Origin of the sequence: Pontibacter sp. E15-1, assembly GCF_022601975.1 — a bacterium.
Classification (GTDB): Bacteria; Bacteroidota; Bacteroidia; order Cytophagales; family Hymenobacteraceae; genus Pontibacter.
In genome coordinates this window covers 57,672-112,340 of sequence record NZ_JAKVIR010000022.1, presented here as the reverse complement: position 1 = coordinate 112,340, position 54,669 = coordinate 57,672, and the positions used below count along the sequence as shown (strand labels likewise).

The following is a 54,669-nucleotide window of genomic DNA, read 5'->3' as shown; positions in this document are numbered from 1 at the left end:
CTCTTGCATATCCAGACCTTTTGCCTGCACCTTTGCCAACTGGGTTTCCATAAAATATCCTTTGAAAACGCAACAGTAAAAAACCATTTTCTGTCCCCTTTTTTAAAGGTAATGGGAGTAATTACGAATTATTAATTCCGAATTACGAATTGGGAATTGCGCATAGCATGAATACATAAAGCGAAAAGCGGCTACACCATCGAAGTGTAGCCGCTTTTCGCTTTATGTATAATTTTATTCGACTCGGAACTCGTAATTGGGAATTCGGAACTATTTAACCCCCTGCTCCGGGAACTTGCCGACTTTGGTGCGGTAAAAAGCATGAATTTCCTCCAGGTCGGCGTCTATGTCTCCTGAGGGATATATGGTGGGCCCGATGCCTGCTTCCTTCCTGGCATAGTCGAGGTAGCCGAGCACGATGGGTACACCAGCGCCTAAGGCCACATGGTAAAAGCCCTTGCGCCAGCGAGGCTGGTACTTGCGTGTCCCCTCCGGCGTCACCATCACGCACATGTCGCCTGGTGTATCCTTAATGATGCGCACCATGGCGTCCACCATCTTGGTGTTTTTAGATCGGTCTACGGGCAGGGCGCCCATCTTGCGGATAAGAGAACCGAGAATGGGGTAGCTGAAAAACTCTTTCTTAATGGTAATGCGAATTGGGGCATCCATCAGGTAAAAGGCGGCGCGGGCATATATAAAATCCCAGTTGCTGGTATGAGGTGCCGCGATCATTACACAGCGGCGGTTGTCGGGTGATAAATTACCAACGAGTTTCCAACCAGATACTTTAAAGATAGCTTTAGATAAGAGTTTTGCAAACATGTAGTGTAGCGTGTATGTGACTGCAATCAGCCGCAATTCAAGCCACATAAATACGCACAATTATTATCTTTTACAAGCCTGGCTTTAGGGTATGGGCTTTCCAGCGAAGGATACAGGTCTGAACGCAAAAGCCAGGCAACGGGTATAGTTCTCATCTTCGAAGAGCTAGCATGCTTATTTTCACGCCCTCTGGCGCAAGCGTCCGCTTGTGCCTCACATGCAATCCAACCTGCCGCAAATAGCAGCACAAGCGGACGCTTGCGCCAGTGTTTGTAGCCTCCAAAAGCACGAAGTTCCGGTGTAGCCACACAGGCAACATGGCTTAAGTGAGATGCCACAGGCTACCTTTCTGTTTTCATGCTCAAGCATGTGCATCAGGAAAATGTTACCGGAAACACGGTATAGGTCACGTGCCTCTATCAGTTGTTCACTAAATTGAGGATATGGCGTTGCATGTGCTTGGTGTAGGTATACCCCACCTGAAAGATCTCGTCTGCCTTCCTGAAGTTGGTGAGGCGGTAATAGCGCAGCTCCTGTGGCTCCAGCAAAAGGTCGCAGAAAGGGAGGCGCAGCTTGATGTTGTTGTTGATGGCAAGCAGCACTGTGCGCTCCACCATTCCCCGCAGGCTTGTGATATTTGCCTGGTGGTTGATGGGGTTCACGTGTACCCCTATTTTAATGTCGCAGTTGTTGTAGAGTTGATCTACCGGCAGGTTATTGAGCAGCCCCCCGTCGTTCAGGAGCTTGCCGTTAAACTCAATGGGTTTGTAGAGGATCGGCACTGCCGAGCTGGCCAAGAGTGGTTTGATGAGCTCTCCGGTAGAAAAGTACATGTTCACCCCCTCGTTCATCTCAGTCGTGCCGATTACCACCGGGATGCGGAGGTCTTCAAAGCAGGCATGCTCGCCGAGGTATTTCTTATAAAGCTTCTCGATCTCCTCCATGTGCATCAGGCCCACGCTGCCAAACACGGGCCGCATCACCTTAAAGACACTGAGCTCTTTGATCATCACCAGGATTTCGTCCGGCGTAAACCCGGAGGCATACAGCACGCCAGCTATTGCCCCGGAGCTAACCCCGGATATCATACTAATCTGGATTCCCATCTCATCGAGGGCCTTCAAAACACCCAGATGGGCAATGCCCCGGGCTCCGCCACCCGACAATGCTATACCGACGCGCATACTAAAGAGCCGCCAGTTTGAAGGTGTCTGCGAGCCGTACGCCTTTTTCCGTCTGGGTAACGGTACAGCATTCGTGTTCCGGATCGTGCTCCAGCATCAGCACATACTGTTCTTCCGCAGCCTTTGCAAGAAAAGCCGCCTTCTCGTCTAAGGTCAGGAGCGGGCGCGTGTCGTAACTCATCACAAAGGGCAACGGGATATGGCCTACGGAAGGCAGCAGGTCGGCCATGTAGGCCAATGTTCTCCCCTTATACGGTATGAGCGGCACCATCATTTTATCAGTGTGACCGTTGGCATAAAAAATCTCGAATTGCGGAAAAGGCGAAGGCTTGTCAGGATCGATAAACTGCAGGTAGCCGCTTTCCTGCATAGGCAGCAGGTTCTCTTTCAGGAATGAGGCTTTTTCGCGAGCGTTAGGCTTTGTGGCCCACTCCCAATGCGCCGCATTAGACCAGTAGGTAGCATTCGGGAAAGTCAGTTCGGGCTGTGTGGTGCCGTTTTTATACCGTACACCGCCCCCGCAATGGTCGAAGTGCAGGTGAGTCAGAAACATGTCCGTTACGTCTTCGGGCGCAAAACCAGCTGCCTTTAGCGATTTTTGCAGCGAAGCCTCGCCGTGCAGATAGTAATGGCTAAGGAACCTGGCATCCTGCTTGTCGCCAATCCCGTTGTCTATCAAAATCAGCCGGTCTCCATCCTCAATCAGCAGACAGCGCATCGCCCAGGTACACAGGTTATTTTCGTCGGCAGGATTAGTGCGCTGCCAGAGCGTCTTCGGCACAACGCCGAACATGGCCCCACCATCAAGCTTAAAAAAACCGGTATCGATTACGTGTAGCTGCATATAGTGAGTTAAAATTTGGGAATTTAGCGAGGTAGAAATTTATAAAGACGCATGATGTAACCAGAACGTAATTAACTCAAGTTGCGATGTACATTATTTCACCGATTCGCTCCCATAAAAGATTTATACCTCAACAGAGGGAAGTGTAGGCCTTACAAGAAGATTCTCCTCCTCGGAAAGGTTAGGGGTTGGTTCTGTTCAGCAAAAAAATGAGTAAATTGTAACTTCGCTATAAAGCAATTCTATTTCTGTCCCCCTTTGAAGGGGGTTAGGGGGATGACACTCCCTGCGGACAATCACCTGTAAGACATTTTAATAGTTATATCCCACCAAGTAAGAGCCAGAAAGGTGCTTCCGTCCGCCTCTCATCCCCCTGCCCCCTTTGAAGGTAGGGCCGTTAAGTTCTAATGAAAATTGTCCCCTTGAGGGGACCGCAGGGGTGTAAAGCCAGCAAAAAGTACTTTTCGCAAAGAGTAAACACCCCTCTAACTCCCCTCAAGGGGAGAATTGTTATTTTGGTGTTTTGAAACTTTACGTAAAGGCACACTACCAACTCTTAGAACTTAACACCCCTACCCCCAAGGGGGACTTTTACGAACTGCGCTGCTCCTTTGCTTAACGTCTGATTAAGATGAGTTTCAAACTAAGTCGGAACAAGCTAGTCCTAGCCTCACCTTTTAACTCCATCTACCCCCCTATCACAACGCCCATTTGGGAGAATTTCTCAATACGCTGCATAATGCGCTCTTCCGAGTCCAATTGCTCCAGTTCATCCAGCAGCTTTACGATCTCCTTTTTGAGTGTGCGCATCATCTTCTCAGGTGCCAGGTGCGCGCCGCCAAGGGGTTCTTTGATAATGCCATCGATCAGCTTGTTCTGCAGCATGTCGTTGGCGGTGAGTTTCAGAGCCTCGGCTGCCTGCTCCTTATAGTTCCAGCTGCGCCAGAGAATAGACGAGCAGGATTCGGGAGAGATAACGGAGTACCAGGTGTTTTCCAGCATCATCACACGGTCGCCGATGGCTATACCCAAGGCACCGCCCGAGGCTCCCTCCCCAATAATAATACAGATAACAGGCACCTTCAGCATAAACATTTCCTTCAGGTTGCGCGCAATCGCCTCTCCCTGTCCGCGCTCTTCCGCCTCCAGTCCCGGAAATGCGCCGGGGGTGTCAATCAGCGTCACAATCGGGCGATTGAATTTCTCGGCCATTTTCATAAGGCGGAGCGCTTTGCGGTATCCTTCGGGGTTGGCCATACCGAAATTGCGCATTTGCCTTTGCTTGGTGTTGCGCCCTTTCTGCTGCCCTATAAACATGATGCTGCGGCCGTCTACTTCGCCGAAACCGCCCACCATGGCCTTATCATCCTTCACGGTGCGGTCGCCGTGCAGCTCCACGAAAGTATCCGTGATGCCGTTGATATAATCCAGGGTATAGGGGCGCTCCGGATGGCGCGAAAGCTGCACGCGCTGCCACCTGGTGAGGTTGGCGTACGTTTCCTTCTTCAGGATCTTAATTTTATCTTCCAGAGCCTTTACTGCCTCCGAAACATCTACCTGGCTTTCCTCGGCCAGTTTTTTCATTTCCTTCAGTTTGCCCTCCAGGGCAGCAATGGGCTGTTCGAAATCTAAAAGCATGGGTTCCTCCTTGTTTAGGATACAAATTTAATATATTCCGGGTATGATGGTCAACAACCTGAAAGTTTCTGCTGCATCAAATTTTTTTTATGTTGTAAATGAATGGCTTAGGCGGCACGGCTAAAAATATAGCCCCAAAAAGAGGACAGGGGCTTGCACAATCAAAAATAACGCTCTACATTTGCATCACTCTAACGAACAGCGCTAGAGAAGAAAGTAACGGTCTGGTAGTTCAGTTGGTTAGAATGCCGCCCTGTCACGGCGGAGGTCGCGAGTTCGAGTCTCGTCCAGACCGCAGGTTATACTGCGGTATACGCATCAAAGAGCAAGAGGCTCTTTCTATTGAATTTATTGGTCTGGTAGTTCAGTTGGTTAGAATGCCGCCCTGTCACGGCGGAGGTCGCGAGTTCGAGTCTCGTCCAGACCGCGAAAGCCTGAAGAGAAATCTTCGGGCTTTTTTGGTTTTATACCTTTTTTAATCCTCCAGATCGCGCGAGCTGCGCATACCTTACTTCATTAGATACTGTGCACCAAGGCTGTTTCTGCAGACAAACAATAAACCCACCCCTGCCCTTCCCAAGAGGGGAATTATGCCGTGTAGGCATAAATTGGAGTACACTAAAACCAACTGCAGGGTATGAATTTATCGAACTCAGATAGCCCTTCCGCTGGTTCGAGCTTGTAGCTCGGACCTTTTCCCTTTTACTGATCCTATACCCCAAAACAAAGGTATAACTACGCGAGCTTACTGTTGCTTAACTCCATACCTCTGAAAGAGAGGGATTCTCTATGGCGCAAGCGTCCGCTTGTGCCTCGCAATGAATCTAATACCGTTATCAAATAGATTCTGCGGATGCGGAAAATTTTATGCAGAATAACCCCACCCCTACGCCTCCCAAAAGGGCCCCTACCCCCACGAGGGGAATTGCACTACTTGAAAAACAAGGCGGTATAACTTCATCAATTGATATCGGTATAATTTAACCCTTGAGCTTCGTACTTTCAACCCCAAACCCAGATTATACCTGCTCATAAAACACAACAGCCTGAAGATTTCTCCTCAGGCTGTTGTGGTATGCTTAAAACCCTTATTACCTACAACCGAGCATCCACCAGATTTCGGTCCAGGCAAGCCTTGGTGTCGAAGATCACGGCGTTGTTCTGCTTGAACTTCTGGAAATCGAAATTCAGGAACTCGTTGTGCGCCACGGCCACGATGATCGCGTCATACATCACCGACGCATCCAACTCGTTCTGGATTTCCAGGTTGTACTCATGGGCCACCTCGGCTGCATCCGCCCAAGGATCATAGATATCCACCTTGATGCCGAACTGCGTCAGCTCGTGGTAAATGTCCACGACGCGGGTGTTGCGCACATCCGGGCAGTTTTCCTTAAACGTGAAGCCCATAATCAGCGCTCTGGAGCCTTTAATCTTGTAATCCTTATTGATCATCAGCTTCACAACCTTATCGGCCACAAACTGGCCCATGTTGTCGTTCACTCGGCGACCAGAGAGGATAACCTCCGGGTGGTAGCCCAGCGACTCGGCTTTATGCGCCAGATAATATGGATCCACACCGATGCAATGCCCACCAACCAAGCCTGGCTTATACTTCAGGAAGTTCCATTTGGTGCCTGCCGCCTCGATCACATCGTTTGTGTCGATGCCAATTTTATCAAAGATCAGCGCCAGTTCATTCACAAAAGAAATGTTCACGTCGCGCTGGGCATTCTCGATGGCTTTGGAAGCCTCTGCCACCTTGATGTTCGGCGCCTTGTGCGTGCCGGCATCTATGATAGAGCGATACAAGTCATCCACGCGCGAGGCGATGGCTGGCGTCGAACCGCTGGTTACTTTCTTGATCTTGGTAAGGGTATTGATCTTGTCACCCGGGTTGATGCGCTCCGGAGAATATCCCGCGAAGAAATCTTTGTTAAACTGCAGTCCAGACAGTCGCTCCAACACCGGCACGCAGTCTTCTTCTGTACAGCCAGGGTACACAGTAGACTCATATATCACGACATCCCCGGATTTAAGCACAGCACCCAGCATTTCGGAAGCCATCAGGAGAGGGCGTAGATCCGGGGCCTTAAACTGATCAATAGGTGTTGGAACAGTTACGATATAGGTGTTATAAGCCTTGAGCTCCTCCACCTGTGCAGAAAACCGGAGGCCTATACCCTGCTTATCCGTTTCGTTTTTGAGGTTCATTACATGCTGAAGGTCGCTGATGCTCGCCTCTTGCGTGCGGTCTCTACCTTCGCTCAGTTCGTTTACCCGCGACTGGTTGATGTCAAACCCAAGCACGTCGTACTTCTTGCCGAACTCAATTGCCAGGGGAAGACCAACATAACCCAACCCAATGATGGCGATACGGGCATTTTCGACGGGGGCACTCTTTCCGTTTTTGTTCATTTTTTGCTTTATACCTTAAAGGGCAAATTAGTATATATAGATCGAATTGAAAAATTTATTCCGTAAGAAAATCACTGCTACAGAAACTGCACTAACTTGCGTAGCGGCTTCAGGTAGCGGGTATAATAATAGGGCTTCAGTCCATTCACCTGCCAGGCCCTGCTGTCTTCCTTATTGGCTCGCCAGCGGTTGCGCAACGTCACGTTACTCTTCCCCCCTACCCGCATCCGGACAAGCACCTGCGGGAGATAGGCCGTGCTGATGCCTTCTTTAAAAAGATACCGCAGCATCAGCTCGTAATCTGCCGCGCTTTTGAAGGTGGTATTGTAAAGCCCCAACTGCTTGTAAACTTCCCGCTTTACGTAAAAAGTTGGATGAGGGGGCATCCAACCATATAAAAAATTGTTTTTTTTATATATACCTGATTTCCAGTTGCGGATTACCTTATTCGGGTCAGCCCGGTTCACATACACAAGATCAGCATATACACTGTCCGATTTTTGCTTGATAAATGCCTCAGCAACAGCCTGTATCGCCGATGTAGAGTTAAATATATCGTCGGAGTGCAGCAGCCCCACTACATCACCCGTGGCATGACTGATCCCTTTGTTGATGGCATCATACAGGCCGTTGTCTTTCTCAGAGATAAACGTAGTGATTTTGCTGCCGTAACTTTTCACGACCTCCACTGTGCCATCCGTGGATTTACCGTCGATCACGATGTATTCGATGTTCGGGTACGTTTGATTCAGCACAGAATCAATTGCGTCCGCGATGGTTTGTCGGTTGTTGTATACAATGGTGATGATAGAGACTTTCACTGGAGGATGTTTGAGTAAGCGAACGGTAAATTACAAAGAAAATCGGTTACAGGATGGTTCTCTTGCGCTTGGGTATGGCAGGGTTTCCCTGGTAGATGGTGTTTGGGTCGAGGTTTGAAGTGGCCACAGAACCTGCCGCCAACACACTATGGGCCCCGCAAACCACATTTGGGCAAACAATGGCCTTGGCACCTACCCAGGCTCCCTCCTCCAAAATTATTTTCCCCACGAGCAGATCAAACGTCTGCTTTTTATAATCGTGGCTTCCGGTAAGCAGCATGGCCCCCTGCGAAACAGAGGCATTATCCTGAATCTGCACCGTGGTCAGGTTGTCAATCCATACCTTCTCGCCTATCCACACATGGTTGCCAACCTCCAGCAGCCAGGGATATTTGATGTTCACGGCGGGCTTGATGACCACACCGTCCCCGATCTTGGCACCGAACAGACGCAGCAGCAGCACTTTCAAAGCGCTTACTGGATTTAATGGGTTAATGAAAAACAGGGCATTCACGAAAAACCAGAGCGTTCGTTTTACCACGCCTGCACCCGGGTTATACCAGTCGTTGTTGTACGTAGCAAGTGTGACTTTTTTGGATTGTTCTGCTATCATTGTTGTAAAAATAAACGGCGATTCTGCTGAATGATGTCATCCGTCACAACTCTTTGATTCATATAAATCTGAGTCTTCTGACTCATTTTAGCATATTCATTATCAGTCATTTTTATACAATGAGCCAAAACCTCTAAAAATCTTTGCTCGTCAGACAATGCAATGTCCCAACCCACTCCTTCAGTTTCTAAACTTTGCCAAGGCGTTTGGTCACTTAAGATTACGGGGCAGCCATTTGCCCATGCTTCCACCACCACATGACCGTAATTTTCGCTAAATGTGGGCAAGAAAAGAAAATGATATTGCTGCAGAAGTGCTGGTAGTTCAGGATTAGGTATCGCTCCCTCATACACCACTTGTATATGAGGCGGCAGCGCGGCTATGACCTCCTGACATTGCTGCCAATACCTCTCATCCTCCACAGGCCCGATGATATGAAACTTGAATGCATTGCAAACAGAAATTTTGGAGAGCAATATCAACGCATTCAGTAGGTTTTTCTTCTGCGATATGCGTGACAAAAAAAAGAAAGCCGTATTCTCAGGAGTTTTTACCCTTGTGGATGAAATTTTTCCTAAAGCCAACGAGGCGATGTTGGTCGCCACCTTTACGGCAGCATTCTTACCAAACATGGATCGTATTTCTGCAGCCTCCATCTCTGTGGACGCATGCCAGGTAACCTCTTTAAATAATCCCAATCCTTTGGCAACAGACAGGAAAATTTGCTTCTTCCTCTTTTTCAGTTGAAGAGCACCCTTTCCAAGCATCCCACGTGGCGCTACAACAATGTGAGAAGCGGTAGAACTGAATTTGAGTAAATATAGAGGCAGTAAGGTAAATTTAAATGAAAAAAGGCTATTGAAATAAATTAAATCATACCTCTTTTCTTGTAGTAGTTGCTTGATAAACCCAACCTTTTGATGTTCGGCATCCAAGTAGATCACCCTATAAACGCCTTTATTCTCCCATACATTCGGCCTAACCTGTGCATAAGGTGCTGCTTCTCCAAAGTCAGTGTCACTGGTCACAATATTAAATGACACCTCATGATTTAAGCTACCCACAATATTCGCCACAGATTTAATGGGGCCTCCAGCTTTATATCCGGGCAAATACCAGTCAATAAAAACTAATACTTCAGGCTTCAATCCCATGCTGTTCTAACCAATTTTCCAATACAATTAGGTACCACACCCGAGACCATGTTACGGAAGGGTCTCCTGCCAAAAAACGCTTCCAAAGACTTTGCAAAACAGCTGCATTAAGTACATCCCGCTTACCCAAGTTTTTGATTTTTTCATCTGCAAAATCGAATAGCTCATTTTTGAGCCAATCCTGGTAGGGCAGTATAAAACCCATTTTGGGTCTGTTAATAATATCCATAGGCAAAAGTTCTCCTAGAGCATCTGTCAATAGTTTCTTTGGTGAAGTAGGATATTTAAACTTATCCGGAACTCCCAAAACATATTCCACCAGCTCGTAATCCAGGAATGGAACTCGTACTTCCAAGGCATGTGCCATACTCATCTGGTCGGTATCACGGAGTAAAGTATTTTGCATATAGGTGCCTATTTCCGCTACCGACACTTGACTAAGCACAGGCAGCACATCCCTATTTTGTACCTGCATTGTCTGGCTGGATTCTATTATATGCTGTACACGGTTGCTTTCGAGAGCAGGCCGTTTCGACAACTGCGTCAAGTACTCGTCTGATAGCACCTGTCGTGTTATGGGAAACACATCACTCAATTGCCAAGAGGGAAGGTTAAGCAGTTCATTGATTTTATTTGATGCAATGGATGGCTTCAACACTTTGAGTGACCTACCCGCCAGTCGGCGAAGCGCAAGCGGTATTTTCGTGAGAGCCTGATACTGGTGCAGCGTCTTCATGCGCTTAAACACATCATATCCGGCAAACAGTTCGTCGCCCCCCAAACCGGACAGTGCCATAGTGATACCAGACTCTTTCGTTACTTTCGAAACGACATACGTATTAGGTCCGTCTCCGCTAGGGTGGTCCATGGCCTGCAACGCAGCCGGAATCAGATGCAGAAAATCATCCGGGGAAAGCTTGATTTCGGTATGATCGGTATTGAATTTTTTCGCGATTGCCGCCGCATACTTTGCTTCACTGTAGGCCTCTTCTTCAAACGTAACGGCAAACGTTTTCACTTGATGCGAGGATACCTGACTCATAAGGCCAACGACTGCACTGGAATCAATTCCACCAGATAGGAAAGCACCAAAAGGCACATCAGATACCAACCTACGTGATACTGCATTGCGCAACAGATCCTGTACCTCCTGCTTTACCTGCTCATAGGATTGCGTTTCGGCTCGCTTGCTGTAATTCTGCTCAGGAGACCAGTATTTATCCATTTTCACGTGTCCGTTCTGGATATGCAGGTAATGGCCCGGCATCAGCATCTTGACCCCCTGTACCATGGTATCTGGGGCATGTACTGCTTGATAGCGCAAGTAATCCGTCAAAGCGACTTTATTTAGCTTACGCGGCACCAGTCCGCTTGAAAGTAGTCCACGTACTTCGGAACAGAAAAGCAAGCGATATTCCTTTTGAAAATAATACAATGGCTTAATGCCAAGTCGGTCTCGGAATAGGAAAACTTCATTTTTAGCTTTATCCCATATAACGAAAGCGAACATGCCGTTGAAACGATGTACACACTCACGCCCCCATTTCTCCCAGGAAGCTAATATGACTTCCGTGTCTGTTTGGGTCTGGAAAGGGTAATCTAAAAGCTCCTGCTTCAGTTCTCTATAGTTGTATATTTCGCCATTGAACACCAGCACAAGGTTGTTATCAGCGCTCAGCATGGGCTGGTGACCGGCACAGGATAGATCTATAATAGAAAGCCTGCGTTGGCCTAAGGCAACACCCGGTACTACAAAGCTACCACAGTCATCAGGCCCCCTGTGTGCGATTGCCTCATTCATGGCGTCTAAAAATTTAGCTGCCTCGTCAGGTGAGGTGATTCCTATAATGCCACTAATGCCACACATATTATTTTAGTTTTAAATCAGAACGTAGGGGTATTATTCTTGTGCCGCAACATGCTGTGTTTTATATAACAAAATTTAAATAATTTAGCCACAAGTCATCCGTACCAAACGACCAGACCTCACAGCGTTTGCAAAACCTGTGAGTGTCTCGTAAATTCCAAAGCCCCTGGACACTTTGATATTTTTCAAGTTTATTCTGTTACTAACTATTTAATAATTACTATTCCTGCACCAGCCCCATCAATTTAGCTGCCCATATAGATGGCGTATTATGCAAAGCGAGCTCCACACTTTTGTCTCCCATATGAAGCAATTCATGATCCGAAAGACTATAGACTTTCCTTAGCACTTCCTTTAAACCACCTACATCCCCTGCCTCAAACGAGTAACCATTTCCCAGAATTTGCAAGAAAGCCGTTGCTGCACCAATCTTATCACTGCATAGTAAAGGATAACCAGCGGCGGCAAATTCATGTACCACTACTCCCCACGGCTCGAAGTGCGAAGGTAATACAAAAACGCCTGTCTGGCTAATGAACTCCAGCATTTGCTGGGGCTGCACAAAACCAAAATGTTTTAGCTTGGGGTGCTGAGCAGCATTTTCTTCCAGTGGTCCTGTACCTAAGCACCACAGTTCCCACTCATTCGGCTGTTCCTTTTGCAACTCTATAAATGCCTTCCAAAGATCCTGAATGCCCTTGTGAGGGATATACCGCCCAACATAAATAATCCTCTTCGGAAAGAGTTTTTCCTTAGCAGGTCTGGCTGCATGGTAAGCTGTTTGGAAACGGGCTACATCCGCGGAGTAGTAGCCTAGTAAAACATGATCCGTTTTAAAGCCGAGCTTCAACGCATACCGCTCCTGTGGAGAACCAGCAACAAACGCGTGGGTGAATAGCCGTTGAAGTGTAAACGGAGCCAAAAGGCGGGCAACCTGCTGTTTCATCGATCCCATCCAAGGGTTGTCTATTCCTACTACTACCGGAACCGTTTTTTTAAATGTACGCACTACCGCAAGGTAATCCTTGTCCATCCAACCAGTACAAAAAATAAGATCCGGTCCAAATTTCCGAGCTAAGGTTATTAGTTGTTGCCGGTTATAGTCCTGCTTCTCATGAACCTGCACGCCATCGGGAATTGAAAATTGAAAGGGCGCTTCTTTGTGGACAGGCCATCGTACCAAATGCACTTCCACCCGATGTTCCTGAACCAAAGCTTTTAAGCAGGAAAGAAAGTAATCAGCGATTTCGGAATAGAGAAAGAGTATTTTAAAATTCATAAAATAAGCCTAGCATTAATAATGCCCTAGGTTGTTGATGTTGTGATTTGTGAAGGTATTGGTGGTAAGATTTAAAACTTAAGATTAAGATTTTGCTCACTCCTATTTTTATCTTTCACGATAAAAATTAGTAATGTCAAAACCATCAACAGCTGTATAGTAAATGGATTTAATGAAGCCACTAACCAAGATTCCACCATATTGGATGCTATAATAGCAAAGGCAATAGGGAAAGCGAGATATGAGTTTTGAGCAGCTTTTAAAAACAATAGACCCCAACCAGCAATAAAAAGAATTAAACCTATAAAGCCTGTGTCTAACCAAACTGTTAGAAAAGCATTATGCGCATTTCCTTCATGGCCCAACATACTTAGTTCATAAAAATGCTGCCGATAAATCCATTCTGTATAACCAAAGCCTCTGCCTACCCAAAAATTCTTTTGTATCTGCTCCCAGGCGAAGTGGCGCGCTACCACTCTACCTCCACCTGCATCTAATGTATCAATTCTTAAATAGTCTTCAAACCCCAATGTATTCGCAATAGCCACAATGTCTATATCTATAGTTATAAGCAAGAGGCCTAAAGCAGTAGAGATGAGCACACCTACTGTTTTATTTTTTTTAGATAAAAATTGGGTTATAAGAAAAATCATAATAGAAATAGTTTGCCCTCTCGATCCACTCCAAAGCAAGGAAGAAAAAATCAGGATTAGGATGATTACGTTTTCTTTTTTAGAAAACAGCTTCGGGAAATAATGCCGGATAACAAAGTAAAGTAGGAAAAACAGGAAGCAAAACATACCAAGCCCATTTGGGTTACCCAAAGCACCAGACGAGCGCCCTCCTAAATTATACATCACCAGCATGGGGTTTGCCAGGTACATTAAATAACCTGCAATTAGAACGGCAACCCCCAAGTAAATAACAGCTTTTAAAAAATACGTTTTATAGGTTTGGTATAAGCTATAAAACAGGACAGGCACCAGTATGAACAGCAGGATGTAGGAAACCGTTTTCTGAATGGCAGTAAATGGCTCCGGGCTGAAGCTGATGCAAAAAAAGGCAAAGCTTATATAAAGTAAGAATGGTATATGAAATGATTTCGTAAAGTCAAGGGCTAACGTATACTTTTTAGCAAACAACAGAGGAAGCAAAAGTAGAAGCATTAAAACAGTTTTCAGATCCTGTGAAAACGATAAGGCGTAGAGCCGGCTGTCGGACAGTATAAGCGTAAAGAAGAAGGCAATAAATAAGTAAATGTGCCTGCCCTGGTTTTGCAGGTACAAGGCAAACAAAGCCAGAACAGGAATGGCTACTGCTCCTAATGTTATACCTGTAACCAGCCAAACAAGCAAAAGCAGGAATAGTTGTTTGTAACTGGCAGCTCCAAAAACAGTTTCCGTTGGAGCCAGTTTACTAATATGTTCCTGTTTTAGTAACAATAGTCTTAATTTCTTTAATGGTTGTTTTAATAATCGCTTCCCAAGTATATGAATCTTTTACTAGTTGTAAAGATGCCTCTTTCTTCTGATGTAATTCTTTTTCATCCAGGTGAATAGCATCAACTATAGCCTGCTTTAAGGCTTGCTTGTCTGCAACTGGGATAAGCCAACCGTTATCTACTGTCACAATCTTACTCACAGCCCCAACATTTGTCGCAATCACTGCCAAACCCGAAGCCATCGCTTCCAGTATAACCGTCGGCATCCCTTCTGAATAGCTGGGGCATATCAGTACATCACATGCCTGAAGGATTAACTTAATTTCCTTCTCGTTTTTGATCAAACCAAGATAATCGACCTCATCATACTTCAGTTGCTTTTCCGTAGGTATAGGCCCAATAAAGCTAAAATGAAAAGCATACTTTCCAGAAAGGCTTTCTATAACTTCCTGTAGTTCTTCAATCCCTTTGCGCCTTTCATATCTGCCTATAAACACAAATTTTCTAACGCTATGTGTTACTGCCTTATTACTTTGCTCTAACCAATGCGATTCAATGCCTATAGGTATCTCCAGAATCTTTTTAGAAGTTAACGCTTTCTGTATGGCCGTAAGTTTACCGCCAAGAGAGAAAACATAATCTGTATCCTTTAAAATAAATTGTACTGGCGCTCTTAACAGCAAATGTTGAAGCTTTACATTAAAACTAGGTGCCTGCTGAAACATCTCTACGCCATGGAAATTCACGCCAATAGGAGGTAAAGCTGCACCCTTTTTCTGTTCACTAATTGTTTTCCAAGCTGCAAAGCCTTGTGCATATATAAAATCTACAGGCTCATTCTCCTTTAGCTTTTTGTAAATATGTGCTGAATACAAAAAAGATTCTAAAACATAATGCCCCGGCAGTTTAGCTACAGAGGGGAAAGGGATATAATAAGGCTCTATAAAAGCAAGCTCCTCTTCTGTAAATTCTTTTAACTGTGGCGTAGCGGCTTCCTCATTACCGGTATGGTATAAATCAACATGCACGCCATTTCGCGCCAAGTACTTAGCCAGGTAGTAAGAATGCTTCTGCATCCCACCCAGCACATAAGGGTAAATTCCATCTGTCAATAATGCTATTCTCATACAAATCAGGAATTCATTTTTTGTATAAGTTGCTTATACTGTTCCAAGTTGGCTGGAGATTTTTTTAGGAAATACTGCTTAGCCAGTTCATTTAATCTGACACGTTCACTATAAGCCAAAGCTTTTAAATCCTCTGAATTGTTTCCAGTAGCAACCAACCCACTGCTGTTTTCTAATACGAACTGAGTATAGTCGCCCAAATATGGGGAAATTATAACTTTTAAACCTGACACTAGATACTCTGCAAACTTGGTCGGGGAAGCAACATTGTTGGTAACAGTATTTTCACGAATAAGGATGCCATAATCTGCAATAGCGAGATGTTTATTTACTTCGCCCGGTGAGACCCATTTGATACCAACCTGGTCAGGATAATGCTCCCGTAAGAATAAATTGTTTTCATCTGCCTTCGAAAGAAACAAAACTTTCATATAGGAAGCAGAATCAAGTATTGGTAGAAGGAAACTTTTCAATAAATCAAAAGACTGCCATCCCGCCGTTGACCCAGAATACACAAGAACAATATCTTTTTTGTTATAACCTAACTCTGTTTTTAAAACCGCAAGTTCATTCTCGCTATTTAACATCAAATTAAAATGAGAACTGAGAGTACAAGGAATAACGCCATGAGCTTTTAAAGTATAACTATATTGTTCATTCCAGTAAGATACAAGCTTTGAAGATACAGCAATTCGAAAGTCTGACAAAAGCACAGCGGCTTTCTCATACTTAGCAATTTCTTTTTTCAAACCCATTTCTTCTACAACCTTGTATTCATCCCATTCAGCGGCAATAGCTCCCCGACCGTCGTAACATACTTTTCTTATTAACCCTGTTTTCTTTAGAAAAAGGGCAATATTTGCTGCCAAAACATTCCTGCAAATAGCTATACGTTCGCCTGTGATCAGGCAAACCAACGCCAGCATATAGGAGTTAAGCCGCCAGTTCTTTAGCTTAGGAAACATTGGTAAAACAATTGCTCCGGGATAATCTAACTTTATTTTCGCCCTATTACGCTTATACCCTCTGATTGAAATAAATGCTACTAAACGCATTTTTACCTTCAGGTTATGGTTAAGGAAATGACAGACATCAATTACCTGCCCTTCATATACACCGGATGGCTGATCCCCTAATGTTATATATAGCATTAAATAATTTTATTAAGGGCTTCTACAATTCGCTCGGTTGCTTTGCCATCCCAAAGTGGCGGTACATTTCCTTTTTTATGATTCCCGGATCTGATATCATGGACAGCATCCATCACCTTGTTTACTTCAAAATTCAATAGAATATTACTGCCTATCTTAATTGTTGAAGGTCTTTCAGTATTTGCTCTTAGTGTAAGACAAGGCACCTGCTTATATGTCGTTTCTTCCTGAATACAGCCACTATCTGTAATTACAGCAAAGCAATTAGCAATAAGCTTCTGAAACGAAAAGTAATCCAAGGGCTCTGAAATGATGATTTTCGGGTTCGACTCGATGGTAGAGTATAGATCAGATTCTTTTAATTTTTTAACAGTTCTGGGATGAATCGGAAAAACAACTTTTAAATCAGCAGAAAGTTGTTTGAGCAGTTGTACCAATTTCATCAACCCGGCAAGCTCATCAACATTAGAAGGCCGGTGCATGGTCATCAGTACATATTCCTGAGGCAGAAGACCCAAATCTTCTAATACAGTAGCTTTGTCTATCTCATCTTCAAAAGCTACAAGCGTATCGATCATGGTGTTCCCAACAAAATGGATAGCTTCTTTAGGCTTACCTTCTTTCTTAAGATTTTTTATTACACTTTCTTCCGTTATAAAATATATATCAGATATTTCGTCTGTCAGGATACGGTTTATTTCTTCTGGCATCCCCCTATCAAAGCTGCGTAGACCACTTTCTATATGTGCTATTTTTACACCAAGTTTATTCCCTGTCAGGGCCGCTGCAAAAGTTGAGTTTACGTCTCCCACCACAAGCATCATTTCAGGTTTAAAATCAGTTATTATCTTCTCTAACCGGATCATGATTTCCCCCATTTGTATATTAGCCCTCGCAGCAGGAATATCTAAGAAAAAGTCTGGATAAATATTTAGTTGCTGAAAGAAAACATCGGCCATTTTATGGTCGAAATGCTGGCCTGTGTGGACAATTTTAATATTTATTCTATCAGTATATTTGGCCGCTACAACAGCTTTGAAACGAGTGATTTTAATAAAATTTGGCCTTGTGCCAACTACAATTAGAATGTTTTTTTGAATCATATATCTTTACTATTCAATTCGAATTAAAGCAATTTAGATACTTAGTAAAAAACTATAAGCTTTTAGATGTAATTGAACAATTAAATCAAGGTTCCAATTTGTTAAACCATACTTTAGGTTTTCCTCTCCAAGACCTTGTTGATCAGCAAGTAAACCTTGCTCAAGAGCGATTGAAACATCTTTATTATTAAAATTATTATAAACTGGATTACCAGAATTAATTAAAATTTCACCAATATTACCAGAGTTTGGACCAACTACTACTTTCCCATAGGTAAAGCCTAGTGCAAGATTTCCTGAATTTAAAGATTCTTTTCTGGGTATTAAAACTAGATTTGAAGCTTTAAACAATGATTGAAGCTCATTGCTATTAACTTTTTTATTATACAACATGTATTGATCTTTAGACAAAAAAGCAGTTTTTAAAAAATTAATAAGCTTCAAATCTATTCTTATTCTTTTGAATTGTTCTTGAGAAGGCCAGGCATTTGCAACAAGAAACTTATCTCTAATTTTTAAACTTTTAAATGACCTTAATACAATATTAAGTTCTTCTGAACTCCTCAATGAACCAAAAACTAATATTACTTTTTTATTTTGTGGTATGCTTAGTTTCCTTCTTGCTTCTTTCTGAGTAAAAGTATTTGGTAATTTAGAATATACTTGATGTGGAATGATATAGTGGATTTGTTTATTAGTAAAAGCTAATGCTTTATATCTTATTAAATATTCATGTTTACTAAAGTTGCCTAAATGTATTATAGCTCTAGCACTTGAATATACTATTTCATAAAGCTCTAGAAATTTTAGAGTTTTTTTGTAATGAGGATAATAGTTATGTCTAGTAACAATAATTTTTGATTTTGAATACCAATATTTTAATCGATGCTTAAGTAAAACTAATTGAGTTTTAGTAGGTTCTAACCAATTAAATAAGTTCTCAGGCCAATGAATATGAATGATATCATAATTATAACTACTATTCCAAAACTTATCTACTCCTGTATCACATTCAGCGTCTTTAGACAAAACATTGTAAATATCATCTATAAAAGTATTAGTCTCATTAAGTTCTGCAACTAATAATAGTTTCATTTGATAAAGTAAAAGTTGACATTGATAAATAAATCATTATTAAATTTTAATTGAAAAATCTATCTTTTATATAAAATTTAAAAGCCTCTTTAGATGTCATTAAATGTAATTCACTTAATGACGAACTATAAAAAATATTTCTTCTTTTATTCACTTTACTATGATAGCAAAGTTGAAACCATCGTTCACCAATTTGACTATTAAAAATATCAACTTTGTAGTTTTTTGCGCTCATATTAGCATCAACTATGTTCCGTAGATGGAATTCTAGCTCTTTTAAATCGTATTCATTGTTATTGAATTCATAATTTAATATCCTTTTATGGAGAATATTTTCCCTTTCAGAAAGTTGAAGCCCTAGCTTCGTAAGTTGTCTGATTCCAATTTCATTTGCTTTTTCATGCATCACTTTACTCATTGTTATTGTCGCATTTTGGCCATGTATGTTATAGTCAAGCAAAACATCAGATAAGTTCCTAACTTCAAACAAGTGAACAGCTCGCTCGAATAAATCGTAGTCTTCACCAGCAGAAAACCTATCGTCATATCTTAAGTTGTTTGCTTTTATATAATCCATTCGAAACATAGCAGTAGGGTTTATTATAGCATTACCCCAGAAAAGCCGACACTTTATACCTTCAAATGAAGTTACATAAGACCATATATACTTAAATTGCCCATTTACAATTCTTCTTGCACTAGTACCAACAATTCCCACAGACTTATTTTTGTCTAGAAAATCAACTTGAGTCCGCAATCTATTTGGATGTGAAATATCATCACAATCATTAATAGCTAAATACTCCCCGTTTGCTAATTCTAATCCTCTATTTCGGGTGAACGTTAACCCCTTATTTTCAAAATTTGAAAAGATTTTAATGCGATCATCATCAAATGTAGCTAAAACATCTAAAGTATTATCTGTAGAACCATCATTTACAACAATAATTTCAAAATCTTGGAAGGTTTGTTGTAAAACAGCTTCTAATGTTTTAGCTATAAACTTACCACCATTATATACAGGAATGAAGACTGATACTTTAGGCATTTTTGATAATACTATTTAAAACTTTGTTAATTTTTATTATAAAACGTGTCAAAGTATAACCATATTTCGACCATCTTTTTAAGATAGAATATTCTAAAGAATTGTTTCTTTCAATGAGAATTAAATAATATTTAATGGTTTCTTTTATCAATGCATCATTAAAATTTGCACTTTGCATCCAATAAGCAAATGTTAAAAGACATTCTATCTCATACTGAATATATGTTTGTTTATCATAATTATTCAAAACTTTTGGTAGTGAGCCCTCCCATTTTTTATTAAACGCTAATGATGCAAGGAACCATCCTTGAGAAAGAGTCCCTAGAGAAAAATGCTCAATTAAAATATCATATACTACAGCTACTTTCTTAAACTGTCCAACTTGTAATGAAATATCAATATCATAGCAGTGGAATCCAGGGCAGGTTAACTCGTCGAAAGAAATATTCGAAAAAAGATCTTTTCTTATACAAAACCACAGACCATCTAATGTTACAGCCTCATGTAAATTAATTTTTGGCTCTGGATTATTATAATCTATTGTTTTCCCTTCGCAAAATGTTTTTCTATAACCTCCATCTGGTATTTGTCTATCACCCCAACATTGAATGAGATTAATGAGATGATAATTAATCATTTGATTATTCCACCAAGGTGCAGGAACTTTGGGAAGAGCAGTGCAGCCAACTACCCCAATCATACCAACATCATCATCTTTAAAATGATTATGAACTTTTTGCCCCCAGTTTTTAGAATGAAACTTAACATCTTCGTGGCTAAAGCATATAATGTTTCCTTTACACTGATGAACTCCTAAATTATAAGCTTTAAAAATATCATATTCATTATTACTATTATCAATTACAATCAATTCATATTGAACTCCAATAGAATGTTCAATATCATTTTTAAGATTTTCTAATAAGACTTTACTTCTTGAACAGACAACTATTGAAATCATAATGAGTTAATTGTATTAATTAGCTTAGGTAACTGTATGACCTGTGAATGATTTTCAACAACTTTTTTCTTCGCTTTTATCCCAAGTTCTGTTCTTTCATTTGAACTATTATAAAGTTGTATAACTGCTTCCGCCATTGCTCTCACATCTAATTGAGGCACAATAATACCACAATCACTATCTACGAATTCAATGACTCCACCTGAATTATCAAAACATATGGTAGGTTTCTCAAATAGTGCTGCCTCTATAGCTGTTAGTCCAAAGGATTCACTTCTTGATGTAAACAGTAATAAGTCAATTTCATTAAAAAAAGCATATGGCTCGCTAACCTGCCCAATGAAACTTACATTTTCGTATAAATTATACATAGAAATCTTTTGTCCAATTGCTTGCATTACCTCTTTAGATGCATGATGACCTACCCAAAAAAATTTTATATCATTATATCCCTTTTGATTGATGACTATATTTGCAACTTCAATGAATAGATCATATCCTTTAAGATGAATTATTGAACCACAACCACCTACTACAAAAGTATTTATTGATTTATTTAAAGAGGGGCAATTTAATTTCTTTGTATCAATAAATATAGAATTAACATCTAACGAATTATATACAACTGATATTTTTTCTTTGCAGACACCATTTTCAGTCAAACAGGCAGCACTTGCCTTACTAACTGCTATAAAATGCTTAGCAATTTTATTAGTTTTTTCAACTATTATATTTCCACCATAATGATCAACAGTATTTTGGAGTTCATGAAAATGAACTATAATATTAAGTTTTAAAGGTTCAAGAAACTCTAGAACATTCAGATTTACAATTGTATTAGAATAAACTAAATCAAATTTCTCTTCTATTATTAGCTTTAACATAGCTTTCTTATAGAATTTTAGTTTAATTCTGTTAATAATAAAGGAGAAAATATTTTTTTTTATATAAAATTTCTCTGGTAGAAACTCAATTACTTTAATATACTTTTTAAATTCATCTTTTAAAGGACCTGAGTTTCTCAATAGCAATACTCCATCAAAAGAGGGATCCGACAACTTTAGAAATTTTATAAAACGGAGAAGAGCAATCGGAGCACCAGTTCTACTACAATTATGAGTAATGAAGAGAACTTTTTTATTTAGCATCTTTTTTTAAAGTATCAATCACGGATGAATAATGTATTTTACATAATGTATTTTTCGGTTCTAAAAACAAATCATTAGAAACAAGTTTCAAAATTCTTACTATTAATGTATAAAGCCTTCTAAATCGAACATCTAAATAAAAATAACTTATTAATATAAATAATGAACCTGACATCAATTGTACAAAGTCTATAATATTTAATTTAAATGCCTTTCCCCAAAAATTTAAAGTATTAGAAAATGAAGCTCTATTATTGATGGTTTTATTCCATCTTATTCTTTGTACCAAATGTAATATTTGATGACTAATTAATCTTTTTCTTTTTTTATTAACTTTTTGAGATAAAATTAATAAATTGTAAATGTTGAATATTAAATTTATACGGTGGAAGAGTTGAAGTAATGTAAACGCTTTTTTACCTGGATGGGAAGATGTAATCTGTCTATAATAAGAATCACATTGTAGATCAAAATAAATATATTTGTAATCATAAATTAGTGCTCTAATATGTAGATCATAGTCTTGCTGTGAAGGAAGTGTCTCAATGAATCCACCAAGATTAAGCAATGTTTCCTTACGCCAAATTGGCCCTGTGATAAGCCATACTTGATCACGACTTAAAAATCTATCTAAGTCATCCTCCTCAGAGTTTATATTAGATATTATATCTAAATCACCAATTTCTTTATTAAAAAGCATCATTGGGTATATCCAATAATCATAGTCAGGGTATAAAAGAATATTTTTTACCCTTTTTTGTAAACAGTAATGAGCTAATAGATCATCAGAGTCTAAAAATACAATGAATTCCCCTTTAGCTAATTTTAAACCATGATTTCTACAAGCACAAGCACCTTTTCTTAAGCCGCTTGGCCTTTTATATAATTTTATTCTATTATCGACGCTAGAGAGAGACTCTACAATATTGTATGAATTATCTTCTGAGTGATCATCTATGACAACTACTTCCCAGTTGCAATAAGTCTGATCTATTATTGATTTTATTGTCGCTAAAATATATTGCTCTCTGTTATATAGAGGAATAATAATGCTAACTAATGGATTGTACATGTAATTTTGCTGAAGTTATTTGCAACGTTTACTGATTCCTTATGCTATTGCCAAATCCCTTTCATATAAATAAAGAAAATTGGTTTTATACTGGGAGCAAAATAAAAGTTGTTTAATAATTATATAAAGAGCTTTAATCTACAAGCATTAACCACCAATTTACTATCCTCAGATTTGAGACCGAATTAATATTAAACAGTAATTAAACTCTCTATTGTTATAATTAATAATTAAGACTCAAAAACAGGTTTAGGGCTGAGCACTTATTTTAGAAATCTATGCATAGCTTTTGCTTTAAGTTCTGAGGCTGAAAATTGCTGATAATAATATAAATATCTGATTTTCAATTTAAGTACAAGGATTCGTAGTTTAACTTCTATTTTCTTAGTAGAAATATTTTCTAATTTTAACTTTTCTTTATAAAAATAAAGTAACGTATTAGAAAATAAGTATCTATATTTTTTATCAAAATAGCATATATATTTGTCATATTGGTATATTTTTCTGTGAAGTCTAAACAAATCAAGATCTATTCTCTGACTTATGCCCCTTTCATGTTTAATATGCGTGCACCAAATTTCGTCATGGAACTTTATCAGCCCAAATTGTGATACAAGTAGCTGCAAAGTATAATCTCCACTATAAACCTTGTTAAACCACTCGGGCCATTTCCTAATAAGGTTATTCTTAAAAACTATAGATGCAGTTGGCATAAACCATTTTTCTACAACATTTTTGTGAGTAAATGTTGTTTTACATCTAAGCTCCTCAAACCTTTCCTTAAAAGTTTCAGTAAACTGATTCTTATTCTGATGTATAACTAAAGCATCATGGAAGCTCAATACATACTCTGGATTGGCCTCTAAAAAATCAATCTGACATTGAAGTTTGGTTGGATTATTCCAATAGTCATCACCTTCGCATAAAGCTATATATTTACCTCCACAAGCTTTTAAATTTTCAATAAAATTAGGCATTACACCTAAATTAGTATCCGGTAATCTGAGCTTAATAATTTGAGGATATCTATTTTGATAATCAATGCATATTGCTCTTGTGCTGTCAGTACTACAATCATCTCCAATTATCAACTCTACAGGAAATTGTGTCTTTTGCTTAAGCACACCCTCTATAGCTTGTGTAATAAACTTTTCATGATTATAAGTAATCATGCAAACGCTTACAACAGGCCTTGTTACTATAGCTGATTTCATATTAAGATATTAAAAGGAAGTAGCGGGGATGCCCTTAACTCTAGTGTTATTAGGAATAGATTTTGTAACAACTGCACCAGCTCCTATTATTACATTTTTTCCTATCTTAATTTTAGGTAGAAGAATTGCTCCTGATCCTATTATAGAAAAATCATCAATAGTAACACCACCGGTTACGACTGTACCTGGGGAAACTTCCACAAACTTTCCGATTCTAACATCATGATGAACTAAAACTCCTGCATTTATTAAAGTACCCTCTCCTATTATAACATTATTACTAATTGTAACATTAGCCATTATATTTACACCTGGCTCTATTGTAACTTCATGCTTACCAATTAGTGCTCTTCTTGATATCAAAGACTGTAAAATGCCTCCTTCAGTAGTAAATTTGTTACACATGAGTTGCCGAATGAAAGGATTTCCAACACCAATAATGAAATCTGGATCATGTTTTAAAACTTCAGTAACATCCTCAAAAGTTTTAAGAATAGTATAAATTCCATACAACTCAGAAGGTAAGTCTTCAGATACATCATCATAAAAATACAATCTATTAGAAAACCCGTTGTCTTCTAGTACACAAAGAACATCCTTTGCATGGCCTTTTGCACCGATTATAACCATTTACTAATAATTTTGAGATCTCAATAATGCCCTACAAATCATATCAATTTCTTCAAGAGACAAATCATGGTATAAAGGCAGGCAAAGTACTCTTTTGGAATGATCGCTAGAGATTGATACCTTTTGCTGGGGCACATAATTTAATGTTTCTAAAGAAGGATAGAAGTATCTTCTGGGGTATACATATACTCCATGCAATGCTTCAACAGCTTTTACAAGTGCCTGCTCACTTTCAAAAATTATTGGATAATACGAATAGTTATACTCTATGTGTAGTTTGATTACAGGCTTTGATACTTTTAAAGATAGTAGCTTCGTATTATATCTTTCTGATTGCTCTTTTCTCCGTAAAAGAATTTCCGAAACATATTTAAGATTACAAAGCCCCATAGCTGCATGGAACTCACTATTTTTTCCGTTAATCCCTAATCCATAAAAATGTTCAGGACCATCATAACCAAAGTTTCGCATATGAGCAATTTCTTTGGCTACAGAAGCATCATGTGTTATAATAGCTCCTCCTTCAGTAGTATGGAATAACTTGGTTGCATGGAAACTTAACGTGTTTAAATCACCGTAAGAAAAAACTGATTTAGACTTATAATTAGTACCGAAAGCATGAGCGCCATCATAAATAACTTTTAAGTTATACTTATCTGCTATAACTTGGATAGCATCAACATCGCAGGGGTTACCATATACATGAGTAGCTAGAATTGCAGTAGTATTAGAAGTAATTGCTGCCTCTATTAAAGCAGGATCAATATTTAATGTAGCAGGATCAATATCAACGAATACAGGTATGCATCCTTCCCAGACTATACTACTGGTTGTTGCAACAAAAGAGAATGGCGTGGTAATGATTTCTCCTTTTAGGCCCAGTACTTTTATGGCAAGCTGCAAGGCAATTGTACCATTACTTACAAAAAAAAGGTGAGGTACATCAAGGTAATCTTTTAATCTCAGTTCAAGTTCATTTACTAGCGGTCCGTTATTTGTTAACCACTCTCTTTTCCAAATTCCTTTTATGTAATATTCATACTCTTCCAACGGAGGAAGAAAAGGTTTTGTAACATTTATCATTGAATCAGCTCTTTTAATAAATTATTTCTTCTTTCTAGTTGTGCTTCTTTAGAGTAAAGTTTTAATGTTTTTAGTCTACCTCTTTCTGCCAGTTCAATCATTTTATGGTAGTTAGTTATCAAATCCTTAACTGCAAGTAATATATCAGATGCGTTAGGTTTGATAATTATTATTTCTTCATTGGGTATATATCCATCATTTTGATTAAGTTCATCGCTGGCTAATACTGCAACTCCATTTAATGATGCTTCAACACAACAGCCTAAGGGGAATCCATCAAATGCCCCATTACTAAGTTTGAAAGGGACATTAGGAGATATTATTAAATCAATTTTGGAGAAAAAATGATTTAAAAAATCTGAATCTCTGTAACCATAAAATGTAATATTATCTCCTAAATCAGAAACTTCTATTACTTTATGATCAAAACCTCCCACTATATGAAATCGAATGAATTCGTATTCTTTGTTGAGTTCTTTTGCTACAGCTATAAAAGTATCATAACCTTTATCAATACCTTGAGGGGTATATCTTCCAGCCATAAAGCATATATCAAATGTATCTTTATTAACCTTCCACTTTTTATAATCGATTTTGGCATTATCAATTGTTGTATTACTCACAACACCAAATATATATTCTATCAAATGTTCAGGACAGTTGTGGTTATCAATTAAATAATCATAAGTGATGTTTTGCGTAGCAATAATTTTTTTCAGATTTGGAGAATTTAGAATTCTAGTTAATTTTTTATCTGAAGTTTCATCATTTAACCTAAACCCACCTCCAGGATAAAGAGTAAAAATAAATGGAATTTTGTGTTTATCAACGAAATCTATAATTCCATAAATATTATTAAGAAAAATACAGTAAATCAATTTCGCATTAAAGTTTACAAGACCTTTATGCTCTATGATTTTAAAACTTTTATTCGAAGGATTTTCTAGCTTAAAATCTTTTATAACTTGTGCAATTGTTTTATTAGCATTAAGAACTGTTAATGCTGTTCCGGTGGATACTACCTTTGTTTTTTTAAATCCTTCTAAATAATTATTAAACTCAATATATCTGAAAAGAGACTTTTCATAAGGGAAAATATCGTCAAAAATGAGAAGATCATATTGTTTTATACCAATATAAGGTTTAATAAAAGTAGTCTTAATAAATTTAGAAATTAGTAACAAAACGTAATGATAAACTTTACTTAAAAGTTTATTTTTTTTGTATTCCAACATAAATTAGGTCTAATTAAACCACTCCAATGACCAAAATAATTACCCCTATTTTTACCATCATCTATATAGGTGATAGATAATATTTTATCTAACTGGGTAATTATTCGATTTTGGTTATTAACAAGTAAAATACTTAAGTAAAATGTACCTTCATTAAATAAGCTAGAAGGAATTATACATATTGCTTCGTAAATTCCTCTGTCTAATGGCACTCTGTACAATGGATCATTAATCGAAGGAGATGAAAGTATATACTCTTCTCCTTTTCCATAAAGCGATAAGGAAAAATTTATTTTTAGGCCCGGTTCATTAATTCTAAATTTTATACTTATAAAGATTTTTTCATCTAGATAAAATTGCTCTTTACGTTGGAAATTTTCGTCTACTATAGATACTGAAGTTAATTCTATTTGAGAATTGCCTGGACCACTGCCCTGTTGCCATTCTTTAAATGTTTTATCAACATTTCCATTATCGTCAATATAATGGTTTATCATTTTATTGATTTCACCAAAATTATCAACAGTACCATTTTTTAAAATTAAACCATTTGTGCATAAAGCCTGTACAGCTGCCATATTATGGCTTACGAACAGAACTGTCCTACCATCACCTCTGCTTACATCCTGCATTTTTCCAATTGCCTTTTTCTGAAATTCTGCATCTCCAACTGCTAAAACCTCATCCACTATCAATATTTCGGGTTCCAAGTGTGCAGCAACAGCAAAGGCAAGCCGTACACGCATACCAGAAGAATAGCGCTTAACAGGCGTGTCGATATACCGTTCAGTACCTGAGAAAGCAACAATCTCATCGAACTTAGAACGTATCTCAGCTTTACTCATGCCCATGATGGCTCCATTCAGGAAAACATTTTCGCGGCCAGTAAGCTCCTCATGGAATCCTGTGCCTACTTCTAAAAGCGAAGCAATACGGCCTTTTGCTTTTATAGTACCAGTTGTTGGGGCAGTTACTCTTGAAAGTAGTTTAAGGAGTGTCGATTTACCTGCTCCATTTTTACCGATAATACCCAGCACTTCGCCTTGTTTAACTTCAAAGTTTATATCCTGAAGTGCCCATGCGTACTCACTTGTTGCTTTAGTAGTTCTATCGTTTACCTCACCAATCTTAAGGTATGGATCTTCTTTCCCTCGCACCTTATTCCACCAGCGGTTTAAGTCATGCGAGATTGTACCCGTACCTAATTCACCTAATCGATATTGCTTAGATAAATTCTCTACTCTAATAACAGTATTGCTCATTATATTAAACCGTATCCATGAAAGATTTTTCTACTTTATTAAAAGTAATTACCCCCAGGATAAAAATGACAAGAGTAAATAAAGTAGAATAAATTAAGTAGTTCCAGTTAAGAGTGCCGGAACCTAAAAATGCAAAACGAAAAGCTTCGATAATACCTGACATCGGATTAGCTGCAATATAAATCTTATACTTTTCCGGCAAGGTAGAAAGGGGATAGATAACAGGGGAAGCATACATAGCTAATTGCACACCAAAACCTACCAAAAACTTTAGATCGCGGTATTTGGTCGTCATAGCAGATATTAACATCCCGAAACCGAGCCCAAGGCCTGCCATTAATAAAACTAAAAATGGAACCAATAAAAGATAAATATTCGGCTGTACATCTGCTCCTCTTATTATATAATAGCCAAGAAGTACAAGGAACAGAATTAATTGCACCCCAAATTTCAAGAGATTGGACACAATGATTGAAAGAGGCATAATGAGCCGGGGAAAGTATACTTTACCGAAAATATTGGCATTCTGGATAAATGTGGTTGAAGTAGTATTGAGGCACTCAGCAAAATAATTCCAGCCTACAATACCTGCCATATAAAACAACAAAGGAGGAACGCCATTGGTTGACATGCCAGCAATTTTACCAAATACAATCGTAAATGTAATGGTAGTAAAGAGCGGCTGCAGGAAAAACCAGATAGGCCCTAGTATGGTTTGTTTGTAAACAGCTACAAAGTCGCGCCGCACAAACATCTGAAGCAGATCTCGGTAACGCCAAACTTCCTTTAATTGTAAATCGAACAGACCGGAACTAGGCTTAATAACCATCGTCCAATCCTCATCCTGTTCTTTCATTATAATGGTAAGTTAATTTATAATTTATTGGGAGATAAAATTTCAATCACCCCAGCCCCTCCTTATCTTTAAAGAAGGGCCCCACCCCCAAGTGGGGATTTTTTCATCTCCTACATTTAATAATATAAGGAGTAATGATTATGCTATTTTACTCGTGGTAATTAAGCACTTTATGCCCACCTTGTTTCAGGTAGGTATCGCGCTTGAACAATTCCAGATCCGAAGTCATCATATCCTTCACTAAGGCAGCCAGATCATACTTTGGAATCCAGCCAAGCTTTGTATTCGATTTGGTAGCATCACCGATAAGCAACTCAACCTCTGTCGGTCGGAAATAGTTCGGATCCACGCTTACCACCTCCCTGCCCACCTCGAGCTGGTACTCCGGGTTTTTGCAGGCTGCAATGTATCCCTTCTCCTCTACGCCTTCGCCTTTGAACTCCAGTTCAAAGCCAACTTCCGCAAAAGCCATTTTAATGAAATCACGTACGGTGGTGGTCACGCCCGTTGCGATCACGAAGTCCTCCGGCGTGTCCTGCTGCAGGATGCGCCACATGGCCTCCACGTAGTCCTTGGCATGGCCCCAGTCGCGCTTGGAGTCCAGGTTGCCCAAATAGAGTTTGTCCTGCAGGCCCATGGCGATACGCGCCGCGGCCCTGGTGATCTTGCGCGTCACAAACGTCTCGCCCCGCAGCGGCGACTCGTGGTTGAAGAGGATGCCGTTGGTGGCGAACATGCCGTAGGCCTCGCGGTAGTTGACCGTGATCCAGTAAGCGTAAAGCTTTGCCACCGCGTAAGGTGAGCGCGGGTAGAAAGGCGTCGTCTCCGACTGCGGCACCTCCTGCACCAAACCATACAGTTCAGAAGTTGATGCCTGGTAGACCCTTGTTTTCTCCACCAGGCCCAGAATACGGATTGCCTCGAGTATGCGCAGCGTGCCGATGCCGTCGGCGTTGGCCGTGTACTCGGGCGTGTCGAAGCTCACCTTCACGTGACTCATGGCTGCCAGGTTGTAGATCTCGTCAGGCTGCGTCTCCTGGATGATGCGGATGATGTTGGTCGAGTCCGTCAGGTCGCCGTAGTGCATCTTGAAGCGCACGTCACTCTCGTGCGGGTCCTGGTAGAGATGGTCCACCCGGTCGGTGTTGAACATGGAGCTGCGGCGCTTGAGGCCGTGCACCATGTATCCTTTTTCCAATAGGAGCTCGGCCAGGTACGCCCCGTCCTGCCCTGTGATGCCTGTGATAAGGGCTACTTTCATGTGAGTTCTGAGTTATGAGTTACGAGTTCCGGTTTTTTTCCCCGAAACGCTATGTTATATGTCTTGTGTTGAATGCGATTATCTTTCGGCGACGGCCTCCTGCGAGAGGAAGTCGGCGTAGGCTAGAGCAATGCCCTCTTTCAGTTCGGTGGTATGGTGCCAGCCCAGGTTGTGCAGTTTTGTCACGTCCATGAGCTTGCGGGGGGTGCCGTCTGGCTTGGTGGTGTCGAGGCGAAGCTCGCCTGTGTAGCCCACTGTCACCTTCACCAGCTCGGCCAGCTCTTTAATGGACAAATCCTCGCCGGTGCCCACGTTCACCAGCTCGCGGCCCGAGTAGGTCTGCATCAAAAAGAGGCAGGCTTGGGCCAGGTCGTCGGCGAAGAGGAACTCGCGCAGCGGGCTGCCCGTGCCCCAGATCGTGACCGCCTCCGCCCCGCTCTCCTTCGCCTCGTAGAAGCGGCGGATGAGGGCCGGCAGCACGTGCGAGTTCTGCGGGTGGTAGTTGTCGTTGTAGCCGTAGAGGTTAGTGGGCATGGCGCTGATGAAGTCGCAGCCGTACTGGTCGCGGTAGGCCTCGCAGAGCTTGATGCCCGCGATCTTGGCGATGGCGTAAGGCTCGTTGGTCGGCTCCAGCTCCCCGGTCAAAAGGTACTCCTCCTTCAGCGGCTGCGGCGCGAGCTTGGGGTAGATGCAGGAAGAACCCAGGAACAGGAGCTTCTTCACGCCCGTCTCGTAGGCAGCGTGGATGATGTTGGCCTCGATCATGAGGTTGTCGTAGAGGAAGTCGGCGCGGTAGGTGTTATTGGCAACGATGCCCCCAACCTTGGCCGCCGCCAGGAAAACAAACTCCGGTTTCTCCTCCGAGAAGAGGGCCTTCACTGCCGCCTGGTCCCGCAGGTCCAGCTCTGCTGAGCGCCGCACGATGATGTTGGTATAGCCTTCCGCCTCCAGCGCCCGCACGATGGCCGAGCCCACCATGCCCCGGTGGCCCGCCACGTATACCTTCGAATCTTTTTGCATCTTCATATAAAGATTTTCACGACAAGCTTATTTATTAAATAATTATAAAACGAGCTCTTTGAAAATTAAACAACGAACTATAGTTCCGATGGAATAATTTAAAGTCTATTTTCTAGTTCTTAGCTCAATGCTAGCTTGCAGCTCGTACCTTTACTACTTACTCTAGATATTTCGTAGGAGTGCATTGACTATAATTAACTATACTCTATTTATCGGTTAAGTTAAGTTACTACTTACAATGAGGTGCAAGCTGCTAGCTCGCACCAGCGTACAACGCTAAGTTTCTTCTGGGGCTAAAATGTGTTTATCTCACAAGCCTTTTCCACCACGACTCTCGTTCTACATCCTCGGCATAATACCCATACCCATATCCGTATCCATACCCATAGCCGTAGTTAAGTTTCGTAAAATCGACATCGTTGAATAGAATAGCCGTGTTTTTAATCTTACCGGATTGATACTGTTGCTGAATATTGGAAACAAAGTTTTTAAGTGTGTACCCCTGGCGTACCATAAATATATTCGCATCAGCCAGGTGCATCAGCTCCAGGCCATCCGAAATAATTCCAACCGGGGGAGTATCCAGTATGATATAATCATATTGCGTCTTTAACACTGCAACCAACTCATCCATTCGTTTGCTAAGCAATAACTCAGAAGGGTTAGGAGGTATATCCCCGGATGGAAGTATATGCAGGTTATCTTGTAGCGTATGGTGTATCGCCTCATCTATACTAATATGCTCTGCTAGGTAATTACTTAACCCAACTGCGCTATGCACGCCAAAATCTGAGTTATTATTCGGCTTGCGCATGTCAGCGTTTACCAAAAGGGTCCGCTCACCAGATATTGCAAAAATATAGGCAAGGTTCTTGGCTGAGAAAGTTTTCCCCTCACCACTTATAGAGGAAGTGATGACAAAGATTTTTCCTTCGCCTGACTTAGCACCGATCATAAAGCGCAAATTGGAGCGAACAGTTCTAAAAGCTTCAGCAAGAGCAGATTTAGGATTCTGATCTATTAAGCTGGCTTTTTCATTTTTATTATGCCCCACCATACCTAGTAAGGGAAGGTTCGTATGGCTGGCTATATCCTCTGTAGAATTGATTTTATTATTCAGCAACTCCTTAAGGAAAATGAACCCGATAGGTAAAAATAACCCAATAAAGAGCGCAATTAAATAAGTTTGGTTTGGATTTGGAGAGATGACAGCTTTTACAGCTGCTGTATTAACCAAACGGGCATCTGGGGTGGTGGCAGCGGTAGAAATTCCCGCCTCTGCCCTTTTTTGCATCAGGAAGACATATAACCCCTCGCTGAGGTTATACATGCGTGTCAGATTGATAAATTGTCTTTCTGCCGCAGGGAGCTGCTGCAGGGTTCCCATCAATCGGCTAATACGCGCATTAATATCTCGAACTGAAATCTGGTTGACCTGCTGTAAGTTGCGTACATTTTCGGCAATACCTGCCAAAAGCTCCCGTGCCTGTGCTTGCGCTGCCTGAATTTGCGTGCGAACAATTGGGTTTTGCGTGCTCTCTGTTTTCAGAGAGGCCAATTGCAATTGGACTTCAATCAGTTGATTGATTAACTGGTTCAGCACAGGATCAGTGACTCCAAAAGATGAAGGCGCAATAATGCTTTCGGTTACATTGCCTGCTGCAATATAATCTTTTAAATAGGTAAAGTATTTGGCACTAACCAGAAGCGCTGCTTTTTCCTGTTCAATTTCCTGTATCTGCCCGGTTGTCTGAGATCCCTCCTCACTCATAGTCAGCCCGGTATTCTCTTTCTTGAAAGATTCCAGTTGCCCTTCCACCCGATAAAGGGAATCACTGATTTGGGCCAACTGCTTATCTATGAAATTGATGGTATTGACTGCTGTCTTATTCTTCTCTAGCAAACTTTGTGAAATATAAGTCTGTACGTGTTGGTCTAAAAAGGTAATTGCTTTTCTGGTATTTGTAGTTGTTGTGCTTATTTCTAAAATCGACGTCTCCTGAACAGGGTTTATAGATAGGCTACTACTATATTGTTTTACCAGATCCTCAAATTTGTTCACGCGAAAAAAAAGATCCCCAGCAGAAAACTGTTTTCCAGTACTATTTACGACGAATTTAAAGCCCCCAATGTTGATAAGCCTCCCAAACATGAATGTTTTTACGGAGTCGGCTGACCCCGGCAAATGCAGGTTAAAGGTCGTTTCATCATTCATTTCATACTGAATAAGCGCTCCAAAAGGGATATTTGTGGAGCTTGAATCAATAAGGATATGTATTGGACTCTCCTCAAAAATTTCAGTAAAATTAATATCCCCTTCTACAAAATAAGAAATCCCGAAATCTAAAGAACGGATTGTTTCCCCAACCATGTCGTTGGATTTCAACATCACCGCTTCATTGTTCAGGTTCTTTTCGTTACCTAGCAACTCCCCGCCATAGAGCAAATTGACAGGAGCATTCGAGAGGTCAGTTGGGTCCTTGATTAATACCGTTGTGCTGGCTGCATACACAGGAGGTGTGTACCGATTTACTAAAAAAGCTATAACAAGCGCTAAAGGCACAGTTAAAAAAAACAAGTACCAATATTGCTTTAACTTCTGCAATATAAATTGCAAGTCAATCAGACTGTCTTGTTGTGGGATAGGTTCTGGATTCACGTTCGGAAGTTAGCTCAGGATTTAATATTATAGAAAACGGGTGGCTAGCAGTGCCAAGGCTGTTACAACCGACAAAACCAAACTTACGTTACCCACAACGTTTTCTTGTACAAACTTAGCCGGCAACGGATCCACTACGAGCATGTCATTGGGTTGCAGGTAAAAATTATTTTTCCCTAAGGTATTATCATCCAGTAAACTAAACTTGTATAGTTTTGCCACCCCATTTTCGTAGCGAACAAGTTTAATGTTGCTTCGGTTCGAATAAGGGCTAAAGCCACCTGCAGAAGCGATGGCTTCCATCACATTGATGTTATCCTGGTATGTGGTAAACTGCCCTTGTTGAGTCACTTCTCCAATAATGGTATACCGGAACGTGAGCAAACGTAAATTAACGGTAGGATCAGATAAAAAGGGGTTTAAGGCATCGGTCACTTTGATGCGTGCCTCTGGCATAGTCAGTCCGTTTAGATTTACCTTACCCACTGCTGGCAAGAGGATGTTTCCGTCAGAGTCCAATGTATACCCGCTTAGCACGGGGTCCTGTGCGCCAAAGATAGTAGTACCGGTAGCCAGAAAATCAAACTCTGTGGGGGTGGTGCTTTGCACTCTGAGTGAGAGCACATCGCCGGGCTTCAGGGTATACGCAACGGGTTTCAGGTCAAAGGTGCGCAGCAATGCGTCTGCATCTCCCTGGTTTTCAACCTGAGGGTTCTCCTGCAGTAGGATGACTCTCTTCTGCGGCACACAGGCAGGGAATACAAAAACTCCGATTAGCAGCCACAGGGCAATTAAGGTTTTACGCATCTTCTATTAGAAACTTATGTAAGGTTGCAACCACGAATTAAAATTGCACCTATTGCCACTTTTGAAAGGGCGAAATTAAGGAAATATTATATCAGTGCCGTGTTCGCATGAAAAATAAATTATACTTTTTTATTAAAACTGCACCTGCACCCCATTCGAGATCGCATACACGAACCGGGTAATGGGTATGATCGGTTCATCCTCGTAGGTGCAGTTAAAGTTGGTGCGCAGGCTAAATTTACTGGTAAGCTTCACCTGCAGTGTCACGTCGCCGCTTATTCTGTTCCGGAAAGAGGCGAGCCCCTTGTCATACCCAGTTTGGTAATAAACGATAGCATTCGTGCTCACCTGTTCAGTCAGAGTGGATTTGAGGCTGAGGTAGTTTGTGGATTTAATTAGATCGGACCGGATGAGTTCTGCATCCTCCTGCTGAGATTCCCACGCTTCGTGTTCGTGCATGATACCGGCACCTAGGTATACAGCCGATTTCTTGGTTTGGAACAGCCTGTACCGCAGTCCTCCCCCAGCCAGGGTGCGTAACTCTAGCCCCCGGGCTTTATCGGCCTGCAGCTGCACGAAGGTTTCGTAAGAGAGTGGTTTTTTATATAGAAAGTTCGTCCTGAAGTGCGAATAGCCGGTGCTGGCCACTGTGTTGCGCTGCTCCCTGGAGTCATAGTTCACCAACAGGTAATTGTAATAGTTGAGCAACAAATAACTATTTCTTGCAGAAACATAGGCAATGTTTCCGTCGAACGTAAGCTGTAGGTAGTTGTTCGGGTTGCTTTTCCCGGCATTCCGGTTGAACATGGAAAAGTTCAGGCCAGCTTTCCCGGTAAAATAGTTAACAGTATCCTTCTCAATCCGCTGCCGCTCGATATTCAGGATTTGCGCCTGGCTGCTATAGGAGAAGAGGTATAAAATAAAAGCAAAAGCAACGGGCAGAAAGTGGGTGGGCATGATTATTTGGAGGGGTGTGATATGGTTAAAAGCCTTGCAAATATAGCGAAGGCCAGCATGAGGGGCAATATGTGATGCGCCACCTTAAGGTGCGGTGCCCAAAGTTTTAGTAGCTTTGGCTTTTGAAGTCAGTATCTATATGTATGCCCTATTCGAACGAAACTATTGCTGCCACCGCCGCCTATGTGCAGGAACTACTCACCGGGGAAGGCTCCGGGCATGACTGGTGGCATATCTACCGTGTCTGGAACAATGCAAAGCACATCGCGGCCCACGAGGACGTAGATCTCTATATAGTAGAGCTGGCAGCGTTGCTGCACGACATCGGAGACCACAAATTCCATAACGGAGACGATACCGTCGGCCCACGCATGGCCAGGGAATGGCTCACGAAGCATGAAGTAAACCCAGAGCATATCACCCATATCTGCGAGATAATTAAAGACTTATCTTATAAAGGGGCGGGCACTTCTTCGGCTATGAAATCCCTGGAAGGTTGCGTGGTGCAGGATGCAGACCGGCTGGATGCCATCGGGGCGATCGGCATTGCCCGCACCTTTGCCTATGGGGGCCACAAGAACCGCGAACTCTACAACCCCACCATTCCTACGCAACTGCATGACTCGTTTGAGGCCTACAAAGCCAGCACCGCCCCTACCATCAATCACTTTTATGAGAAGCTTTTACTCCTAAAAGACCGTATGCACACAAAGACAGCCAATCAACTGGCAGAAGAAAGGCACGCCTACATGGAGAACTTCCTGAAGCAGTTTTATGCCGAGTGGGAAGGACTTAAATGAGTTTGCCTGGTTAAATAGCTGCATAGTGCAAGCCTACGGTGGTTCTGTCAGCTGTTGCGTAAAAATCAGAGCAGGTATAAAGGGGATATAAAAATTTTCAACTCATTCGGTTTCGGCATGATGTTGCCTTCGCCTCGTCTGCTGCTTGCTTCATTACCTGAATTAAAATTTCAGCGATTCAATTAATCGGTCATACAAAATCAGAACATGGAAATACCTTTACTCTCAGACATCGTCATCATCTTAGGGCTGGCTGTAGTTGTAATTCTGCTGTTCCAGCGTTTCCGGTTCCCGACCATCCTGGGGTTTCTCGCCACAGGCGTTATCGCGGGGCCGCATGGGCTGAGCCTCATCAACGCCACCCACGACATCGAGATTCTGGCGGAGGTCGGCGTCATCCTGCTGCTGTTTATCATCGGTATGGAATTCTCGCTCCGAAGCCTTGCCATGATCAAGCGGACCGTGTTGCTGGGGGGCACTGTGCAGGTAATGGCCACGATCGGGTTGGTATGGGTTGTCATGCTCCTCCTGGATTTTAGTAACAGCGAGAGCATCTTCATGGGTTTCCTGATTGCCCTGAGCAGTACGGCCATCGTGCTGAAACTGCTTCAGGACAAAGGCGACATTAATTCCCCGCAGGGCCGCGTGGTATTGGGGGTGCTGATTTTTCAGGATATTATCGTGGTGCCGATGATGCTGGTGACCCCGCTCATGGCCGGAGGCTCAGAAGACATTGGCACCGCCTTGCTGTGGATGGGTCTGAAGGGTGTTTTCGTGATTGTGTTCGTGCTAATCAGCGCGCGCTACCTGGTGCCGATGTTGCTCTACGCTGTGGCCAAAACAAAAAGCAAAGAGCTTTTCATCCTGTGCGTTGTGGTGATCTGTTTTGCCGTGGCCTGGCTTACCTCCAGTTTGGGCCTGTCACTGGCCTTGGGTGCTTTCCTGGCCGGGCTTATCATTTCAGAGTCAGAGTACAGCCACCAGGCGACCAGCAACATCCTCCCCTTCCGGGAGATTTTCACGAGCTTTTTCTTTGTGTCGATCGGAATGCTGCTGGACTTCAGTTTCCTGCTGCAGCACTTCCCCATCATCCTTCTCTTCACGGTGCTCACCTTTCTCATTAAAGGTACGGTGGCCACCCTGGCCGCCCGGATGCTGCAGTACCCCTTGCGTATTTCGCTGCTCGTGGGCCTGTCGATCTTCCAGGTGGGCGAGTTTGCCTTTATCCTATCGAAGACGGGGATTGAGTTTGGCCTGCTCTCAGAAGAGACCTACCAGTACTTTCTGTCGGTGTCGCTGCTGACGATGGCCATCACTCCCTTTATAATAGAGTACTACCAAAAGATTGCAGGGAAAATCGGCGCACCGTTCACGTCGAACCAGGAGCCGATGCCCTTTACCCATACCCACCCTGATGAGCATGGCGACCTCCCTCCGCTCGATGACCATATCATCATCATCGGGTTTGGCATCAACGGACGCAACGTGGCTAAGGCCGCTAAGCACGCCAACATCCCTTACGTGATACTTGAGCTGAACGCAGTTACCGTGAAGAATGAGCGCAAGTTAGGTCAGCCAATCGTATATGGGGATGCCGTTCATTCCATGATCCTGACGCATATCAATGTGCTGCGCGCGCGCGTGGTAGTGGTGGCCATATCCGACCCGGAAGCTACCCGCCGCATCATCGCCAGTATCCGCGAGATTTCAGATAAAGTGCATATAATCGTGCGCACGCGCTTTGTGCAGGAAATGGAGGAGAATTACAAAATTGGAGCTGATGAGGTGATTCCGGAAGAATTTGAGACCTCCATCGAGATCTTCACACGCGTGCTCAACAAGTACCTGATGCCCCGCGACGAGATCGAGAGCTTCACCCAGATGATCCGCTCCGACAACTACGACATGCTGCGCAGTATGGCCGGGCGCAACAACGGGATGCCCGCCACACTGGACCTCGATCTTCCTGACCTGGAGGTGGCGAGCCTTCGGGTGTATACCAATGATGAAGAGTTTATCGGGAAGCCGCTGCTTGAGTCGGGTATACGGCAGCGGTTTTCAGTAACTGTGGTGGCCATCAAGCGGGGTAGCGATACGCTGCTCAACATCAACCCGCAGACATATATCGAGCAAGGGGATATCGTGTATGTGGTCGGGAAACCAAGTGAGGTGATGCGCTTTAATAATTACCTTAAAGCCGATTAGAAAAGGTTAAAACTCTTTACATCGAGTTAAATACTTACTTGATTAAATTTATTTTAATCAATTGGTTTTAAGTAACTTATACCTATTAATATTTAGTCTCCCAAGAGCCTTCACTGACGTTATGCTAGAGAGCTGCACAGTTCGTGAAAGTACCCTTTTAAAGTTTGTCCCCCTTTGAAGGGGGTTAGGGGGATGACAGGCGGCCGAAAGAACCTTCCCTGACCTTGCTTGATGAAATCCGCTTCCGAAGTGTCTTACAGGTTGATTGTCCGCAGGGAGTATCATCCCCCTGCCCCCTTCTACGTCGAGGGCCCCTACCCCCAAGGGGGACAAAAGAACGCAAGGCGTAACAGCAGGAAGTAATAATAAAATGCCCCATCCCCTCACGGGGAGGCTCTCTATGGCGCAAGCGTCCGCTTGTGACTTTTAATGCCTAACCTGCCGCACATCGCCTACCAACGGCAGCACAAGCGGACGCTTGCGCTATGGTTTATGGACTCCAAAAACACAGAATTTCGGCTATGGCAGTTTGGGGTATATACTATACAAGAGTACTCCAGTACATAACACCAATCGGATATTGGTATAATGAGGGATTAACACTAAAAGCCTAAAGAGACCCCATCACATCCGTAACGACTCCCTGCACTTTGCCATACCCCGCTTTAAAATTCGTGATTCCCCCTTCGGCCCAACCGCGCCAGAGTAGCATATTCGACTTTGGGTTGATCAGGTCGATGATCAGGGTGCCTTCCTTAAACAGGTCGACGGATCGGTAACCGGGCATGTCGGCATGGCCGTAGCTGTAACGATAGCCGGCCATATACCCATAGCTGTACCCGAATCCGGGCCTTGGCTGCGCGGCCTTGTCTGTTTCCTCTGCCATCGACACACTGACATCATAGGCCACCAGCACATCAGGGTTTTGTGATGCTTTGCGGTACCCGCGCTTCTCTAATTCTTCCTCGATTGCGCGTACGACGTTTTGGTCGAGAGACGCACTATACCCTTTCTCAAAACTTGGCTGCGCCACGGGGGCCGTCTGGAACCAGGCATAGGTCTTGTAAGTTTTTGGCGCGGCATATGGCGTTTTTATGGAATGTGCGCCCTTCGACGCGGAGGTTGTCACGCAGGAGGTGAGCGACAAGCCTGCCAGCACGAAGCCAAATACAAGGCTGAGTAAGCGTAAAGTTGTTTTCATTGTGTGGTTTTTAAGATGGTATAGCCCTTGTCGCGATGTGCCAATCACTGTCTGCAGCAGCATTTCAGCGTTCCGGCAGTCACTTAGGTATAAATTCCCTGCAAATGTATAACGGCGCATATTGCATCGCAAATTGTTCCGCAAAAGAGACAAGCCCTGATCTACCGTATGATTCTGTATAAAAAGCAAGTTTCGAGGAATGTATGCCCGGAAACCAGTACAATTTCATTCGCCATAACAACGATACTACGAATTACACGTGTATGAGAGGAAACTAAAAAAGAGATTATCCTCAAAACTTAAACCAATGGCTGACATTTCTACTCACATTCCCTCTGCCCCGCCCAAATGGGTAAAAAACTTTGCCAGGGCTGGCCTCAGCGCCAAAGGCGTTGTATACTGTCTGGTAGGGATCATCGCTTTTATGGCGGCGTTCGAATTTGGTGGCAAATCCACGAAGGAGGCCGGAAAATCCGGGATTTTCCGTTTTATACTGGAGCAGCCTTTCGGCAAATGGATGCTCGGCGTTGTCGCGTTGGGGCTGGCATGCTACGTTATCTGGCGCTTTATCCAGGCTTTACAGGATACCAACAGCCAGGGATCTGACGCAAAGGGCATTGCCAAGCGGCTTCGCTACGCCTTCAGCGGATTTGTGTATGGCGGTCTTGCCTTTGTGGCGGCAAAGCTTGCCCTGGGCAACGGGGGCGGAGACAGCGACTCTAGGCAGACACTGGTGCGGGAACTGCTGCAGCAACCCTTTGGCCAGTGGCTGGTGGGTATACTGGCTGTCGGCACCATGCTTACCGGCGTTCACCAGATATACTTTGGCTACTCCGAGAAATACAAAAAGTCGATTAGCAGCTCCGGGCTCAAAAGTGATGTCGAGCACAAAATGATTCGCGCCGGAAAAGTGGGTTACATCGCCCGCGGGGTGGTATGGCTCGTAATCGGCTACTTGTTTTTAAAGGCAGCCATGCAGTCGAACCCGAATAAGGCTGGGGGCAGTAGCAGCGCGTTCGCGTTTCTGGAGGACGCCTCGTACGGCTCCTACCTGCTGGGGGCTGTGGCCCTTGGCCTGATCTGCTATGGCGTGTTTATGTTTATGCGCGCGAAATACCAACCGGTATATAAATAACTGTCCTCAAAACCGAACCCAAAGGCGGGCCACTGCAGAAAAAATAGCTGCAGTGGCCCGCCTTTTTTAGTCTCAGCCGATTTTACGTATACCATCCCATATCAATCGAAGTTAAATCCTAAAGTAAGATGCTCATTCTTTAGTTGGGAGATATAAGCGTGAGCACATGTTTTCAGGCTTAACATATATTTTACATTATATATTTACACTTTTCCAATTATCGGGCATAATTACTTAAAATTAAAGCTTTTAAAGCGTTAATTTTTGATTCCATCCCCTAACTTTGGTCAGGGACGTGTCGCAACCAGTGGGTGAATGCCTCCTGCTTGCTTTGGCGCCATTCCAGAGAAGGCTATGTGCAAACTGAGATGAAAAATACTGCTTTTAAAATATTTATATTAGACGATGATATCTGGTATAGCGAATTGCTGGAGTACCACTTATCCGCGAACCCGGATTATGAAATCCACAAATTCCACGCTGCGCAGGATTGCCTCACCAACCTGTACCAGCGGCCCAATGTCATTACCCTTGATTATTCGCTGCCCGACAAAAACGGCGCTGAGGTTTTAAAGCGGATAAAGGAACAAAGCCCGGACACGCAGGTCGTCGTGATTTCGGGCCAGGAGGATGTGGCCACTGCCGTCGACCTCCTGAAAAAGGGGGCGTATGATTACCTCGTAAAAGATGAGGACACGCCGGAGCGCCTTTGGAACTCCGTGAACAAAATTTGCGAGAGCGACTCCCTGCGCAAGGAAATAGACCAGCTGCGGGAGGAGATCGGGCAAAAGTACGACTTCACCAACTTCATCATCGGGAACAGCGATGCCATGAAGCGGGTGTACAACATGATGGACAAGGCGGCAAAAACCAACATCACCGTCTCCATCAATGGCGAAACCGGCACCGGGAAAGAGTTGGTGGCCAAGGCTGTGCATTACAACAGCACCCGCAAGAAAGCCCCCTACGTGGCCGTCAACGTAGCCGCCATTCCGCGCGAACTGATCGAAAGTGAGCTGTTCGGCCATGAGAAGGGCGCTTTTACGGGCGCGGTATCGCGGCGGATCGGTAAGTTTGAGGAAGCTAACAAAGGCACCATTTTCCTGGATGAGATCGGGGAACTGGACATCAGCCTGCAGGCCAAGCTCCTCCGGGTGCTTCAGGAAAAAGAGATTACCCGCGTGGGGGGCAACAGCCTGGTGCCTGTGGATGCGCGCATTATTGTGGCTACGCACAAAAACCTGGCGGATGAGGTGAAAAAAGGCACATTCCGGGAAGACCTGTATTACCGTTTGCTGGGCCTGCCCATCCAGCTGCCCCCGCTGCGCGAGCGCGGCGGCGATATCCTGGTGCTGGCTAAGTCGTTTATAGAAAGCTTCAGCAAAGAAAACGGCCTGCAGAAAAAGACACTTTCTCCCGCTGCACAGGAGAAGCTGCTCTCCCACTCCTTCCCCGGCAACGTGCGCGAGTTGAAGGCAATAGTGGAGCTGGCGGTGGTGATGGCAGACGAGACGATGATACAGGACAACGACATCATTTTCACGGTGGAAGCTAGGGATGGGAATTTTCTGGCGAAGGAAAAGTCGCTGAAGGCTTATACCACAGAGATTATTCAGATTTTCCTTGACAAATACAATTACAACGTGCTGTTGGTGGCCGAAAAGCTGGATATCGGTAAGTCGACGATCTACCGCATGATTCAGAACAATGAGTTGAAGGCAGAGTAAGGCACCTATGTTTTACCGCTTTTGCGATACTACAGTGATTTTTGACGCTTCCGAACCCGGTAAAGCGTTGCCTGTGAGAATTTGTCATCTGTTTGTATAAAAACACCCCTATGGATACTCGATCGGAAGCACAGTTGCTTCAGGAACTGGCAGCAGTGCGGAAGGCCCGTGATGCGGCTGAAGAACTTGTAGACGCTCACCGTCAGGAACTGGCGCTCCTCAAAAGCACTCAGGATGCCTCCGCCATCCCCTCATATGCGACTGGCAAATTATTGCTTCACCTGAAAACCCCAGCCCTGCTGGCCGACTCGGAAGACAATATCCTTTTGCTGAACGAAGAACTGCACCGCCTGCTTCATCTTCCGGAAGACATATCCTTTTACACAGGCATGGCTCTGTCGTTTTTTGAGCAAAGCACGCTGCTACGCCATCTCCGGCCGCACCATGAAGTTACCAACATGCCCGGCGCCTCGGATGAGGGTGAATTTCCGGAGCGCATGAAAATCGAGCGGGAGCGTGTGCCCGTGACCGTGGGAACAGCGGCCCGGGGAGCGGTATGGCTCTACCGCGATGCAACCGCGAAGCGGGAGCAGCAACCTGAACCGACGCTGCAGGAAGAGTACCCGCATCCTATGTTACGGATAAGTTTCAGCGGCGAAATTCAGTATATGAATGGGGCCAGCGTTGAACTCCTCGGTTCAGTTACTGCCAAGCGCATGGCTGGCTTTAACCGGTTGCTGCTAATGCACATCCGGAAACTTAACCTTCCCACCTCTCCGCATACCGCCTCTTTCGAGTTTTATGTGTCCCGGCGCTATTTCCACTCCCTCATTACATCGCTGCCAGACAAAGGGTATTTCAACATCTATATGTCTGATATCACGGAGCGCAAGCAGACGGAGGAAGCACTGCAGGAGTCCCGGAACTTTACTCATAACATCGCCCGCACGATACCCAGCATGGTGTATATCAACGATCTGGAAACGGGCGAGCACATCTACTCCAACGAGCAGGTGTATACGGTGTTAGGATATTCCCGAGAGGAACTGGTCGCTTTTGAAGGTGATGTGTTCAGCAACATTGTCCTGCCGGAGGATCTGGAAAAAATGTACAGGCACATACACAGCATCCTCCAGGCGCAGGATGGGGAGATACTGGAGATAGAATACCAGGTCCGCTGCAAAAACGGAGATATTAAAATTCTGCGCAGCCGTGAGAGCGTGTTCAAACGCCGTCAAAACGGATCGGTTACGCAGGTGATCGGTTCTGCCGAGGATGTGACCGCCATCCGGCATCACAGCCAGGAATTAATTAGCCAGAAGGAGTTCTATGAGTCGATCCTGAACAACATCCCTTCCGATGTGGCGGTTTTTAACGAGAAGCTGCAATACGTGTTCCTGAACCCAGCCGCCATAGGCGACGGCACTTTGCGTAAATGGCTGATTGGCAAAACGAATGAGGAATATAGCGCATACCGACAGTTTAAAAACCGATACCTGGATAGTAGACTTGAGAGCCTCAAACGGATCCGGAAAACCCTGCAACTCGAACAGTTTGAAGAGAAACTTATTGACAGACAGGGGAAGGAAAGAACATATATCCGTTATCTCAACCCCGTACTGGATGAGGCTGGGGATTTGAAATTGGTGATAGGGCATGGCCTTAATATCACTGAGCTAAAGCGGGCACAGACCATAATCTCTGCCAGTGAGGCTAAAAACAGAGCCATATTGGCGGCCATACCCGATATCATGTTCATCATCGACAAGGACGGCCATTTGGTTGAGATGAACAATGTGGACCAGAAATACCTCCCTATACCTAAAGAGGAAGTTGTTGGCAAGAACATTATGTCCCTCTTTCCCTATAGATTAGCCACTGCCATGCTGCAGCATGTGCAGCGCGCCATCGAGACAGGGATATCCGAGAAAACAGAGTATGACCTGAATGCGCCCGAGGGTACCCTCTATTACGAGGGCCGCTTTGTCAAGTACAGCGAGAGCGAAGCCCTGGTGATTGTCAGGGACACGACGGAGGAGAAAAAAGCCGCGCTGGAGACCAAGGCCAAGAACGATTTCATTGAACTCGTGCTCGACTCAAGCCCCAGCCTTATTTACGTGAAGGACGGGGAGGGCAACTTCGTGCTGGCAAACCACGAGTTTGCCAAGCTGTTTGGGCGCACAATCGAAGAGATAGAGGGCTTGAACACGGCCGATATATACCCTAATAAAAAAGAGTCCAGGCTATATATGGAGTCTGACAGAGAGGTAATTCGGGAGAATAAGGAAATCAAGCTGCAGGAGCGCTTCACGAATAGCCAGGGAGAAATCATTTGGTTCAGCACAACCAAAAAGCCCCTTGTCACGGCAGACGGCCAGGTGCATGTGCTGGGCATTTCCACCAACGTGACCGAGCAACGCCAGGCCAGCAGGCAATTGGAACACAGCGAAGAGCTCCACCGCCTGCTCTCGGAGAACTCCCGCGACCTGATAAGCCTCCACAACCCGGACGGGAGCTATATTTATGCCTCTAAGGCGGTGGAGGAAATTCTGGGGTATAGCCAGATCGAAATGCTGTTCATGGAAACATTCCGGGTTATTCATCCGGATGACCGGGAAAGGGTACGGCAGAAAGGCTTTGTGGTGGCCATGCAGAAAAAAACCAACGTGACGCTGCAGTGTCGGCTCCTGCACAAAAACGGGAATGAGCTTTGGGTGGAGACGAACCTCAAGCCGATTCTGGACACTGCCGGGAACGTGACGAAAATCCAGTCGGCTACCCGCGACATCACCAACCGAAAAAGATCGGAGGAGGCGCTTCGCCACAGCGAAAAAAAATACCGCGACCTCATCAACTACAGCCAGGCCTATATCTGCACCCACGATATGGAAGGCAATATTCAGTCCGTAAACCCCTACCTGCTACAAATGCTGGGGTTAACCACGGAGAAAATGGTGGGCAAAAACCTATCCTCCTTCTTCTCCTCCTCCTTCCTGCCCTATATGGAAGGCTATCTCCAGAAGTTCGGCGATAGAAACGTGGTGGACGGTGTGCTTTTCGTGAAAAACAAGGACCAAGAAAAACGTAGCCTGCATTACCAGAACTACAAGGTGGAGGAACCGGGCGCAGCCCCTTATATCATCGCAATTGCCCAGGACATTACAGACCGCATGCGCACGGAGGTGCAACTGACGAAGGCGAAAGAGGCAGCGGAAGAATCGGCACGGGTGAAGGAGAACTTCCTGGCGAACATGAGCCACGAGATCAGGACGCCGATGAACGGGATACTGGGTATGGCGGGCCTGCTCAAAAAAACAACGCTCGACAGTGCACAGCAGAATCTGCTCCAGATTATACAGCAGTCTGCAGACAATCTGCTCGTGGTGATAAACGATATTCTGGACATTGCAAAAATAGAGGCTGGCAAAATGGAGATCGAGCAAATCCCCTTTGACCTGGCAGAATCAATCAGGGCCGCCTACAAGACCTTTATATATAAGGCTGAGGAGAAGGAAATAAATTACGTTCTGGAGCCCATAAACTTGCCTCATGCCATCATGCTGGGCGACCCCTATCGCCTGAACCAGGTGCTGCTGAACCTGCTCAACAATGCCATCAAGTTTACAGAGGAAGGCACGGTACGGCTGGCGTGCCATGTGCTTGCCGAAACAGCTGAAAACCTGACAGTGGAGATCACGGTGTCGGATACGGGCATCGGGATACCGGCCTCCAAAATAGATGTAATCTTCGACGGTTTCACCCAGGCATACTCCAGCACGACGCGCAAGTATGGTGGCACAGGGCTGGGGCTCAACATCTCGAAGACGCTGGTAGAGATGCAGCAAGGCACCTTAACCGTGGAAAGCCAGGAAGAAAACGGAAGCACCTTTAAAGTACACATAACTTATTTAAAATCAATGGATGCAGCCCCTAAAGTTAAAGAAGAAGTAATAGACTTCACCAGCCTCAGCCACATACACCTACTAATGGCTGAGGATAACGAGGTCAATATATTTCTGGCCCAATCTATAGTGGAAGGCTGGGGAGCCCGCATCGATATTGCCCGAAACGGTGTAGAGGCTGTAGAACTGGCCAGGCAAAACACCTACGATATAATCCTGATGGATATTCAGATGCCCGAACTGAGCGGCATCGATGCCACCATGCAAATCCGGAAGCTAGAAGATAAGGCAAAAGCCAATGTGCCAATCATTGCCCTCACGGCAAATGCCCTGAAAGGAGACGCCGAAAAATATATTGGGGCCGGTATGAACGATTATATCTCAAAACCCTTTGAAGAAGAAAAGCTCTTTATGAAGATTGCAGCCTTAACCACCCCGCAGGCACCAGCCAGAAGCGTGTCCTTAGCATATACGGATACCGCTAGAACGCACGCTTCTCAGGAGGGCCCTTTATATGATCTCAGTTTATTGCAGAAAATGTCCCGGGGAAATCAGCAGTTTCTGAACAGAACGCAGGAACTATTTATCCAGACGGTGCCCCTCACGGTCGAGGACCTTCATCAAAAGCATGCTGCCTCTGACTGGACTGGGGTGAGCGCCGCAGCACACAAACTGAAATCCACCATCGACACGATGCAAATCAGCACGCTTAAAGAAGTGGTCCGAAAAGTAGAAAGTGATGCCAAACAGGGTATAAACCTAAACCGTATAGGCGACGCTATCCTATTGATAGACGAAGTGTTGCAGAAAGTCATCCTTCAGCTACAAGCCAATATCACGGTTAATTAAACTGTTACACTGCGTTAATCTATACATTCTAATTTATACCATAATATACTATTGATCAATAATTTATACCCATCTATTTAAACTTTTATATAAAGCATACTGCTGGTGAATTTCCAGCAGTAAACACGCTTGTATCTGCTGGCCCAACAGGTATAAAAGTTCTGCACATTGCCTCTACCCGCGCCTCGCTTCAAAACTTCTGATGTCAATTTCGTATCTTGGCTTGAGCTGAAAGCTTAAAAGATACTGTATGACCTTACCTGTTTCACCGACAGACTTACCTGCCTTAAAGCAACTTCGCCAAAGTCTGCATCAATACCCCGAACTTTCTGGCGCGGAATTCAAAACGGCCGAGAGAATCGTCTCTTATCTGCAGGCCTACAATCCAAGCAAGGTATACACTGGTCTGGGGGGCACTGGCGTGGCGGCCGTGTTTGATGGTAAGGTTTCTGAGGGACCCGTAGTGCTTTTCCGGGCTGAGTTAGACGCGCTGCCGATTGCGGAGACAAACACCTTTTCTTATACCTCTGTACAGGATGGCACCGGGCACAAGTGTGGGCACGATGGGCATATGGCTATCTTGGCTGGCTTAGGGAGCCTGTTGCATACGCAGCAACTGCAAACCGGAAAAGTAATCCTGCTTTTTCAGCCTGCTGAGGAAACCGGGGCTGGTGCCTGGGCCGTATTGCAGGATGCGCGTTTCGAAAAGGAACTGCGCCCGGATTATGTGTTCGCCCTTCACAACCTACCAGGCTTTCCGCTGCACCAGGTGGTCCTCCGTAAAGGGGTGTTTGCCGCTGCCTCTACCGGTATGGTGATTACCCTGACCGGCAAGTCATCGCACGCGGCTGAGCCAGAAAATGGCCTTAACCCTGGCCTGGCGATGGCCGAGATCCTCTTGTCATTTGATAAACTGATCGCTGACAAAACACAGTTCGAAGACCTGACCCTGCTCACAGTTATACATGCCCGACTCGGCGAGGTGGCTTTTGGCACGAACCCCGGGCATGGCACGGTCATGGCCACGCTCCGCTCCTATTTGCCAGCCGATTTACAAAAACTTAAGATACGCGCAGAGCAGGTTGTTGCGCAGACCGCCTTACGGCATGGATTGCAATTCGGGATAACTTTTGTGGAGGAGTTTCCGGCCACTGTCAATCACCCGGAGGCAGTCGGGTTGGTGCAGGAAGCCGGGCTGGCCCTGGGGCTTTCCGTTATTGAAGCCGAGACGCCTTTCAGGTGGTCGGAGGATTTCGGGCACCTGACCCATCGGTATCCCGGGGCATTCTTTGGGCTGGGCTCCGGTGTGTCGCAGCCGCAGCTCCACCACGCTGACTTCGATTTCCCGGACGAGCTACTACCTACTGGTGCTGTCCTTTTTTACCAGATCGCGGCAAGCATCCTTAATTCATAACTACATATGCATCACTCATCCTATATAGAATTAAGTAAATCAGCACTTCAACAGAACATCAGTTTTATCAGACAGCAAGTTGGGCCTGAAGTTCGGATATCCTCTGTCATTAAGGGCAATGCCTACGGACATGGCATCGAGGTTTTTGCCCCGCTTGCTCAGGCCTGCGGCATAGACCATTTCTCCGTTTTCAGTGCCGATGAGGCCCAACGCCTGCTGGAGGCACTGCCTGCGCCCACCACGATCATGATCATGGGGTATCTGGATTTTCCTGAATTGGAATGGGCGATTAAGAACGGAATTGAGTTTTTTGTTTTCGACTTACAACGTCTTTCGGAAGCAGCCAGGGTCGCGGCGCGCATCGGCATGCCAGCCAAAGTGCATATCGAGATGGAAACGGGTATGAACCGCACAGGCTTTGAGGCGTTGATGTTGGACCAAGTGGAAAAACTGCTGCGCGATGCCGGGCAAAGTGTGCTGCTGCAGGGGCTGTGCACCCATTTCGCGGGCGCCGAAAGCTACCAGAACCACAACAGGGTGATGACACAGCTAGATCGTTTTGATGCGATGCGCCAGCGCTTTCTGAAAAACGGCTTTCGCCCCAAGCAACTCCATACTGCCTGCTCTGCCGCCATGATGCAGTACCCACAAACGCACCTCGACATGGTGCGCGTCGGGATAATGCAGTATGGTTTCTGGCCAAGCCCCGAAACATACAGTTCGTACATGAGCCGTGAGCCCCACATACCGGACCCTCTAAGCCGCCTGATTAACTGGAAAAGCAGTATTATGAGCCTGAAGCATGTAGCCCAGGGAGACTATGTAGGCTACGGCACCTCCTATAATGCCCCTCGCGACATGCTCTTGGCAGTAGTGCCTGTTGGCTATGCCTGGGGGTATAGCCGCTCGCTCAGCAACCAGGGCCAGGTACTCATCCGGGGTCATAAAGTGGGCGTCGTCGGGATGGTGAACATGAATGGCATGATGGTAGACGTGACAGACATACCGCAGGTGCAGCAAGGCGACGAGGTGGTGCTTCTCGGCAAGCAAGGCGAGCACAGCATCACGGTTGCCTCCTTCGCGGAACTCAGCACGCAACTAAACTACGAGTTACTCACGCGGCTTCCGCTCAACATCCCCCGATGCGTTGTCCCTTGATCGCGGATAGGTATGGCCTTGAGATAGAACGCCGTGCTTTGCCAGATTAAAAATTAGAAATTAAGAATTAGAAATGAGGCATAAAAGCCGTTGTTGGTGAGAATACATGACACGGCAGGCTACAGACTGCTTTCGCTCCGTGTCCGTGTTTCGATTAAATGCGAAAGTCCTGTATACTATAGTTGCCCAGCCTAGCTGCTCATACCTTGTTGCCTTTATCAAACTCATAGCCGCAGTTGTAGCAGAAATACGCCTCGACCTGGTGCCCCTCCTGATGGCAGTTAGGGCAGGTAAGCGTAGCTGCGACTTCCCGGTCGGAGCGAGCCATTTCCACCGACACAATACCCGTGGGCACTGCGATAATGCCATACCCCATGATCATGAGGAAACTCGCCAGAATCTGGCCCAGCGGGGTGGCTGGGGCAATATCGCCATAGCCCACCGTCGTCAGGGTCACAATGGTCCAGTAGATGCTTTTGGGGATGCTCGTGAATCCGTTTTCAGCCCCTTCGATAATATACATCAGGGAGCCCACAATCACGATGACGGTCAGAACCACGCCGATAAACACAGTGATTTTGGTGACGCTTGCGCGCAGTGCCCGCGACAGCACCTGCCCCTCGTTGATAAACCGTGTCAGCTTGAAAATTCGCGCTACCCGGAGCAAACGCAGCACCCGCACGATCAACAAGTAATGGCTGCCCACCAGAATCAGGCTCAGGTAAGTGGGAACAATCGAAAGCAGGTCTACAACCCCAAAGAACGAGAAGGCATACTTAATGGGCTTGGGTGTAACATAGATTCGCAGGAAGTACTCCACAGTAAAAATTATAGTGAATGTCCATTCTATCACCCGGAAGGTGCTGTAGTAGCGCTGGTTGAGCTCCGGGATGCTTTCAAGGCTAACGATGAGCACGCTACCCAGGATCAGGACTAGCAGCACCACATCAAATAATTTCCCCGCGGGCGTTTCGGCCTCAAAGATAGTCTTGTAAAGCCGTTTCCGGATTGAGTCTCGGGTTCGGGGAGTCATGGGGTAGCTTAAAGGGATGCTTACAGGCCTCAGTATACAAAAATCGCACCGCTATTGCAATGTATCCTCATGCCAAAGACGGAATAAGGGCTGTTCCTTACGCGTTAAGGACGGTCCCTCCAAGGGGCCGTGCCTCAACATGGAAGCCCGACGCCTCAAGCACGGACCTGCAAAAGCGGGAGCGCTTTATCCAACACATTCAGCTTATTAAGCTCCTGCACCGTCAGGTTTATCCTCTTCCTGTCTCCGGGGTTACGTATAACCTGGTCGGCGTCAAACAGCACGTCTGAGCCTTGGCTGTAAAGCACCGGTTTCAGATGCGGGTAGGCATCCACTTTAAACAGAAGGCTACGGAGCAGATAGAGCAGCCGCAGGATAATCACGCTGCTTTCCTTACCATACAGCCGAATGGGGCTCAGACACATCGTGTAGAGCGTCTCAAACGTCTCATGCTCGAAACTGATGCGGGCAGCATTGTCCTTATCGTAAAGCACCTTCTCGTCTGTGAGCTGCATGCGAAGCGCAAAGAGGTCAGTCAGGTAGTCGATGGATTTGATGGCAGTCCCGGGGTCATTGATGCCAGGGCTCAGGGCCTTGACAGCACTTTCGGTGATGTGCTTGAAACCGAATAGGTAATTGGCGTCCGGGCGCTCTTCCCTGTAGAAATTTACATGACTGAAGAATTTCTCAGTAAACTCCTCCACATGGTCATGCTGTTTGTTTACGCGCGCAAAAGGGACGCCCTCAATCAGGAAGCTCCCGAGGGGCTGCTCAAACTTCAGCACTACGTCGTAGTCGCGGCATATATTCAGCACAGCTTCCTCATCCAGGCTTTGCAGATAGCCGGTCGTAGGGCTCTCCAGCACATGCCAGTTTTCAGCATGCGTGAACACATTCGGAACCCCGGGGCCTCTGTCTCGTGCTATCTCGGCAGACAGCCCGGTGTGTGTGACATGGTAAATGCTCTCAAGTATACTCTCGATCTGGATAGACTGCGAGATAGAATGGATGAAGTAGACAAAAAAGCCCAGGCAGACGATGGTCAGGCACATGGCCAGAAAAACGGCAAAGCCAGGCAAGGAGATGCTGTAATACTCCGCCCGCACATTCACCATAACGACCAGAGTATAAATGAGTGTACCCAAATAAAGACCGAGCACCCGTTGGTTCGATTTGTAGGAGATCAGGCCAGGTATGACGCGGGGCGTAAAATTGGCTGCTGCCTGATTCAGAACCAGCATGACCATAGTGAAGGAAAATACCGTGAGCGAGATAATGCCGGTAGTAATCGAGCTAAGGATGAGCCGGGCAGTCTCATGGTTTGTGATGATCATAAATGGCAAGTCATCCTTAAATCGGTCACTCAGGCCATTGGCCTCCAGGTATAACATCCACAGGGCAAGCCCGAAAAAGAATAAAGAGATGATGGTAGGATAAAAGCCGATGCTGTTGATGATGTATTTGTAGGCAAACTTTAGCCGGCTTAGAAGGATGTTCATAAATGGCAGTATGGTTATAGCTTTTGTTTCCTGGGGCTGCTATTGCTCATGTACTCCGATACAAGCGTATAGGTTCCATAGGTGCGGGATCCCTAAATCAGGCGGATTAATTCATTGGCCAAACATCTGAAACGATTACCAGCAACCGAACAGCAGCACAGATGGGGCACCAGCACGAATATGCAAGCTGTATGTATACCCCTTCACTTTCCGGAGCGCCACAGCGCAGGTAAGCCTCACCGATCTACAACTCCTTCATGATGGCTTGTAGACACTGAAGGTCTTGTCGGTATAAAAGACCATGATCTGTTCAATGGACTTCTCAGGCAAAGCGGGCAAGGAAACTGGAGGCTTGATTTCTTGCATTTTTTTTACATCCTTCTCTGGTTCTACGGGCTGGGAACCTTGTTGCGGCGCTGCTTGCATGGCAGGTTTTGGCGGGGGCTTTAGCTTACCTGTTGAGGCTAAGTTTATTAGCATAGGCTCCTCTGCAAAGAGAAGCCAGTTACTGGCTATATCCCGGTAGGTGCTGAGGATTTTGATCACTACGTCTATACTCGCTTTGTTGCGGCCACTCAGGATATGGCTGATGGTGGCGCGCGGCACCTCAATGCTGTCTGCTAGTTGCGTGGAAGTTAAGCCCTTGTACTCCATTACTCTCCGGATACGATCCTCCATAACCTCTAAACTCCTATTTACAATTGTATATACAATTGTAAATTACGTATTCCTCCCCATTTCACAAATGAATTAAGCTGAAAAAAAAAATCAGAATTATAGGCATACGTTTCTAATTACCAAATAACTTAATAACACACTATTACGAGCAGCATTAAAAGACCGATGTATCAGTGATTACAAATGTATATACAATTGTAAACACTACTATTTAAGACTCTGGCCTTTGCGCCGTTCAACGGTTATACTATGTATGTGATTACTCATTAAAACTATACATAGTTTATGGGGACGCATGGCTATACTTCTTGTTTAATAACAACAAACTGACAGTATGGCAGACGTAATCTACGGATTTGTGGATAACTCGAGTTATCCACAAATCCGTAGATTACAGCAACTTATCTACAGTAGGCTTAATGACAACTCGGAGTTAAAGTAATGCTTCCCCTGCACTAACTGACATAATCATCTGTTGCAGGTAGTGTGAGGCATCCTAAACCAGGAGTATACGCGAAATTGGACTATAGTAGGTAATCCCTAAATCAACAGCACGCCGTAAAAGCAAAATGCCCTGACTTTACACGAAAGTCAGGGCATTGGGTATATGAGCGTACGCTTACACTATGGAGCTGCTACTCTTTCACGATTAAAACGCCATGCATGCGTTGCCAGTGGTCTGGGTACGTACAGACGTAATTATAGGCGGCAGGCTTTAAAGGGGCAGTAAACACCACCTCTACCGTCTGCCCGGGCAATGTCATGGGGGAAGAGGCGAACACCAGGGAGTCGTTGGGGATATAATTGCCAGAAGCGCCGATCTTCGCACCGGCGATCGCCACCTTTTTATAGGCATCCGGGGCTGTGAACACCACATTGTGCATCATCGGCATATCTACGCCATCGTTTTTAAACGTCAACTTCACATGCGAGCCAGCCTTAACCTCCAGAGTGTCTTCGCTGTAGGCTATCTCATCTAATGTATTACCTATTGCATGGAGGGTTAACTCCTCCACCTTTTGCAACGTGGTATCCTGGTCTTCCACCAAAGGCGCGCTTGAGGCTGTAGCACTGTCTGCCACTGCTTTGTCGGTTCCTGTTGTGGCGCTGCTGTCGCTATCCGGGCTGCTGCAACTCCAGAGAAGCAGGCTTGCCCCCACGACACAGCATGTATAGAATCGATTTTTCATGGCATAGGGGTTTTAAGTTAAAGAAGCATAGGAACAAGCGGTCAAAAGCTTCAGCGGCTTAACCAAAATACTCCTTCTCTAACTCTTTGTCATGCCCATATATAT

43 protein-coding genes and 2 tRNA genes (1 of these 45 cut by a window edge) are annotated in these 54,669 nt (G+C 44.3%); 9 read left to right on the top strand and 36 right to left on the bottom strand.

Annotation, left to right across the window (positions count from 1 at the left end):
• Positions 1–270: 270 nt before the first annotated feature.
• The 4 genes from MKJ04_RS16005 to MKJ04_RS15990 form a co-directional block, all read right to left on the bottom strand.
• Entirely contained in the window at positions 271–825 is a 555-nt protein-coding gene (locus MKJ04_RS16005; RefSeq protein WP_241642659.1) for a 1-acyl-sn-glycerol-3-phosphate acyltransferase, read from the bottom strand.
• 419 nt (positions 826–1,244) lie between these two features.
• Positions 1,245–2,009, bottom strand: a complete 765-nt coding sequence (locus tag MKJ04_RS16000) for a patatin-like phospholipase family protein (RefSeq protein WP_241642658.1) — start codon at positions 2,007–2,009, stop codon at positions 1,245–1,247.
• A gap of 1 nt (position 2,010) precedes the next feature.
• Positions 2,011–2,853, bottom strand: coding sequence for an MBL fold metallo-hydrolase (locus MKJ04_RS15995; protein WP_241642657.1), 843 nt, complete (start codon positions 2,851–2,853; stop codon positions 2,011–2,013).
• Positions 2,854–3,540: 687 nt separating this feature from the next.
• Positions 3,541–4,491 carry an acetyl-CoA carboxylase carboxyltransferase subunit alpha gene (locus MKJ04_RS15990; protein WP_241642656.1) on the bottom strand — a complete coding sequence of 317 codons (951 nt, stop codon included), beginning with the start codon at positions 4,489–4,491 and terminating at the stop codon, positions 3,541–3,543.
• A gap of 221 nt (positions 4,492–4,712) precedes the next feature.
• Here MKJ04_RS15990 and MKJ04_RS15985 point away from each other — a divergent pair.
• Both MKJ04_RS15985 and MKJ04_RS15980 read left to right on the top strand, forming a co-directional pair.
• Positions 4,713–4,786 (top strand) — tRNA-Asp (locus MKJ04_RS15985).
• Between the two features lie 58 nt (positions 4,787–4,844).
• Positions 4,845–4,918, top strand: a tRNA-Asp gene (locus MKJ04_RS15980).
• 668 nt (positions 4,919–5,586) lie between these two features.
• Here the strand turns inward: MKJ04_RS15980 and MKJ04_RS15975 are convergent.
• From MKJ04_RS15975 to MKJ04_RS15850, 26 genes are all read right to left on the bottom strand, one after another.
• A complete protein-coding gene (locus tag MKJ04_RS15975) occupies positions 5,587–6,909 on the bottom strand; it encodes a nucleotide sugar dehydrogenase (RefSeq protein WP_241642655.1) in 1,323 nt (440 codons plus the stop codon).
• A gap of 77 nt (positions 6,910–6,986) precedes the next feature.
• The gene (locus tag MKJ04_RS15970) at positions 6,987–7,730 is read right to left on the bottom strand and encodes a glycosyltransferase family 2 protein (RefSeq protein ID WP_241642654.1); all 744 of its coding nucleotides are present in this window, start codon (positions 7,728–7,730) and stop codon (positions 6,987–6,989) included.
• 46 nt (positions 7,731–7,776) lie between these two features.
• Entirely contained in the window at positions 7,777–8,343 is a 567-nt protein-coding gene (locus MKJ04_RS15965; RefSeq protein ID WP_241642653.1) for a WcaF family extracellular polysaccharide biosynthesis acetyltransferase, read from the bottom strand.
• Positions 8,340–9,497 (bottom strand): glycosyltransferase, encoded by a 1,158-nt coding sequence (locus tag MKJ04_RS15960; RefSeq protein ID WP_241642652.1) that lies wholly within the window; start codon positions 9,495–9,497, stop codon positions 8,340–8,342. The genes MKJ04_RS15965 and MKJ04_RS15960 overlap by 4 nt, the downstream gene beginning before the upstream one ends.
• Entirely contained in the window at positions 9,481–11,364 is a 1,884-nt protein-coding gene (gene asnB, locus MKJ04_RS15955; protein WP_241642651.1) for an asparagine synthase (glutamine-hydrolyzing), read from the bottom strand. Before asnB ends, MKJ04_RS15960 begins: the two co-directional genes overlap by 17 nt.
• 220 nt (positions 11,365–11,584) lie before the next feature.
• A complete protein-coding gene (locus MKJ04_RS15950) occupies positions 11,585–12,643 on the bottom strand; it encodes a glycosyltransferase family 4 protein (RefSeq protein ID WP_241642650.1) in 1,059 nt (352 codons plus the stop codon).
• 71 nt (positions 12,644–12,714) lie between these two features.
• Positions 12,715–14,085, bottom strand: coding sequence for an O-antigen ligase family protein (locus MKJ04_RS15945; protein WP_241642649.1), 1,371 nt, complete (start codon positions 14,083–14,085; stop codon positions 12,715–12,717).
• Complete coding sequence (locus MKJ04_RS15940; RefSeq protein ID WP_241642648.1) at positions 14,060–15,211, bottom strand: glycosyltransferase family 4 protein; 1,152 nt, start codon at positions 15,209–15,211, stop codon at positions 14,060–14,062. Before MKJ04_RS15940 ends, MKJ04_RS15945 begins: the two co-directional genes overlap by 26 nt.
• A gap of 5 nt (positions 15,212–15,216) precedes the next feature.
• Positions 15,217–16,362 (bottom strand): hypothetical protein, encoded by a 1,146-nt coding sequence (locus MKJ04_RS15935; protein WP_241642647.1) that lies wholly within the window; start codon positions 16,360–16,362, stop codon positions 15,217–15,219.
• On the bottom strand, positions 16,362–17,465 hold the full coding sequence (gene wecB, locus MKJ04_RS15930) for a non-hydrolyzing UDP-N-acetylglucosamine 2-epimerase (RefSeq protein ID WP_241642646.1): 1,104 nt from the start codon (positions 17,463–17,465) through the stop codon (positions 16,362–16,364). The genes MKJ04_RS15935 and wecB overlap by 1 nt, the downstream gene beginning before the upstream one ends.
• A gap of 33 nt (positions 17,466–17,498) precedes the next feature.
• Complete coding sequence (locus MKJ04_RS15925) at positions 17,499–18,560, bottom strand: hypothetical protein (RefSeq protein WP_241642645.1); 1,062 nt, start codon at positions 18,558–18,560, stop codon at positions 17,499–17,501.
• 46 nt (positions 18,561–18,606) lie between these two features.
• Positions 18,607–19,608 (bottom strand): glycosyltransferase family 2 protein, encoded by a 1,002-nt coding sequence (locus MKJ04_RS15920; protein WP_241642644.1) that lies wholly within the window; start codon positions 19,606–19,608, stop codon positions 18,607–18,609.
• On the bottom strand, positions 19,601–20,569 hold the full coding sequence (locus tag MKJ04_RS15915) for a glycosyltransferase (protein ID WP_241642643.1): 969 nt from the start codon (positions 20,567–20,569) through the stop codon (positions 19,601–19,603). The genes MKJ04_RS15920 and MKJ04_RS15915 overlap by 8 nt, the downstream gene beginning before the upstream one ends.
• The gene (locus MKJ04_RS15910; RefSeq protein ID WP_241642642.1) at positions 20,566–21,717 is read right to left on the bottom strand and encodes a glycosyltransferase family 4 protein; all 1,152 of its coding nucleotides are present in this window, start codon (positions 21,715–21,717) and stop codon (positions 20,566–20,568) included. Before MKJ04_RS15910 ends, MKJ04_RS15915 begins: the two co-directional genes overlap by 4 nt.
• The gene (locus tag MKJ04_RS15905; protein ID WP_241642641.1) at positions 21,707–22,789 is read right to left on the bottom strand and encodes a glycosyltransferase family 2 protein; all 1,083 of its coding nucleotides are present in this window, start codon (positions 22,787–22,789) and stop codon (positions 21,707–21,709) included. The genes MKJ04_RS15910 and MKJ04_RS15905 overlap by 11 nt, the downstream gene beginning before the upstream one ends.
• A gap of 263 nt (positions 22,790–23,052) precedes the next feature.
• The gene (locus MKJ04_RS15900) at positions 23,053–24,003 is read right to left on the bottom strand and encodes a glycosyltransferase (protein ID WP_241642640.1); all 951 of its coding nucleotides are present in this window, start codon (positions 24,001–24,003) and stop codon (positions 23,053–23,055) included.
• Between the two features lie 9 nt (positions 24,004–24,012).
• Positions 24,013–24,633: a NeuD/PglB/VioB family sugar acetyltransferase gene (locus tag MKJ04_RS15895; RefSeq protein WP_241642639.1), complete on the bottom strand. Its 621-nt coding sequence runs from the start codon at positions 24,631–24,633 to the stop codon at positions 24,013–24,015.
• Positions 24,634–24,636: 3 nt separating this feature from the next.
• A complete protein-coding gene (locus MKJ04_RS15890; protein ID WP_241642638.1) occupies positions 24,637–25,716 on the bottom strand; it encodes a DegT/DnrJ/EryC1/StrS family aminotransferase in 1,080 nt (359 codons plus the stop codon).
• Positions 25,713–26,951 (bottom strand): glycosyltransferase family 4 protein, encoded by a 1,239-nt coding sequence (locus MKJ04_RS15885; protein ID WP_241642637.1) that lies wholly within the window; start codon positions 26,949–26,951, stop codon positions 25,713–25,715. Before MKJ04_RS15885 ends, MKJ04_RS15890 begins: the two co-directional genes overlap by 4 nt.
• Entirely contained in the window at positions 26,921–28,213 is a 1,293-nt protein-coding gene (locus MKJ04_RS15880; RefSeq protein WP_241642636.1) for an ABC transporter ATP-binding protein, read from the bottom strand. Before MKJ04_RS15880 ends, MKJ04_RS15885 begins: the two co-directional genes overlap by 31 nt.
• A gap of 4 nt (positions 28,214–28,217) precedes the next feature.
• On the bottom strand, positions 28,218–29,069 hold the full coding sequence (locus MKJ04_RS15875) for an ABC transporter permease (RefSeq protein WP_241642635.1): 852 nt from the start codon (positions 29,067–29,069) through the stop codon (positions 28,218–28,220).
• Positions 29,070–29,217: 148 nt separating this feature from the next.
• Complete coding sequence (gmd, locus tag MKJ04_RS15870; RefSeq protein WP_241642634.1) at positions 29,218–30,330, bottom strand: GDP-mannose 4,6-dehydratase; 1,113 nt, start codon at positions 30,328–30,330, stop codon at positions 29,218–29,220.
• Between the two features lie 78 nt (positions 30,331–30,408).
• Entirely contained in the window at positions 30,409–31,350 is a 942-nt protein-coding gene (locus tag MKJ04_RS15865) for a GDP-L-fucose synthase family protein (protein ID WP_241642633.1), read from the bottom strand.
• 304 nt (positions 31,351–31,654) lie between these two features.
• Complete coding sequence (locus MKJ04_RS15860; RefSeq protein ID WP_241642632.1) at positions 31,655–34,009, bottom strand: GumC family protein; 2,355 nt, start codon at positions 34,007–34,009, stop codon at positions 31,655–31,657.
• A gap of 27 nt (positions 34,010–34,036) precedes the next feature.
• The gene (locus MKJ04_RS15855; protein WP_241642631.1) at positions 34,037–34,816 is read right to left on the bottom strand and encodes a polysaccharide biosynthesis/export family protein; all 780 of its coding nucleotides are present in this window, start codon (positions 34,814–34,816) and stop codon (positions 34,037–34,039) included.
• A gap of 132 nt (positions 34,817–34,948) precedes the next feature.
• A complete protein-coding gene (locus MKJ04_RS15850) occupies positions 34,949–35,773 on the bottom strand; it encodes a DUF481 domain-containing protein (protein WP_241642630.1) in 825 nt (274 codons plus the stop codon).
• A 143-nt stretch (positions 35,774–35,916) separates the two neighbouring features.
• Here MKJ04_RS15850 and MKJ04_RS15845 point away from each other — a divergent pair, with 143 nt between their 5' ends.
• Both MKJ04_RS15845 and MKJ04_RS15840 read left to right on the top strand, forming a co-directional pair.
• On the top strand, positions 35,917–36,573 hold the full coding sequence (locus MKJ04_RS15845) for an HD domain-containing protein (protein ID WP_241642629.1): 657 nt from the start codon (positions 35,917–35,919) through the stop codon (positions 36,571–36,573).
• A gap of 207 nt (positions 36,574–36,780) precedes the next feature.
• A complete protein-coding gene (locus MKJ04_RS15840) occupies positions 36,781–38,778 on the top strand; it encodes a cation:proton antiporter (RefSeq protein ID WP_241642628.1) in 1,998 nt (665 codons plus the stop codon).
• Between the two features lie 610 nt (positions 38,779–39,388).
• Here the strand turns inward: MKJ04_RS15840 and MKJ04_RS15835 are convergent.
• Positions 39,389–39,979 (bottom strand): DUF4136 domain-containing protein, encoded by a 591-nt coding sequence (locus tag MKJ04_RS15835; protein ID WP_241642627.1) that lies wholly within the window; start codon positions 39,977–39,979, stop codon positions 39,389–39,391.
• Positions 39,980–40,286: 307 nt separating this feature from the next.
• Here MKJ04_RS15835 and MKJ04_RS15830 point away from each other — a divergent pair, with 307 nt between their 5' ends.
• The 5 genes from MKJ04_RS15830 to alr all read left to right on the top strand — a co-directional run bounded on the left by MKJ04_RS15830 (position 40,287) and on the right by alr (position 50,164).
• Positions 40,287–41,114: a DUF1206 domain-containing protein gene (locus MKJ04_RS15830; RefSeq protein ID WP_241642626.1), complete on the top strand. Its 828-nt coding sequence runs from the start codon at positions 40,287–40,289 to the stop codon at positions 41,112–41,114.
• A gap of 368 nt (positions 41,115–41,482) precedes the next feature.
• On the top strand, positions 41,483–42,841 hold the full coding sequence (locus tag MKJ04_RS15825; RefSeq protein WP_241642625.1) for a sigma-54-dependent transcriptional regulator: 1,359 nt from the start codon (positions 41,483–41,485) through the stop codon (positions 42,839–42,841).
• Positions 42,842–42,951: 110 nt separating this feature from the next.
• The gene (locus MKJ04_RS15820) at positions 42,952–47,592 is read left to right on the top strand and encodes a PAS domain S-box protein (RefSeq protein WP_241642624.1); all 4,641 of its coding nucleotides are present in this window, start codon (positions 42,952–42,954) and stop codon (positions 47,590–47,592) included.
• A gap of 250 nt (positions 47,593–47,842) precedes the next feature.
• Positions 47,843–49,006, top strand: coding sequence for an amidohydrolase (locus MKJ04_RS15815; RefSeq protein ID WP_241642623.1), 1,164 nt, complete (start codon positions 47,843–47,845; stop codon positions 49,004–49,006).
• Between the two features lie 6 nt (positions 49,007–49,012).
• Complete coding sequence (alr, locus tag MKJ04_RS15810; protein ID WP_241642622.1) at positions 49,013–50,164, top strand: alanine racemase; 1,152 nt, start codon at positions 49,013–49,015, stop codon at positions 50,162–50,164.
• A gap of 199 nt (positions 50,165–50,363) precedes the next feature.
• Here the strand turns inward: alr and MKJ04_RS15805 are convergent, their stop codons facing one another.
• From MKJ04_RS15805 to MKJ04_RS15785, 5 genes are all read right to left on the bottom strand, one after another.
• Entirely contained in the window at positions 50,364–51,197 is an 834-nt protein-coding gene (locus MKJ04_RS15805; RefSeq protein ID WP_241642621.1) for an ion transporter, read from the bottom strand.
• Between the two features lie 155 nt (positions 51,198–51,352).
• Positions 51,353–52,696: a DUF2254 domain-containing protein gene (locus MKJ04_RS15800; protein WP_241642620.1), complete on the bottom strand. Its 1,344-nt coding sequence runs from the start codon at positions 52,694–52,696 to the stop codon at positions 51,353–51,355.
• Between the two features lie 255 nt (positions 52,697–52,951).
• Positions 52,952–53,374 carry a helix-turn-helix transcriptional regulator gene (locus tag MKJ04_RS15795; protein ID WP_241642619.1) on the bottom strand — a complete coding sequence of 141 codons (423 nt, stop codon included), beginning with the start codon at positions 53,372–53,374 and terminating at the stop codon, positions 52,952–52,954.
• A gap of 635 nt (positions 53,375–54,009) precedes the next feature.
• Complete coding sequence (locus tag MKJ04_RS15790) at positions 54,010–54,564, bottom strand: plastocyanin/azurin family copper-binding protein (RefSeq protein ID WP_241642618.1); 555 nt, start codon at positions 54,562–54,564, stop codon at positions 54,010–54,012.
• Between the two features lie 58 nt (positions 54,565–54,622).
• Positions 54,623–54,669 carry the 3' portion of a murein L,D-transpeptidase gene (locus MKJ04_RS15785; protein ID WP_241642617.1) on the bottom strand. The gene runs 1,693 nt beyond the window's last position, so 47 of the gene's 1,740 nt are visible here — the last part of the coding sequence; the start codon falls outside the window, past its right edge — the gene reads right to left on this strand; its stop codon occupies positions 54,623–54,625.

Excerpts from the sequence above, each read along its gene's own strand:
- MKJ04_RS16005 (WP_241642659.1), bottom strand. The coding sequence starts at position 825 with ATGTTTGCAAAACTCTTATCTAAAGCTATCTTTAAAGTATCTGGTTGG.
- MKJ04_RS16000 (WP_241642658.1), bottom strand. The coding sequence starts at position 2,009 with ATGCGCGTCGGTATAGCATTGTCGGGTGGCGGAGCCCGGGGCATTGCC.
- MKJ04_RS15995 (WP_241642657.1), bottom strand. The coding sequence starts at position 2,853 with ATGCAGCTACACGTAATCGATACCGGTTTTTTTAAGCTTGATGGTGGG.
- MKJ04_RS15990 (WP_241642656.1), bottom strand. The coding sequence starts at position 4,491 with ATGCTTTTAGATTTCGAACAGCCCATTGCTGCCCTGGAGGGCAAACTG.
- MKJ04_RS15975 (WP_241642655.1), bottom strand. The coding sequence starts at position 6,909 with ATGAACAAAAACGGAAAGAGTGCCCCCGTCGAAAATGCCCGTATCGCC.
- MKJ04_RS15965 (WP_241642653.1), bottom strand. The coding sequence starts at position 8,343 with ATGATAGCAGAACAATCCAAAAAAGTCACACTTGCTACGTACAACAAC.
- MKJ04_RS15960 (WP_241642652.1), bottom strand. The coding sequence starts at position 9,497 with ATGGGATTGAAGCCTGAAGTATTAGTTTTTATTGACTGGTATTTGCCC.
- asnB (WP_241642651.1), bottom strand. The coding sequence starts at position 11,364 with ATGTGTGGCATTAGTGGCATTATAGGAATCACCTCACCTGACGAGGCA.
- MKJ04_RS15950 (WP_241642650.1), bottom strand. The coding sequence starts at position 12,643 with ATGAATTTTAAAATACTCTTTCTCTATTCCGAAATCGCTGATTACTTT.
- MKJ04_RS15940 (WP_241642648.1), bottom strand. The coding sequence starts at position 15,211 with ATGAGAATAGCATTATTGACAGATGGAATTTACCCTTATGTGCTGGGT.
- MKJ04_RS15935 (WP_241642647.1), bottom strand. The coding sequence starts at position 16,362 with ATGCTATATATAACATTAGGGGATCAGCCATCCGGTGTATATGAAGGG.
- wecB (WP_241642646.1), bottom strand. The coding sequence starts at position 17,465 with ATGATTCAAAAAAACATTCTAATTGTAGTTGGCACAAGGCCAAATTTT.
- MKJ04_RS15925 (WP_241642645.1), bottom strand. The coding sequence starts at position 18,560 with ATGAAACTATTATTAGTTGCAGAACTTAATGAGACTAATACTTTTATA.
- MKJ04_RS15920 (WP_241642644.1), bottom strand. The coding sequence starts at position 19,608 with ATGCCTAAAGTATCAGTCTTCATTCCTGTATATAATGGTGGTAAGTTT.
- MKJ04_RS15915 (WP_241642643.1), bottom strand. The coding sequence starts at position 20,569 with ATGATTTCAATAGTTGTCTGTTCAAGAAGTAAAGTCTTATTAGAAAAT.
- MKJ04_RS15910 (WP_241642642.1), bottom strand. The coding sequence starts at position 21,717 with ATGCTAAATAAAAAAGTTCTCTTCATTACTCATAATTGTAGTAGAACT.
- MKJ04_RS15905 (WP_241642641.1), bottom strand. The coding sequence starts at position 22,789 with ATGTACAATCCATTAGTTAGCATTATTATTCCTCTATATAACAGAGAG.
- MKJ04_RS15900 (WP_241642640.1), bottom strand. The coding sequence starts at position 24,003 with ATGAAATCAGCTATAGTAACAAGGCCTGTTGTAAGCGTTTGCATGATT.
- MKJ04_RS15895 (WP_241642639.1), bottom strand. The coding sequence starts at position 24,633 with ATGGTTATAATCGGTGCAAAAGGCCATGCAAAGGATGTTCTTTGTGTA.
- MKJ04_RS15890 (WP_241642638.1), bottom strand. The coding sequence starts at position 25,716 with ATGATAAATGTTACAAAACCTTTTCTTCCTCCGTTGGAAGAGTATGAA.
- MKJ04_RS15885 (WP_241642637.1), bottom strand. The coding sequence starts at position 26,951 with ATGTTGGAATACAAAAAAAATAAACTTTTAAGTAAAGTTTATCATTAC.
- MKJ04_RS15880 (WP_241642636.1), bottom strand. The coding sequence starts at position 28,213 with ATGAGCAATACTGTTATTAGAGTAGAGAATTTATCTAAGCAATATCGA.
- MKJ04_RS15875 (WP_241642635.1), bottom strand. The coding sequence starts at position 29,069 with ATGAAAGAACAGGATGAGGATTGGACGATGGTTATTAAGCCTAGTTCC.
- gmd (WP_241642634.1), bottom strand. The coding sequence starts at position 30,330 with ATGAAAGTAGCCCTTATCACAGGCATCACAGGGCAGGACGGGGCGTAC.
- MKJ04_RS15865 (WP_241642633.1), bottom strand. The coding sequence starts at position 31,350 with ATGCAAAAAGATTCGAAGGTATACGTGGCGGGCCACCGGGGCATGGTG.
- MKJ04_RS15855 (WP_241642631.1), bottom strand. The coding sequence starts at position 34,816 with ATGCGTAAAACCTTAATTGCCCTGTGGCTGCTAATCGGAGTTTTTGTA.
- MKJ04_RS15850 (WP_241642630.1), bottom strand. The coding sequence starts at position 35,773 with ATGCCCACCCACTTTCTGCCCGTTGCTTTTGCTTTTATTTTATACCTC.
- MKJ04_RS15845 (WP_241642629.1), top strand. The coding sequence starts at position 35,917 with ATGCCCTATTCGAACGAAACTATTGCTGCCACCGCCGCCTATGTGCAG.
- MKJ04_RS15840 (WP_241642628.1), top strand. The coding sequence starts at position 36,781 with ATGGAAATACCTTTACTCTCAGACATCGTCATCATCTTAGGGCTGGCT.
- MKJ04_RS15835 (WP_241642627.1), bottom strand. The coding sequence starts at position 39,979 with ATGAAAACAACTTTACGCTTACTCAGCCTTGTATTTGGCTTCGTGCTG.
- MKJ04_RS15830 (WP_241642626.1), top strand. The coding sequence starts at position 40,287 with ATGGCTGACATTTCTACTCACATTCCCTCTGCCCCGCCCAAATGGGTA.
- MKJ04_RS15825 (WP_241642625.1), top strand. The coding sequence starts at position 41,483 with ATGAAAAATACTGCTTTTAAAATATTTATATTAGACGATGATATCTGG.
- MKJ04_RS15820 (WP_241642624.1), top strand. The coding sequence starts at position 42,952 with ATGGATACTCGATCGGAAGCACAGTTGCTTCAGGAACTGGCAGCAGTG.
- MKJ04_RS15815 (WP_241642623.1), top strand. The coding sequence starts at position 47,843 with ATGACCTTACCTGTTTCACCGACAGACTTACCTGCCTTAAAGCAACTT.
- alr (WP_241642622.1), top strand. The coding sequence starts at position 49,013 with ATGCATCACTCATCCTATATAGAATTAAGTAAATCAGCACTTCAACAG.
- MKJ04_RS15805 (WP_241642621.1), bottom strand. The coding sequence starts at position 51,197 with ATGACTCCCCGAACCCGAGACTCAATCCGGAAACGGCTTTACAAGACT.
- MKJ04_RS15800 (WP_241642620.1), bottom strand. The coding sequence starts at position 52,696 with ATGAACATCCTTCTAAGCCGGCTAAAGTTTGCCTACAAATACATCATC.
- MKJ04_RS15795 (WP_241642619.1), bottom strand. The coding sequence starts at position 53,374 with ATGGAGGATCGTATCCGGAGAGTAATGGAGTACAAGGGCTTAACTTCC.
- MKJ04_RS15790 (WP_241642618.1), bottom strand. The coding sequence starts at position 54,564 with ATGAAAAATCGATTCTATACATGCTGTGTCGTGGGGGCAAGCCTGCTT.